The following is a 46,027-nucleotide window of genomic DNA, read 5'->3' on the forward strand; positions in this document are numbered from 1 at the left end:
CCATGATTACGGTATCTACTACCGACGCGGCACAATGGATCGATTCTATTTCTTTACAGATTATGCTGTGTTGGAAAAATTGATAGAGAATAAGTTTTCAGTTATTGATAAGTTCCGCGAGGAGGCTAAAAAGTTAGATTTAGGTTTGACTTTGAGTATGGGATTGGCGTATGGTAATGAAAATCATCACCAAATCGGACAGGTTGCGCTCCAAAATCTCAATATGGCTGAGGTTCGTGGTGGAGACCAGGTTGTGGTCAAGGAAAATGATGAGAGTAAACAGCCACTTTTCTTTGGCGGTGGCTCAGCTTCTTCCGTTAAACGAACACGTACGCGGACTCGTGCTATGATGACTGCTGTATCAGATAAACTCAAATCGGTTGATGCTGTTTTTGTGGTGGGACATCGTAATTTAGATATGGACGCGCTTGGATCCGCGGTCGGTATGCAGTACTTTGCTCAAAATATTATGAACAATGCCTACACGGTGTATAATCCAGATGAAATGGCACCAGATATTGCACGTGCTATCAAGAAGTTGAGTGATGAAAATTGTTCTAATTTGCTAACGGTTGAGGAAGCCATGAAGATGGTCACTTTCCAGTCGTTGTTAATCATGGTAGATCATTCAAAGATTGGCTTGACTTTGGATAAGGATTTCTATGAACAATTTACTCAGGTTGTGGTGGTTGATCATCATCGTCGCGATACAGATTTCCCAAATAACGCAGTTTTGACTTATATAGAGAGTGGTGCTAGTTCTGCGAGTGAGTTAGTAACGGAATTAATTCAGTTCCAGAATGACAAACACCATAAGCTTAATCGCATTCAATCTAGTTTATTGATGGCTGGGATTATGCTTGATACAAAAAATTTCACATCTCGTGTGACCAGTCGTACTTTTGATGTGGCTAGTTACTTGCGGACTCGTGGTAGTGATAGCTTGGAAATTCAGCAGATTGCTGCGACAGATTTTGAGGAATATCGTCAAATCAATGAACTGATTTTAAGTGGGCAGAGAATTGAGTCCAATGTTGTTATTGCGTGTGCAGATGATACTAAAGAATACGATAATATTATTCCGAGCAAGGCTGCCAATACAATATTGGACATGGCAGGAATTGAGGCGGTATTCGTTGTAACAAGGAATACCAAAGGGTATGTATCTATTTCTGCAAGGAGTCATAGTAAGATCAATGTTCAACGCATTATGGAAGAAATGGGTGGAGGTGGCCACTTTAACCTAGCTGCCGCTCAGGTATATGACCAGACAATCGCAGAAGTATGTGAAAAGTTGACGGATAAAATCCGCGAAGAAATAAATGGAAATTAGGAGAACAGATATGAAAGTAATCTTTTTAGCAGATGTTAAAGGTCAAGGTAAAAAGGGTGAGATTAAGGAAGTTCCAACAGGTTATGCCCAAAATTTCTTGATCAAGAAAAATTTGGCTAAGGAAGCAACAAATCAAGCGATCAGCGCCCTTCGTGGTCAGGAAAAATCTAAGGAAAAGGCTCATGCAGAGATGATTGCAGAAGCAGAGGCTATCAAGGCTAAGCTGGCTGAGGAAGCTACTTTAGTGAAATTTGTCGAAAAAGTTGGTCCAGATGGTCGTACCTTTGGTTCTATTACCAGCAAGAAAATTGCTGAAGAATTGGACAAGCAATTTGGCATCAAGATTGATAAACGCCATATTCAGCTGGATCACCCAATTCGTGCGATTGGTCTCATTGATGTGCCAGTTAAAATCTATCAAGATGTAACAGGCATCATTAATTTGAGTATTAAGGAAGCTTAATTATTTATCTAGCCAGTGAGGAGGTGAGATCTTGGCAGAGTTGGATGAATTGCGGGTGCAACCGCAGGATATTCTAGCTGAACAATCGGTATTAGGAGCTATTTTCCTTGATGAAGGCAAGCTGGTCTTCGTTCGTGAATACATCGAAGCTGAAGATTTTTTCAAACATGCTCATAAGCTAATTTTTAAAGCTATGATTGCTCTTTCTGATAGAAATGAGGCAATTGATGCGACTACCATGCGGAACTATCTGGTCAACCATGGTGATTTGGAAAATATTGGTGGCTTAGCCTATCTGGCTGAAATCATTAGTTCCGTGCCGACGGCGGCCAATGCGGAATTCTATGCCAAGATTGTTGCTGAAAAGTCTAATCTCCGTAAACTGATTGCCCGTTTGACGGATGCAGTTAATCAGGCTTATGAGGGTGCGGATGGTTCAGATGACATTATTGCCAATGCTGAAAAAGCTTTGATTGATGTCAGTGAGGGAGCCAGTCGAAGTGGTTTCAAGCGGATTGATGATGTCTTGAATATCAACTTTGACAACCTTGAAACTCGTGCTAAGCAGACGTCGGATATTACAGGGATTGCAACTGGTTATCCTGCTCTTGATGCCATGACAACGGGTCTGCATGAGGAAGAGTTGATTATTCTTGCGGCTCGTCCTGCGGTTGGTAAGACGGCATTTGCTCTCAATATTGCACAAAATATCGGTACAAAACTGGGTTTGACAGTTGCCATCTTTTCTTTGGAGATGGGTGCAGAAAGCTTGGTTGACCGTATGCTCGCTTCTGAGGGAGTTATCAATTCGAGGGCTATTCGTACGGGGCATTTAACGCAGGAAGAATGGAATAAGTACATGGTGGCTCAAGCTAACCTGGCTCGGGCTAGTATCTATATTGATGATACACCAGGTATCAAGATTACAGAGATTCGTTCGCGTTCACGTAAGTTGGCTCAGGAAACGGGCAATCTGGGCTTGATCTTGATTGACTATCTTCAATTGATTACGGGAACAGGTCGTGAAAACCGACAACAAGAGGTTTCTGAGATTTCCCGTCAGTTGAAGATTTTGGCAAAGGAATTGAAAGTACCAGTTATCGCCCTCAGTCAGTTGTCTCGTGGAGTTGAGCAACGTCAGGATAAGAGACCTGTTCTGTCTGATATTCGTGAATCTGGGTCTATCGAGCAAGATGCGGATATTGTTGCCTTCTTGTATCGTGATGATTATTATGAGCGCGGTGAGCAGGAAGACGGTGGTATTCCCAATAATACGGTTGAAGTCATCATCGAGAAAAACCGTTCCGGTGCGCGTGGTACCGTGGAATTGATGTTCCAAAAAGAATACAATAAATTTGCAAGTATTTCCAAGAGAGAGGATGGATAGAGAATGAGTGATGCATTTACAGATGTTGCTAAAATGAAGCAAATCAAACAAGATATTAAAGACCATGAGGGACAAATCGTTGAATTGACTCTTGAAAATGGTCGTAAGCGTGAGAAGAATAAGCAGGGGCGTATTGTGGAGGTTTATCAGTCTCTCTTTATCGTTGAATTTGAAGATCCAAACAATACCTTTGTGGAATCTTATACTTACTCAGACATTTTGACAGAAAAGATTTTGATTCATTATTTGGATAATAAGGATAATCTATGAAAAATATTAAGTGGCATTTGACGTTGCTTGTCAGTTGTTTGATATTGGTAGGTTGTGTTGTAGAGAATAATGCAGAGACTAAATCAGATAAGCCAACGACAGAGTTATATAAATATACTTCTGAAGAGAATGAAAATGCCTCAGCATATTTGAGTATTACACACAGACATGATGTTATTACTAACTTTGAGATATATTACGAGGTAGCAATAACAGATGCTTATCTTAGTGATTTAGGAGTTAAAAGTCAAGAAGAGGCAGGACAGCTACTGGAAAGAATATTTTATGAATATTCTTTACCTGAACTAGTAGAACTTGAAAAATTAGACGGTGTAGAGATGGAAATTTCTTTTCCTCGTGAAAGTGTTTGGCGGCTCTTGATTGGTATTGATCCAGCTATAGCTGACTTTCATGAAGTTTCACGGATTGTGGGAACAGGGGATTTAGAGCTTCTAGAAGATGTTGGAACAACTTCTGCCAGTGAGTACCGTAAGATGTTCCAAATTATCGGATTTGAAAAAGTAAAATAAGTAAAAGGCTTTACAGAGCCTTTTTTTTGTGCTATACTAATCTTTGTGCGAAATAACAGCAGGGCAAAATGAAGCTCGTCAACAGAAGGTCAGCAAGAAGAGTAATCGTTGCTGTTTCGATGAAGGCCTCCTGCACGAATCAGGTTTGCTTAAAACGTTATTTCCTATAAACAAGTCTTTTTGTTTCCTTTTAGTACTAGGCAAGGAGGGGCAGGCTATACTGAGGTATGCCAAGCCGACTTAACGACGTAATAAAAGAGAAACGAAATGACGGAAATTTCTATTTTAGGAGGACATAACATATGTCACGTTATACAGGACCATCTTGGAAACAAGCTCGTCGTCTTGGCTTGTCATTGACAGGTACAGGTAAAGAATTGGCACGTCGTAACTACGTACCAGGTCAACACGGACCAAACAACCGTTCTAAATTGTCAGAATACGGTTTGCAATTGGCTGAGAAACAAAAATTACGTTTCTCTTACGGTTTGGGTGAAAAACAATTCCGTAACTTGTTCGTACAAGCTACTAAAATCAAACAAGGTACTCTTGGTTTCAACTTCATGCTTCTTTTGGAGCGTCGTTTGGACAACGTCGTTTACCGTCTTGGTTTGGCAACTACTCGTCGTCAAGCACGTCAATTCGTAAACCACGGTCATATCCTTGTTGACGGCAAACGCGTTGATATTCCTTCATACCGCGTTGAAGTTGGTCAAGTTATCTCAGTTCGTGAGAAGTCAATCAAAGTTCCAGCTATCCTTGAAGCTGTTGAAGCAACTCTTGGCCGTCCAGCTTTCGTATCATTCGATGCTGAAAAGCTTGAAGGTTCATTGACTCGCTTGCCAGAACGCGACGAAATTAACCCAGAAATCAACGAAGCTCTTGTCGTAGAATTCTACAACAAAATGCTCTAAGATTTGTATCAATATTTTAAAAGCCCTATTACAAGGGCTTTTTGTCTGTATTTGAGGAGGGATTATGTGGCGTAAGTATTCTTTGCTAGTGGTATTGACTATTTTGGTCGTAGGTGGGGCATTCTTTCTATCTCAATCAGCGGCTGCACCAAATGAATCAGACTACGTGAAGGCTGTCAAGAGTTATCAGGCTATTTCGATAGATGAAGTGGAGCAAAAGGTCCAAGACGAGGAAGAATTTATATTATACATAGGTCGTGAGACATGCCCTTATTGTCGTGATTTTGTTCCTAAATTAACAGAGGCAGTAGAGCAATCACATACAACTATCTACTATTTAGATAGCGAGTCGGATCCGACTGGAAAAATTCAACAATTTCGACAGAGTCAAGGTCTTACTACGGTTCCTAGCTTAACCTATTATAAATCGGGTAAATTATCTGGAATACTTCGTAAAGGGAGTCAAGCAATGCTATCCGAAATAGAGAATTTTTTAGCTCTTCAAGGGGAGTAAATAGTTTTAAAAATGTATGAATCGAATATCATACATTTTTTTGTTCATGTTTGTGAAAAATATTTCAAAACAGATTGAAAAACATTTCACAATCTTGTATAATACTAATATCAGATAAAAATTGGAGGTTTATATGAAAAAGAAAGCTTGGTTAGGCTTGTTGATGAGTCTACTTGCTGTTTTGTTTTTAGTGGCGTGTGGAGGTAAGTCTGAAAAGACAGCTACATCTTCATCATCTACGACTTCTTCTTCATCAGAAGAAGCTGTTTCAGGTGCATCTGAGAAAGTTTATACAGATCCATCTGAGTTGAAAGATAGCTATGATGTTATCGTTGTTGGTTCTGGTGGTGCAGGTATGTCGGCAGCTATTTCAGCTAAAGACGCTGGTGCTAGTGTTGCTCTCTTGGAGAAAATGCCTGTTATCGGTGGTAATACGGCTAAATCGTCAGCTGGTATGAATGCTTCACAGACTAAATTCCAAGAAGCGGAAGGGATTGCTGATACAAACGATAAATTCTACGAAGAAACACTTAAAGGTGGTAAGGGAACAAATAATCCTGAACTACTTCGTTATCTTGTAGATCATTCTGCTAGTGCAATTGACTGGTTGGATGGAATGGGGATCACTCTTAGCAATCTAACTACAACTGGTGGTATGAGCGAGAAACGTACCCACCGTCCTGCAGATGGTTCAGCTGTTGGTGGCTACTTAGTAAATGGTCTTTACCACAATCTTGTTGAACGTGAAGTACCAATTTTTGTAAATGCAGATGTTACAAAACTCCAAGACAAGGATGGAGCTGTGACAGGTGTTGAAGTAAAAATTGCTGGTAAAACTAAGAAAGTTTCTGCAAAAGCAGTTGTATTGGCTACAGGTGGTTTCGGTGCGGACTTAGACATGGTTGCTAAATTCAATCCAGCCCTTGAAGGTTATGTCACTACTAACCAAGAAGGTTCAACAGGTGACGGTATTGCGCTTGCTGAATTAGAAGGTGCTGCGACTGTTGATATGGAACAAATCCAAATTCACCCAACTGTTGAGCAAGAAACTTCTTACTTGATTACGGAAGCTGTTCGTGGTGAGGGTGCTATCCTTGTCAATTCAAAAGGTGAGCGTTTTGTTAACGAATTGGAAACTCGTGATAAAGTTTCTGCGGCTATCAATAGCTTAGAGCCAAACTATGCTTATGTTATCTTTGATGATGCCTTGAAAGATCGTGTGAAAGCTATTGCTCAATACGAAGAAAAAGGTCTTGTAAAAACGGGTGCTACACTTGCAGATTTGGCTAAAGAAATTGACCTACCTGCGGATACACTTCAAACAACACTTGATACTTGGAACAAGGCTGTAGCAGATAAGAATGATGCGGTATTTGGTCGTACATCAGGTATGGACCATGCTTTGAATACTGGTTCTTACCATGCCATTAAAGTTGCACCTGGTGTTCACCATACAATGGGTGGTGTGAAAATCAATACCAATACTGAAGTATTGAAAACAGATGGTTCAGCAATTTCTGGTCTTTATGCTGCTGGTGAAGTAACTGGTGGTGTTCATGGTCAAAACCGTATTGGTGGTAATGCTGTAGCAGACATCATCGTATTTGGTCGTCAAGCTGGTGAACAAGCAGCTGGATTTGCTAAGAAATAAATTTTAATATGAGGAGTTGGCTACAGTCTAACTCCTCTTTTTGTATTGTCGTCATTCATCTAAGATGATATACTTTTAAGGTATGAAGAAGAAAATAGTATTATTGTTAGGAGCTATTGCAGCCATTCTTTTGATTTGGTCTGCTATTGCTGGCCAGCGTCAGCAATCCTATGTCGAGGCCGAATTAAGATACCAGGATAAAATTTGGATTATCACAGATTTGCATTATTTATCACAGGATTTATTTGATGATGGAGAGGCATTTTCTTATATCGAAAAGACAGCTGCTGGTAAGGATTTGCGCTATGGTAAAGAGCGGATGGAGGCCTTGGTTGAGCAGGTTGAGCGTGAACATCCTTCCTTGTTACTAGTCAGTGGGGATTTGACTCTCAATGGTGAAAAGCAGAGCATGGTTGAATTGTCACAGTATTTTACCCAGATTGAAGAAAAAGGAACAGAGGTTTTGGTCATTCCTGGTAACCATGATATTGCCAGTGGCTGGGCTAGGGCTTTTAAGGGAGATCAGCAGGTAGTGACAGATCAGGTCACCGCTCAGCAATTTTCAGATATATTTGACGATCATGGCTATCAACAAGCCAGCAGTCGTGATCAAGCCTCATTGAGCTATCTGGCCAAGCCATTTTCCAATGCTTGGTTTCTGATGATAGACAGTAACATCTACTCTGACGGCTACGGTAAAGGAGCTCCTCCAACCAATGGACGTATCAAAAAAGAGACCTTGGATTGGATAGAAGTACAGCTTCAGGCAGCCAAGGAAGCTGGAGTAAACTTGATACCTGTTGTCCATCACAATGTCTTGCAACAGCATGCCATGCTCTCAAAAGGCTATACTTTGGATAATGCTGCCGATTTGAAGGCCTTGTTCAATCAATATGGCATTCAATTTGGTTTTTCAGGCCACACTCATTCTCAGAATATTGTTGAAGAAGACTTGGGGCAAGTCAGCTATTCTGAAGTGGTCAATGGTGCATTTTCTATTTATCCAGCAATTATCGGCCAATTGAGCCTTGGTAATGCAAGCATTCACTATCAAAAAACTCAACTTGATATGGCTTGGTGGACAGAAAAACACCAACCTAGTGATCCAAATTTGCAGGATCACGTAAAGTACTTACAAACCATCTTTGACAATACCAGTGACATCATGGTCCACAATGTGTTGAACGATGAACGTTGGTATGATGGCGAGACGGCAGATGCAATTTCACAATTTATCATGCCAGCCAATCGTGCTTATTTTTCAGGAGAAAAATTGGACCAGACTTGGCTTGAAGAGATGGTATTTCCTAGCCAAGCCTATCAGACCTTGCAAGCAGTGTCACCGAGAAGTTTCTTGGCTGATTATCTTGATGTAATTATAAAACGGAGTCAAGGTCGAGATGTGGAAAAACTAGGGATTAAAACAGAAAAAGATTTTGTCCAATAGTTTTCCACAGATTGTTGAAGAAATCCACAACTTTTCCACAGGTTGTGAATAAGTTATGCATTAGTAACTGTCTGAGTTGGTCGTTTTTACAAATAAAAATGATCAGCAACTTTCCTGAAAATGTGATAAAATAGTAACAAATTGTGTCAAATGGAGAGAAAGATGACCTTACTAAGCATTGCCATTCCGAGTTATAATTCGGAGGCTTACCTTCATTACTGTGTTCATTCCCTTGTAATGGGTGGTGACAAGGTTGAAATTCTGATTATCAACGATGGTTCGACCGATCGGACTCAGGAAATCGCAGAGGGACTAGAGAATCAATTTTCAAACGTACGTGCCATCTATCAGGACAATAAGGGCCATGGCGGAGCTGTTAATACAGGGATACGTGAGGCCAAAGGGAAGTACTTTAAAGTTGTAGATTCAGATGACTGGGTCGATACTAGGGCCTATTTGAAGATCCTGGAGAGTTTGCAGGCTTTGGAATATGAGAATACGCCAGTTGATGCCTTTATCTCCAACTTTGTTTATGAAAAAGAGGGACAATCTCGTAAAAAAACCATGTCTTATCAATCCACTCTACCTGAGAACCGTATCTTCGGTTGGGAGGATGTGGGTGCCTTTTCCAAGGGGCAATACATGATGATGCATTCCTTGATTTACAGGACAGATTTATTGCGTGAGGTTGGTCTCGTTCTACCAGAGCATACTTTCTATGTGGATAATATTTTCGTGTTTACCCCTTTACAGGCTGTGAAAACCATGTTCTATCTTCCAGTAGATTTTTATCGGTACTTTATTGGGCGAAATGACCAGTCTGTCAATGAATCCGTCATGATTAAACGAATTGACCAGCAGTTAAAAGTCAATCGAATCTTGGTAGACAATTTAGACTTGGAGGCGATTGACAATCCTGATTTACGGAGTTATTTGCTCAATCACGTAGAGATTACGACCATTATCTCCTGTGCCCTTCTCAATCGTGCTGGAACAGCTGAACATATGATGAAAAAGCAGGAATTATGGCACTATATTCGGGATAACAATCCAGCTCTCTTTAAAATCGTTCGAAAAGGGTTACTCGGGCAATTAACTAACCTATACGGGTATCCAGGCCGAAAAATTTCCAATGCTGTCTATAAAATCGCGAAAAGAATTTATGGTTTTAACTAAAACTCAGTTTCGGCTGAGTTTTTCTGTTATAATGAATAGAAGAAAAAACGCTTACAAGGAGAAGACACATGCAAGAATTAGGACAGACAGGTTTACAGGTTCCTCGAATTGCTTTAGGCTGTATGCGAATGGCTAGTTTGACAGAGCAGGAAACTGCTAGAGTATTAGATACAGTCGTTGGACAGGGAATCAACTTTTTCGACCATGCAGATATTTACGGCGGAGGTGAGTCAGAAATTCGCTTTGCTCAGGGGGCAAAATTGGCAGGTATCAAGCGTGAGGACCTGCTTCTCCAGTCCAAATGTGGCATTCGCAAGGGTTATTTTGATTTTTCTAAAGATTACATCTTGGAGTCTGTAGATGGGATTTTGAAGCGCTTGGATACAGATTATTTGGATGTTCTCGCCTTACACCGTCCGGATGCTCTAATGGAAGCAGAGGAAGTGGCAGAGGCCTTTTATCTCTTGAAAAAAGCAGGGAAGGTTCATCATTTCGGCGTCAGCAACCAAAACATTTACCAAATGGAGTTACTTCAATCCTATCTCGATCAACCGCTTGCAGTTAATCAATTGCAGCTCTCTCCTGCTCACACGCCTTTGATTGATGCTGGATTACATGTCAATATGAAAGATGATGCTGCGACTATGCGTGATGGTGGGCTGATTGATTATTGCCAGCTTAAAAAAATCACTATCCAAGCCTGGTCTCCTTTCTTGATTGATTTGCAACGAGGTATTTTTGCCAGTCATCCTGACTATGCTCTTTTAAACCAGACCATTGGGGAAATAGCAGAGCGATACAATGTTTCACATGAAACAATTGTCGTAGCTTGGATTTTGCGCCATCCAGCAAAGATTCAAACCATTGTTGGGTCCATGAATCCAGATCGTTTGACCAAGATTGCACAAGCTAGTCAGATTACCTTGACTCGACCAGAATGGTACGAAATATATAAAAGTGCAGGCAACATCTTGCCCTAGGAGGAAGCTATGCAGTGGGAAATAAAAGCATTTGACCAACTAAGTTTACAGGAACTTTACGGTATATTGACACTGAGAGTTGATGTCTTTGTCGTTGAACAGGCCTGTCCCTATCCTGAAGTTGATGGAAAGGATCCAAACTGTCTTCATCTTTTGGGAACTGATGAAGGAGAGTTAGTGGCTTACTTGAGAATCTTGCCAGCTGGTCTAAGTTATGACGAAGTTTCTATCGGCCGTGTGGTTATCAAGCCAAGTCATCGTGGCAAAGGCTTAGGAAGACCAATGATGGAGCAGGCAATTCGCTATATTACACACGAATGGAAAGAAAGTCAGATTAAAATCGGTGCCCAAGCCCATTTAGAAAAGTTCTATAGTTCGCTAGGTTTTGAGGCGGTTTCAGAAGTCTATCTAGAGGACGATATTCCGCATTTAGATATGCTTTATACTAAACCAGTCGTTTAAGGCTGGTTTTTTAAGCCTGTACTCACAAGTCAAGTTCTATAAGAGATAGTTTTTTGAAGGAATATGACCTGTATTTTGAAAATACAAAGGCTGAGTATCTGAATAAAAAGTCTAAGATAGGAATGCTGGCCGGTGAATACAGTTTCTTAGATTTTTCTCGGCAATTTCCCCCAAAAATCAGCCATTTTATGGTAGAATGAATAGGTATAAAATCAGTAAAAGAGGAAGAAAATGAAACGTTCTATGTACGCTGGACGTGTTCGTAAAGAACATGTCGGACAGGAAATTACTTTGAAAGGTTGGGTTGGCCGTCGTCGTGACTTGGGTGGTCTGATTTTCATTGATTTGCGTGACCGTGAAGGCATTATGCAATTGGTGATTAACCCTGAGTCAGTTGAAGCTGAAGTGATGGCAAAAGCGGAGAGTCTTCGTTCCGAGTTTGTTATCGAAGTAACGGGAACGGTTGTGGAGCGTGAACAAGCCAACGACAACATCCCAACAGGAGCTGTTGAACTGCAAGTAACCAGCTTAACAGTGTTGAACACGGCTAAGACAACTCCGTTTGAAATCAAAGATGGCATTGAAGCCAGCGATGATACCCGTCTTCGTTACCGTTATTTGGATCTTCGCCGTCCAGAAATGCTCAACAACTTCAAATTGCGTGCAGCTGTAACCCACAGCATTCGCAATTATCTGGATGACTTGGAATTTATTGATGTGGAGACGCCAATGTTGACTAAGTCAACACCAGAAGGTGCACGCGACTACTTGGTACCATCTCGTGTGTCAAAAGGTCATTTCTATGCCCTGCCACAAAGTCCACAGATTACTAAGCAGCTTTTGATGAATGCTGGTTTTGACCGTTACTACCAAATCGTTAAGTGTTTCCGTGATGAGGACTTGCGTGGGGACCGTCAACCTGAGTTTACACAGGTGGACTTAGAAACCTCATTCTTGAATGAAGTTGAAATCCAAGACATCGTAGAAGGCTTGATTGCTAAGGTTTTGAAAGATACCAAAGGAATCGATGTGACCTTGCCATTCCCTCGTATGGCCTATGACCATGCTATGAACTTCTATGGTTCAGATAAACCAGATACTCGTTTTGAGATGCTTTTGCAAGACTTGACAGAACTTGTCAAGGAAGTTGATTTCAAAGTCTTCTCAGAAGCACCAGTTGTCAAAGCCATTGTGGTCAAGGGTGCGGCGGATAGCTACTCACGTAAAGACATTGATAAATTAACAGAATACGCCAAACAATTTGGTGCCAAGGGACTTGCTTGGGTTAAAGTAGACAAGGGAGAATTAGCGGGTCCAGTTGCTAAGTTCTTGACAGGTATTACAGATAAGTTGACAGAAAGTTTACAACTTGAGAACAAGGACCTGGTTCTCTTTGTGGCGGATGAATTGGAAGTAGCCAATAATACCTTGGGAGCTTTGCGTAACCGCTTGGCAAAAGAGCAAGGTTTGATTGACGAAAGCAAATTCAACTTCCTCTGGATTGTAGACTGGCCAATGTTTGAGTGGTCGGAAGAGGAAGGTCGCTATATGAGTGCCCACCACCCATTCACTTTGCCGACGGAAGAAACAGCTCATCATTTGGATGGTGATTTGGCGCAAGTGCGTGCAGTTGCCTACGATATTGTTTTGAATGGTTATGAATTGGGTGGCGGTAGCCTTCGTATCAACCAAAAAGACATGCAAGAACGGATGTTCAAGGCTCTTGGTTTCTCACCTGAAGATGCGCATGAGCAGTTTGGTTTCTTGCTTGAAGCTATGGACTACGGCTTCCCACCACACGGTGGATTGGCTATCGGTTTGGACCGCTTTGTCATGTTATTGGCTGGTGAGGATAATATTCGTGAAGTTATCGCCTTTCCGAAGAATAACAAGGCATCTGATCCGATGACACAGGCACCAAGTACGGTTGCATCAGCTCAATTAGAGGAATTGGCTTTAGACATTACACTTGAAAATGAATAAATTTTTCAGAAAACAGCGTGTACGCTTTTTAAGAAAGGCCAGAAAGAATAAGTTTTGGTCGGTCATTTTGGGAATTTCTCGGGAAAAATATGCTGAACGGATATCGGGGTCCATTATTTATGGACTCCTATCTAGTATTGCAGTCAATTTTTTCTTTAGACCAGGGAATGTCTATTCGTCTGGAGTTACTGGTCTTGCACAAATTGTTTCTGCTCTGGCAGCTTCTTACGCTGGTTGGAATGTACCGATTGCGGTGGTCTACTACGGTCTGAACATCCCCTTGCTTATCTTAGCTTGGTATAAAATTGGTTATAAATTTACTATCTTTACCTTTATTACGGTATCCTTCAGTTCTTTCTTTATCCAATTTATGCCGCCAGTTACCCTGACGACGGATCCGTTAGTCAATGCTATTTTCGGTGGTCTCATGCTGGGAACTGGGATTGGCTTTGCGCTTAGGAACAATGTATCCAGTGGTGGTACCGATATTGTCTCTATTATTATTCGCAAGAAGACGGGACGTCAAGTTGGCTCCATTTCCTTGATTGTCAACATTATGATTATGTTGATTGCAGGGATGACCTTTGGCTGGCAATATGCCCTGTATTCAATGGTTGCGCTGTTTATCTCCAGTCGCATGACAGATGCGATTTTCGTGAAACAAAAACGGATGCAGGCCATGATTATTACTAATCATCCTGAACGAGTCATTAAGAAAATCCATAAGAAGCTCAATCGCGGTGTGACCATTATCAACGGTGCTGAGGGTGCTTATAACCATGAGCAAAAGACGATTCTCATTACCATCATCACTCGTGCAGAGTTCAATGATTTCAAGCATATTATGAAAAAGGCAGACCCCGAAGCCTTTGTATCGGTAGCTGACAACGTCAATATTATTGGTCGGTTTGTGGAAAGTGACTGATTGACAAACACTACATGTAGGAGTAAAATAGTATTTACAGTCTACATGTAGTGTTTTTATTATAAAGAGGAAATGTATGAAGAAGAAAATATATTTGGTTTACATTAGTTTGAGTGGCAATACAGAAAGTTTTGTGAAACGCCTAAAGTCCTTTTTCCAATTTCAAACTGACTGGGAGGTTGAACTGGTTCATGTCAAAGATTTGGTCAAGCAGGATATTCCTTTCTATCAGCTAGATGCACCCTTTGTCGCCTTTTTACCAACCTACTTAGAAGGTGGAAATGGAGTGGACAACGGAGATGTGGAAATTCTGACCAATCCTCTCGGAGATTTTATCGCTTTGGGGACCAATGCAGAGCTCTGTCTGGGTGTCGTTGGCTCAGGCAATCGGAATTTCAACAACCAATATTGTCTGACTGCTAAGCAATATGCTGAGCGATTTTATTTTCCTGTTATAGACACCTTTGAACTCAGAGGGATGCAGAATGACATTGAACGCATTGGTCGGAAGATAATGGAATTGATGTAAAGAGCCTCAACTCAGCTTTATGCTGGGTTGTTTTTTTGTCACACAAAAAAACTCACCAGTGTGACCAGTGAGTTTTAAGGAGATTATGAAAAATATTTAGGATTGACTATAGTATACCTCAGACTATATCGTGTTTCATCGGTCTAAAGTCCTATTTGTCTTCTAAAATGCAAATACTCTGTCCTGCAATTGTGATTTCTTGCTGATCACACTCTTCGACTGGAGGATAGTTGTAGAGAACTGTCTTATTTTTTTCACGTTCATAGGTAAAGTCGCTATCCGCAAAGTTGATGATAAATTGAATGGTCTTTTCTTCACTTGTCACTTGATAGCGAAGAACATATTCAGTTAACCAGTAGAAATCACAAGTTTCTTGGATACTTTCGTAGTTATCCTGGCTGAGTATTGGATTATTTTTGCGGAAGGTAATTAATTCCTGAATGAATTCGATATGTTCCTTATAGCGAATAGCTCGTGTCCAGTCCAGACGGTTGATACGGTCAGGGACATTGTAAGTATTATCTATTTCATCTTTTGTACGGAAAAATTCCTGTCCGCTGTGAATGAAGGCCATACCCTGAGAGATTAAGATGAGCTGGAGCCCAAAACTTGCAGCACGTTTTTGCTGTTGAGGTGTCCAGTTTGGATTCTCAATATGGAAATAGTCAAATGCTGTAGCATTATCATGGCATTCGATGTAGTTAAGGGACTGTTGAGGCGTTAAGAAATGGCTTAATCGGCTACCAGTCAGGAGATGTTGTACCTTTTCGTGCAATTGCTTATCTACTAGACGGTTTGGATTGAGCAAGAGTTTCTTAAAGGTATCACGGTAATCGTCGTTGAAGAAGCTGATTTCAGGTAACTGCTCTGCATTGTACTGATGAGCCAGCTTTTCAAATTCGAGGCCTGTTGCCATTTTCCATCCTTCACCATAGAGGTAGACATTTGGGTAAATGGCAGATAATTCAGTTTGAATCTGGTTGATTGTTTCGCTATCTAAAATACCCATAAGGTCGAAACGGAAGCCATCAAAACCATAGAGTTCTAGCCATTGGCGAAGGGATTGTTTGATGTAGTTGCGGACCATACTGCGCTCGCTGGCAACGTCGTTACCGCAGAATGTCCCGTCTGTTCGCATGCCGTGGTCATCATAGCGATAGAAGTAGCCTGGAACGATGAGCTCAAATGCGTACTTTTCAGCATGATAGACGTGGTTGTAAACAACGTCCATAATAACGGAAATATCTGCATCATGGTAGGCCTGAATAGCTTCTTGTAGCTCTAGAATACGTGCGTAAGGATCATTTGGTTGGCTAGAATAGGAACCTTCTGGCAGATTGTATTGCATAGGGTCGTAGCCCCAGTTGTAAACAGCTTGGGGTTTATTTTCATCCACACTGCCAAAATCATAAACAGGCAATAATTGAATATGGGTAACGCCTAGTTCTCTGATGTAATCCATTCCTAGCTTCATGCCATCCATGGTAGGAGACTCTGTCAATCCGAGAAATTGACTGCGATGCTTGAAACCAGCTTCTTTTTGCCATGAGAAATCACGGACGCTCATTTCATAGATAATGGACTGAGAGATAGGTCGTTGGGTCTTAGCACGACGGATTTTATGAAGTTTATCTGGATTGATAACGTAGCTGTCACCTGAGTTGGCTGTGGAAGACAGGGCGTAGGGATCGTGAACGGAAATCCATTCACCGTTTACTTTGTGGAGATAGTGATAGCTGTGCGCTTCGAGGTCTCCTTCAACAGTAATTTCCCAAACTCCTTTTGCTCCCTTAGTCATTGCATATGGGTTTCCTTCTAGAACAAGAAAAACTTGCTTAGAAATAGGTGCCCATAACTTAAAGGTTGTTGCCTCTGGTCGATAGGTTGCTCCTAAGTCTTGCCCATTGTATGTATAACTTTGTTCAAAAAGTGTAGAGCGAACAATATGACCATAGCCGAGTTCAGCTTTATTACGGTCCTGGTCGTAGATGGTATAGTCCTTGTCCAATGTCAATGCATGGAGGCTGGTTAGATAATAGATAACGAGATTGTCTACTTCTAGACAGGAATGGATAAAAAGTTGAGACGTAGCATCATTTGATTCGAGTGAGAAGCTCATATGTTCGGAGTCGAATCGTTTTTCCATGACCAAGCGAATAGTTGCTACATCATCAAGGAATGCTTGGAATTGTCGTAATGCCATGAGCCAAAAGGCTCCTTTCTAAGTTAGAGTTCGGTAATGGTATGTGGAATGACACGTCGGTAGCAGACTTGCTTGTCTTCCTTGTTGTCATTGATGATTTGGTGTAGAGTGTTGAATGCGACACGTCCTAGTTTAATAGCGTGGACGTCAACGTAGGCTTCAATATCTAGTTTTGGCTTGACGGAGTCGAAAGAAATGATAGGAAGTTTGACTCCGACTTCGTTGAGATATTTGACAACACCTTCGGCAACGGAAGTGTCGGTTGTGACGATTGCATCCAGGTCTTGTTTGAGTAATTTCTTAGAAATTTTATAGGCACTGTCTTCGAGAAGGAAGCCAGACACAAACTTGACCTTGTTTTCATCCAGGGGAATATTGTGCGATTTAAGGGCGTTCTTGTAACCTGTATAACGGTCTTGAGATACGACCAACTCTTTGTTACCAGCGACGAAGGCAATGTTTTTGTAACCTTTATTGATGAAGTAGTTGGTAGCTTCAAAGCCGGCCTGGATATTATCATTATCAACTAGTGATATGAATGGAGAATCCGCCTTACCAAGAATGAGGAAGGGGAATTTGTGTTGGATAGCCAATTGTACCAATGGATCGTCGGGCTTGGAATAGAGGAAGATGAGTCCGTCCACTCGTTTGCCGTAGACCATCTGAGAAATCGCTTCTAGACGTTGTTCTTCATTCTTTCCTGTGGAGATTTGGATGGCATAATTATGATCTGCTGCAACTTGAGAAATTCCTCGTAAGGCAGTAGGGAAGAAGGGGTTTTGATAGAAAACATCCGAGTCATCTGGCAAAACCAGTCCGATAACCTGTGTATAGCTAGAAACTAGGCTTCGAGCGTTGAGGTTTGGATGGTAGTTGAGATCCGCCATGGCTTTCCGCACCAAGTCTTTCGTTTTTTGGCTAATGGCAGAGCTATTTTGAATGACACGAGTAACTGTAGATGGCGAGACACCAGCTAATTTAGCCACATCTTTGATGGTTGCACGCATATAGACCTCCTAAATTTCATCTCTGAATTTTGTTTTGAAAAATACCCATAACAAGCATAGCACAAATAGGATATTTTGTATGGTTAGAAGGGTAGTCACAGGTTGACCAAATAGTCCAATTAGACAGGCTATAAGAGTAGGCAGGCCCAGACAGTTGAGAGCAAAATTATAGCACTCTGCAAATGTTTCAAAATGGAAGAAACGAGACTTTTTAGTCAAAAAGAGGAAGAAGCTGGCTCCTAGTAGGATGAAGAGTAGGTTTGTTGTTAAAATAAAGGTCGAAATAAGAGTGATGGACAGTCCGACAGCTGCTCGGTTGGCTTGATACCATTTTTTAGAGATGGCTGCAGTTAATGTCTCCTTACTAGCAAAATCGTCGGTATTCAAACCTTCATAAGTCAATTCGCTTAGAATATCACTTCCTTTACGAATAGTCAGAGACTGATTGGCGAATTGATAAGTAAAGTCAGAACTAGAGCTAACGGTATCACCAAATGTCACTTGCTCCCAGTTAGTATTTCCAGTATAGGTTAGGTGGTTGTTTTTGATGACTGCATGTTGACGGAGGTCATCTACGACCTGATCTGTCAGAGGTGAATAGATACCTTCTACGAAATTTTCTAAAGGATAGGTTTCGAGATTGACAGTCTGTAGGGAGCTCGGAATGAGCAAGAGCGCCACTAAAAAAAGCGTTGTAAACAACCGTTGCCAAAGGTTCATTAGTCTACGATTGGCAAACATATTTCTTGGAGAGAAGATACTAGAAAAATAGGAAAAAGGATATGGGAGCATTCGTTGGACCTTTCATAAATATCAATGTTTCCCCTGAAAAGGGAAAAGGTGGGACAGGGTTATCCCTTGTCGCCACCGCTTGTTAAACCAGATACAAAGTTCTTTTGTAGGAAGAAGAATAGGATACTGATAGGGAGGGCAATAAGAATAGCACCTGCCGCAAAGTAGGCAATCTTCATATTTTTCACATCACTGATGAAGGTTTGAAGGCCGACAGCTACAGTATAGAATTCTTTTTCACGAAGCAAGAATTTGGATAGGATGTAATCCCCAAAAGGTCCCATGAAGGCCCAGAGCGCTTGTACAGCAATCATTGGACGAACGAGTGGGAGGACGATTTGCCAGAAACGTCTGAAGTGACCAGCGCCGTCTAGTTTTGCAGATTCATCAAGTGAGATTGGCACCGTATCGAAGTAGCCTTTCATGAGCCAAGCGTTCATTGGGATACCACCACCGACATAAAGGAAGATGAGGAACCAGCTTTGGTTGAGCGCATTGAGCATGAGGGCCATAACGAAGAAGGCGGTAAGAGCAGCCATGGTTGGTACCATTTGGATAATCAAGAAGAAAACCAAACTCTGCTTACGAGCGATGAAGTTATAGCGACTATAAGCGTAACCCGCTAGTACCACTATACTTGTTTGAATAACCATTGTCAAGAGAGCAATGATAAGCGTATTGAGGTACCAGGTTCCGTATAGAGTCTCGCTAAAGAGCTTGCTGAAATTGTCTAGTGTAAAGTTGATATTGCTATCCAATTTGAAGGCAACCACGTTACCAGACTTGAAGGCGGACATGATTGTAATCAAGAGAGGATAGATGATGATAACAGACAGAACAATCAGATAGAGATAGGTTAAGGTCTGATTGATTCTACGTCTAAATTTTACAGATACTTTCATCTTATACATCCTCCATTTCAAAAGCATTTAGTTTTTTGAAGGCAATCATGGAAATACTGATGACAATCATTGAGATAATCAATGTAACTGCTGCCGCCATTGAGTATTGAGGTGATGTACCTGTGGTTAATTTATAAATCCATGAAATCAAGATGTCAGTTGAACCTGCTCCACCACCGACGCTACCAGGACCACCATTGTTGAAGAGGTAGATGATAGAGAAGTTGTTGAAGTTGAAGGTGTATTGACTGATTAGTGTTGGAGCTGCTACTGCTAAAATCATCGGAAGGGTTATGTTACGGAATTTTTGAATGGCACTTGCACCATCAATGTAAGCAGCTTCGTACAAGTCGTTTGGAATGGATTGTAAAATACCCAAGGTCAAAACATAGATATAAGGGAAACCAAGCCAAGCCTGCATCATAATGAGAGCAACTTTAGTCCAGAATGGGTCGGTCTTCCAAGGGATAAGGAAATTATCGATGAATGGTAGGAATTTGCTCAAGAATGGCAATACCTGTGTGTTAATAGCACCGACACTATCGTTGAACATGTTACTAAAAGTCAAGATAGTTACGAAGGCAGGAACAGCCCATGGGAGCAAGAAGATAACACCGAAGATACGTTTTCCTTTGATGAATGGTTGATTTGCGATGATGGCTGTCAAGATACCGATAACAATTTGAGCTGTTGAAGCGCAGAGTGCCCAGATAATTGTCCAGCCAAGTACAGAACCAAATGCGGTACGGAATGTGCTTAGTTTCCAGATGTTTGTAAAGTTGGTAATACCAATCCAATCCAATAATGCGCTTGGTGGCAGGTGTTTGAAGTCGTAGTTTGTAAAGGCGATAAACAATGTAACGACAACTGGGAAGATGATAGCAAAGGTCATCGCAATATATGATGGGATAATCAAGAGATATGGGAAACCATTCTCATAGATACCTTTTACCATTTCTTTTAATGTGGTAGCCACTGGCATCCCTGAATTCCATCGTTTCGCGGTATCACGTGCATCTTTTAGGTTGAGTGCATAGAAAGCGAGATAGACAACCGTGATAATCAAATGGAAAGAACCGCGAATCAGCATGAATAGTGAATTATCTTGTCCACGAACACTACCGAGGGTAATCAAGTTGCCTAATTCACCAGCTGCAATAGCAATAAAATAAACAAGGAAGGCAAGGGTAACACCCAAAAAGATGTATCCTTTGGCTTTTTGTTTATTGTAGATTTGTCCGAGACCAGGGATCAGGGACAAAAGGAGTGCCTTACCTGGATTTTGTTTCATAGTCATAGTCTCCTTATATAGCTTCTGAATAGATGGTAGATTTTATCTATTCAGTTTATCGTTAAGTAATAAAGTAGACTGGGAGGAACTCCCAGTCCAACTTTAAACTTGACTAGTTGCTGTGTTTTTGAGCAATTTCGTCTGCAATAGCTTTCACAGCGTCTGTTGCAGCAGTTTTAGCGTCTTTTGCACCACTTGCAGCTTCGAAGAGCATGTTGCCAGCTGGTGTCCAAACTGAACCCATTTCTGAGATGTTTGGCATTGGTTGAGCTGAAGCGAACTGGTTGATAACTGCAGTTGTCAATTCGTCGTTTTTGCTTACAGCATATTCACGAGCTTCAGTGTTAGCTGGAACTTCGTTTGTAGCGTCGTAAAGTGCTTTTTGTTGGTCTGTAGCAGTCAAGAAGTCAACAAATTTTTGAGCCATTTCTTGGTTTTTAGCGCCTGTAGGAACAATCCACGCTTTACCACCACCGAATGCTGAGTAGTTTTTACCGTTTACAAGAGTTGGGATTGTTGCTACACCATAGTTTACACCAGCTTCTTTATATGAAGCTGCTTTCCAAGGTCCTTCGATGATAGCAGCTGCTTTACCGTCTGTAAATTGAGTGTTAATCAAGTTGTTTGCAGCAGTACCGTCTTGAAGACCTTGAGGCCATTTTTCATACCAAGTTTTAGCGTATTCAATCGCTTGGATTGCGCCTTCGTTAGCAAGACCGATGTCTTTTGGATCAGTACCGTTTTCACCAAATACGTAGCCACCGTAACCAGCTAGAAGTCCGTAAGTGTAGTAGAAGTTTGTCCAGTCAGCAAGGAAGGCAGTTGTTTTACCAGCTTCTCCTTCAAAGGCATATTTGCTATCTTTAGCAAGTGTTTCAAGTTCTGCAAATGTCTTAGGAGCTTCAGTCAACAAGTCTTTGTTGTAGTAAAGAACAAGTGTCTCGATAACTGCTGGTGAACCGTAAACTTTACCACCGTTTGTTACAAGAGCTGTTGTTGTCTCATCTGCTTTGCTATCATCTGCAAGTGTCAATTCAGATAATTGACCTTCAGAACCAAGGCTACCTACACGGTCGTATGGTGCCATCATAACGTCTGGAGCTGAACCAGATTGGTTATCCAATGACAAGTTATCCAAACCAGTCAAAGCATCACCAGTTTTAACTGTAACAGTCACACCATTTTCTTTTTCGAAGTCAGCTTTGACGTCGTTGATATAAGATTCATAACCTTGGTCAACGTAGACAGTCAATTCTTTGCTACCTTCAGCAGACTTAGATGCCTCTGTTGATGAACCTGAGTTTGAGCAAGCAGCTAAAACAGCAGTTGATGCAGCAAGAAGAGCAACGCTCTTAAGGAGATTGTGTTTCATTTTCTTCCCTCCGAAGATAAATAGTTTTGTGTGACGTCTGCTTTGCGCAAACGTTTTCCTAAGTTGACTACATTATACACCAGATTGAATCCGTTTGCAAGCGTTTTTATAAAAAAAATTAAAAATTTTTTTGAGTTTTAAAAAACGTAAGAATTTTTTTGTATATATAATGAAAAGAAATATGGAATGGTATAGGAACGAACAGAATTAAAGGAAAATCCCTTGATTTGTTACCGTTTTCAGTATATAATGAAAAAGAGAAAACGTTTGCGTCATGTAAGCGGATTAGATAGGAGAGCTTATGAAAGTAAGACAGAGTGGTGTGCTGATGCACATTTCATCATTACCAGGAAAATATGGAATTGGTTCCATGGGACAATCGGCCTATGAATTTGTTGATTTTTTGGTAAGAACTAAGCAACGCTATTGGCAAATCTTACCTTTGGGAACAACCAGTTATGGAGATTCTCCTTACCAGTCATTTTCAGCTTTTGCAGGGAATACTCATTTTATTGATTTCGATATATTGATTGAGAAAGGCTGGCTGGCAGCAGAGGATTTACAAGGTGTTGATTTTGGGCAGAATCCTACAGAGGTAGATTACGCAGCCATTTTTTATGCTCGCCGTCCATTACTGGAGAAGGCAGTTGCCAACATGAAGGCACAAGGCCTGCCAGAAGATTATTGGATGTTCTTAGGGGAGAATGACTTTTGGATTCATACCTTTGCGGAGTATATGGCTATAAAAGAGCATTTTGATCTCAAACCTTGGACAGAATGGGAAGATCAAGGGGCGCGCTTACGTTACCACGATACCTTGGAATATTATCGTCACTTGTTGGCAGATCGAATCGATTATCACCGTATTACACAATATTTATTCTTTTCACAATGGAAGGCTTTAAAGGCTTACGCCAATGCCAAAGGTGTTGAGTTTGTTGGGGATATGCCGATTTATATCGCGGCTGATTCTGCCGATATGTGGGCTAATCCACATTTCTTTAAAACGGATGAAGAAGGTAAGCCGAGTGTGGTTGCAGGATGCCCACCAGATGCCTTTTCAGAAATTGGTCAGCTTTGGGGCAATCCGATTTATGATTGGGAAGCGATGAAGCATGACGGATTTACTTGGTGGGTTGCTCGTTTACGTGAATCCTTTAAGATATACGATATGGTACGTATCGACCACTTTATCGGCTTTGCCTCCTTCTGGGAAATTCCAGCGGGTGAAGAAACAGCTGTAAATGGCTATCGTGTTGAAGCACCAGGTTTTGAATTATTTGATACAATCAAGCGTGAACTTGGTGATTTAAATATCATAGCTGAGGATTTGGGCTCTGTGACAGATAAGGTCATCCAATTACGTGATACGACAGGTTTTCCTGGTATGAAAGTCCTGCAATTTGCCTTTGACCCTGAGGGCGACAGCATTGAAATGCCACATAACCATCCTAATAATGTGGTGGCATATGCGGGAACCCATGATAATGATACGATTCTTGGCTGGTACGAAAATGAAACAACGAAAGAATCGCGTGCATTCTTAGATAAGTACAGCAATCGTCGTGAGGGCGAAACGGTCAGTCATGCTCTTTTCCGCCTGCTCTTTGGTTCGCCTGCCTTTATGGCGGTGGCTACTATGCAGGACCTACTTGGTTTGGATGGTTCAGCTCGCATGAACTTGCCAAATACACTTGGTGGTAACTGGACTTGGAGAATGACGGCAGATCAATTGACACCAGAGGTTGAAGCGGAATTGCTAGACCTTACAGAAACCTATCGTCGGGTTAATGTGCATTTGGTTGATGAAAAGTCAGAATAAAATGAACTCCTCTAAGCAGCTAACTTAGAGGAGTCTTTGTTATCTCTGTTTACGGACATAGAGCCAGTAGCAAATCCAGTAGTAGATGGTGTAGAGTAGGCAGGCTACGATAGTCCAAATGAAAAATGTATTCAGCACTTTAGCAAGACTTGGCAATAACCAGTTAATCAGTAGAGTAACTACAAAAATAATCACTCCGATATAGGTGGGTAATTTCTTCATGAGTTTTCCTCCTTTGAACTTAGTATAACAAAATTATATTTGTAGTCAAATGAAATATATGATTGACAATACAAAAATATGAGTATAAAATATAGAAAAAAGGAGGCTATTATGAAAAGACCAATTCATTTGTATATTTTTGTTGTGCTGTCATCTATTGCGAGCGTATTGCGTGGCTTTAATATATTTTTTGCGAAGTACGATGAGGCGGTTGTGCGTCAATTGTTGCAGAATTTTAATGTTGAGGGGATTGATGAGGCATATTTTACCTACATGAGAGAATCTATCAATTTCCAGACGAATCTTGTCAATAAGGTATTTGCAGTTGTGCTATTACTTGCTGTGATTGCGACGATTGTACTGCTTTTCCTCAAGAAAAATGAGCAGGCTTCTTATACCTACCTGGGTTATCTTTTTGTAACTCTCCTATTTTCGACCTATGCTTTTATTGGTGAGAAAGGGTTGGGTCAAATTTATACGGATTCAGTTATGCGTCAGTCAGTAGAGGCGCAGGCAATGATGAATTATATTATTCGAGTTGTCCTATTTGCCATCTATTTTGGGGTAACTATTTTCTTCCATCTGCGTAAACCGAAAGAAAAACCGAGCACAGCTATTAATTCGACAGATATTTAATGAAAAAGCACAGTCTAAAAAGATTGTGCTTTTAAATTTTGCCTTTTTTATGATTAGGAGATGGCGATGTAGCGTCGAGCACCTGAGTAACTGATATAGCTAATCCATGTGCGACCTTCGGCAGTAATAACTTTATCATAGCGAACGACTGAGCCGGCTCCGTAGAAGGTGATTTCAGGACTGGACAGACTTGGATTGTTGCGGACACTAGAGTAGGACTGGATGGTGTAGCTACCTGACGCTGGTAGGCTGTTGTTTGTAGATGGAGTAATGGTAGGCTGGATGGCGATATAGCGCCGAGCTCCAGAATAGCTGATATAGCTAATCCATCGTTGTCCGTCGGCTTCAAGAACCTTGTCGTAGCGGACGCTTTCGCCAGCATAATAGTAATCGAGGGTAGGGCTAGATAGACTAGCTTGAGATTTGATGGCCAGTTGGCTGGTAAAAGTATAGGTGCCGCTTGGGGCTAAGGCGGGTTGAGAGTTGGTTGTTCCCGCTCCGAGGTCTTTAAAATGAATGTAGCCGCTAACGGCATTTTTGGGGATAACTCGCCTTCCGTAGGTATAGCGAACACCGTAGTTGTATTCCTCGATCTCTACGGTATCTCCATTTACTGCAGAAACCCATGCGACATGCATGGGAGTTTCCCACCAGGCAACGGCGCCGACAGCAGGTGTCATGTTAACTTGATAACCTTCTTGTTTGGCACGATGGCCCCAAACATTGGCATCACCATAGGCAGGTGGCAATGTAAAACCGTTAACAGTGCTAAGTCGAAAGGCTACAAAGGAGGTGCACTGGCGTGTGTAGAGTCTCCATGGATCGACTGCATCAACTGCTGTGTAGGGATAGTCATCTCCTCGTGCATTGGCTGAGGCTGAAGGTGGGGATTGTAAATTGATACCGACAATGAAAATGGCGGCTAGAAGCTGACAGGCGATTCCTTTTCTTTTCAAGAATGTTTTCATTATTTCTCCTTGTGTAGTAGATGTAGAGGCATCACGTGTACCTCCCATCTATATATTCGTAATTGAAATGAATCTTTTTGATTTTCATTTGGCATAAGGAGTTGTTGTGATAAGGAATCGGAAACGATAGTAGGCAATGTGGTAGAAAAAAGCCTCGGCTGATGGCCGAAGGCTTTGATTACATTTTTTCAGGTGCTTTTACGCCGAGAAGACGTAGAGCTTCTTTGAGGACAAGTCCTGTCGCGTAGGCAAGTGCTAGACGGCTGTCACGCTCTGGGCTTTCATCCAAGATACGAGTGTGTGCGTAGTACTTGTTGAAGGCTTGCGCCAGGTTGATAGCATATTTAGCGATGAGAGATGGGTCAAATTTGTCACCGGCACGTTCTACAACGTTTGAGAAGTTTTGGATGTGCTTGATGATTTCCCAGCTTTCTGCGTCAGCTAGTTTGTAGTCATTTTCTGCGCTTGGTACAAAGTTGGCTTTGCGCAGGATAGACTGGATGCGGGCGTATGCGTATTGTACGTAAGGACCTGTTTCGCCCTCGAAGGAAACCATAGCTTCTAGGTCGAAGTCGTAGCCGTTGTCACGGTCGGTTTTGAGGTCGTAGAACTTAACAGCGCCTACACCAACTGCGTGTGCCACTTCTTCCTTGTTTTCAAGGTCAGGGTTTTTAGCTTCGATTTGAGTAAGGGCGCGTGAAATAGCTTCATCTAGAGTTGGCTCGAGTAGGATAATATTTCCTTTACGAGTAGAGAGTTTTTTCTTATCCTTGGTAACCAGACCGAAGGTGATATGGGTCATATCGTCGCTCCAGTCGAAATCCATTTCTTTCAAGACAGCCTTGAGCTGTTTGAAGTGGTTGATTTGCTCCTGACCAACGACATAGATGCTTTTCACAAAGTCGTAAGTGCGTTTGCGGTACATAGCTGTTGCCATGTCACGTGTGATGTAAAGTGTTGCACCGTCTGTTTTCATGATGAGGGCTGGTGGAAGATTGTAGCTTTCGAGGTCAACGATTCTCGCACCTTTAGATTCTTGAAGAAGTCCTTTTTCTTCTAAGATTTGGATGCCTTCGTCCATCTTATCGTTGTAGAAAGCTTCGCCATTATAGCTGTCGAACGTTACATCGAGTTTGTCGTAAATGCGGTTGAATTCGACCAAGCTTTCATCACGGAACCATTGCCATAGCTCGTGAGCTTCTGGATCGCCATCTTCCAATTTTTTGAACCATTGACGAGCTTCTTCGTCCAACTCAGGCTTTTCTTCCGCTTCAGCGTTGATACGCACATAGAGTTTGAGGAGTTCTGAAATTGGGTCTGCTTCGACCGCAGCCTTGTCCCCCCAAAGTTTGTAGGCAACAATCAACATACCGAACTGTTTACCCCAGTCACCCAAGTGGTTGATGCGGATTGGGTTGTAGCCAAGCTTTTCGTGGATATTGGCAAGGGCATCGCCGATAACGGTTGAACGCAAATGTCCAACTGAGAAAGGTTTAGCAATGTTGGGACTAGACATGTCGATGGTAACATTGCGTCCCTGACCGATGTTGAGTTGACCGTATTGGTCTTTCTGCGTAATGACATCTGTCAAGACTTGGTGGGAGATAGCAGCCTTGTCCAAGAAGAAGTTGACGTAAGGACCAGTTGCAACAACGTTCTCAAAGCCAGTTGTATCGAGTTTTTCAACGATGTCCGCTGCGATAGCCTGTGGAGCCTTGCGTTCCACTTTAGCAAGTGAGAAGGCTGGGAAGGCAATATCGCCCATTTCTGATGATTTTGGTTTTTCTAGCAGATTGTAGATAGCTTCCACTTCCAAACTCGGAAGGATGGCAGCCAATCTTTCTGCAATCACTTGTTTTTGATTCATATAGGATTTCCTCCAAAGTTATTGATTCTATTTTAACACATTTCTAGGCTAATAGCGGGGAAAAGTGTTATAATATTTCTATAAATATACATTTTGAGGTAAAATGATGAATAAAGCAGGACGACATGATTTAATAAAGGCCATGATTCGTCAAGAAAAAATAGGGCGACAAACGGATATTCAGCAAGGTTTAGAGGCTCGAGGGGTAGTGGTAACCCAGACAACCTTGTCTCGTGATTTACGTGAGTTGGGAGTGATAAAAATTCATGAAAATGGGCGTTCATTTTATTCCTTAGCTATCGAAGAAGAGCGCGTGAATTTTATCCAATTATTGGCACAATATGCGTATAAAGTAGATAGGGCTAGTTTTATTCTGGTCCTTCATTCAGAGCTGGGAGAAGCGGCCTTGATGGCCAATATCATTGATGCAGAAAAGCCAGAGACTATTTTGGGAACGCTGGCGGGAGCTAATACACTTTTAGTTATTTGTCGAGATGATGTAGCGGCTCAGCAAGTTGAAGCGGAGATTAACTACTATTTGAATTAGAACAGGGAGAGATGATGGCAACAGAAAAAATTTCTCCGGGAATGCAGCAGTATCTGGATATAAAAGCACAGTATCCAGATGCTTTTTTGCTTTTCCGTATGGGAGACTTTTATGAGTTATTTTATGAAGATGCGGTGGAAGCGGCACAGATTTTGGAATTGTCCTTGACCAGTCGGAATAAGAATGCGGAGAATCCGATTCCTATGGCGGGGGTACCGTATCATGCGGCACAACAGTATATCGACACACTTGTTGAATTAGGGCATAAGGTCGCTATTGCTGAGCAGATGGAAGATCCTAAGCAGGCAGTCGGCGTGGTCAAGCGGGAAGTAGTGCAGGTCATTACTCCTGGTACGGTAACAGACTCGTCCAAAATGGGAGCAGATAGTAACTATTTGGTTGCGATTGACCGTCAGGGAGTGCAGTTCGCACTTTCTTATATGGATGTGTCAACAGGTCAGTTTTTTGTGACTAGTTTGGATGATTTTACCAGTCTTTGCGGTGAAATCCGCAATTTACGGGCACGTGAATTGGTCATCGGCTATGCTCTGTCGGAGGAAGAGGAGCAGGTTTTCTCGAATCAGATGAACTTGTTGCTCTCTTTTGAAGATGAGGTGACGGAGGATGTTCAGCTGATTGACAACTCGCTGACGGACTTGGAAAAGGCTGCGGCGGGTAAACTCCTCAGCTACCTTCATCGGACTCAGATGCGAGATCTGAGCCACTTGCAGAAGGTGGTCCATTATGAAATCAAGGACTATCTGCAAATGGACTATGCAACCAAGTCTAGTCTGGACCTGCTTGAAAACGGTCGGACAGGCAAGAAGCATGGTAGTTTGTACTGGTTGCTAGACGAAACCAAGACAGCCATGGGTATGCGACTATTGCGGACATGGATTGATCGTCCCTTGATTGACCTTAAGCGGATTGAGAATCGTCAGGCTGTCGTTCAGGTTTTTCTGGATTACTTCTTTGAACGGAGTGACTTGGTCGAGGCTTTAAAAGGTGTCTATGACATCGAACGTTTGGCCAGTCGGGTGTCTTTTGGAAAAACCATGCCCAAGGATCTCTTGCAGCTCTCCCAGACTTTGGGAAATATCCCAGCAATCAAGAATATCTTGCAACAAATCAATGAGCCTGCTCTAGGCAATCTGGTAGCTGGATTGGACCCAATTCCAGAACTGCATGCTCTCATCAGCTCTGCTATTGACCCAGAAGCCCAAGGGACCATCACAGATGGAAACATCATCCGTACGGGCTTTGACGAAACGCTGGATCAGTATCGTCTGGTCATGCGTGAGGGAGCGGGTTGGATTGCGGAGATTGAGTCCAAGGAGCGTGAAGCATCTGGTATCAATAATCTCAAGATTGATTACAACAAAAAAGACGGCTACTATTTCCATGTGACCAATTCCAATCTGGGCAATGTGCCGGACCATTTTTTCCGTAAGGCGACCTTGAAAAACTCGGAGCGCTATGGAACGGAAGAGTTGGCTAAGATCGAAGGGCAGATGTTGGAGGCGCGTGATAAGTCTGCTAATTTGGAATACGAGATTTTCATGCGGATTCGCCAAGAGGTTGAGAAGTATATCGGTCGCTTGCAGAAGTTAGCTCGGACCATTGCAACCATCGATGTTTTGCAGGCCTTTGCAGTTGTGGCGGAGCAGCAACATTTGGTTTGTCCACGCTTTACAGATCAAAGAGAAGTGACCATTGACCGTGGTCGTCATGCGGTGGTGGAGAAAGTCATGGGCAAGCAGACCTACATTCCCAACTCTATTCACCTGAATACCGATACGCATATGCAACTGATTACAGGTCCAAACATGAGTGGTAAGTCTACCTATATGCGGCAGTTGGCGGTTATCGTCATCATGGCGCAGATGGGTTCTTATGTGCCTGCTGATCAGGCTGCATTGCCGATTTTCGATGCTATTTTTACCCGTATTGGGGCGGCAGACGACTTGGTTAGCGGTCAATCGACCTTCATGGTCGAAATGATGGAGGCCAATAAGGCGGTCCGTCTGGCGACAGATCGTTCGCTCATCCTCTTCGATGAACTTGGACGGGGAACGGCTACCTATGACGGTATGGCCCTGGCCCAGTCTATCATCGAGTACATCCACGACAAGATTGGTGCCAAGACTCTCTTTGCCACCCACTACCATGAGTTGACAGACCTTAGCCAGACCTTGGAACACTTAGAGAATGTCCATGTATCGACCTTGGAGAAGGACGGACAAGTCACCTTCCTCCACAAGATTGCCCAAGGTCCAGCTGACAAGTCCTACGGGATTCATGTGGCTAAGATTGCGGGAATGCCAGAGGAGCTATTGGAGCGGGCGGATAGGATTTTACAGACACTTGAAAACCAAGCACCTACTGCACCAACTCACCCAGCTCCGTCAGTTGTGGAAGAGCCGTCTGGTCAAATCGACCTCTTCGCAGACACGCCTTCTCACCCAGTCCTCGATGAACTGGCAAAACTGGACATCTACAATATGACCCCAATGGAAGTCATGATGAGGGTGGCAGAATTGAAGAAGAAACTATAAGACAATGAAAGTCAGGACAGCTGTTCTGGCTTTTTTGCCGTTTGGTCTCTCGGAACCATTATTTCTCTCATAACCTCTGCTATTGTCGGTCAAGGAACTTATCTACCTCTTCTGGCTGATCTTTGTCTTGGTCTACGCTTCTCTCTTTTTCCTAAACTATCGGAAAATGGAGCGGCAGATTCAGGACATCAACGGTCGTTTGTAGTATAATAGCACTATCATTTAATTGGAGTGTCTTATGAAAATTATTTTGACGATTGTCTATAGTTTGGGGGTAGTGTGGAATACTCTCTATATTGCCTACAATGTCGGTAAACTTCCTTTGTTAAATTTGCTTTGGCCTGCTGTGATTTTAGTGGCCTGTGCTATTAACCTGTACTTTTTATGGACTAGAAAACAAGAGTCAGAATAGGCTCTTTTTTTGATCCATAAATATTTTTTATGGCTGGCTATAAATAATTTAAAATATACAAAAAAGAGAGGGCATGATAAGATAGTGTCTATACATTACGAAAGGAGGGCAGGATGGGGAAACCGATTATTGGCATCACCAGTAATGAAAAGCCTGTCGCAGAGGGGATTCCGATTATGAAGTTATCGGTGTCTCGTAACTTTGCAGATGGAATCAAGCGAGCGGGGGGCCTTCCTTTTTATATCCCCTTGTCTGGTGAAACGGATGTTGTTGACTATGTGTCGGCGATTGATAAGTTATTACTGACGGGTGGTCAACATGTATTACCTCAGTTTTACGGTCAAGAAAAACTCATCGAAAGCGATGACTATTTCAAGGAACGTGACGAATTTGAACTGAAATTGGTCCACGAAGCCTTGAGACAGGAAAAACCGATTTTGGGGATTTGCAGGGGGATGCAGCTTTTCAATGTTGCACGTGGAGGAACTCTCAAACAAGCGGTAGAGGGGCATCGGTCCATGCCTTTTGATCTGATTCACCAGGTGGAATGTAAAGAGGCAACGCCTCTGGCTAGTATTTTTGGTCAGAGAGTAGCTGTTAATTCGATTCACAGCCAGGCGATAGAGAATCTGGGTCAGGGGCTAGAAGCGATTGCGCATTCTGTGGATGATGGTATTATTGAGGCTGTCCGATCAATGGATGAGACACGTTTTCTGGGTGTCCAGTGGCATCCGGAACTTCTGATTGATCAAAGTGGCGGTAATCAGAAGCTATTTGATTATTTTGTGCAGACCTTGTAGGTCTGACTTGCTTATACAAAAGGAGAATTACTATGAAATTAAGAACGATTCTATCACTGGCTGGTATCACAGCTCTTGCGACAGTTGCTTTGGCAGCTTGCTCGTCTACCTCAAACTCATCAAACACTAGCTCTTCAGAAGCGGATAAAAAAGAAATCATCGTAATGGGAACTGTTGGGACTACCAAACCTTTTTCTTATCGAGATGAGAATGGAGAGTTGACAGGGTTTGATATTGAATTGGCTCGAGCTATCTTTGATGGTTCTGACCAGTATGAATTGACCTTTGAAACAACAGATGGTAGCGGTCAATTCCCTGGCTTGGATTCAGGACGCTTTGATTTGTTAGGGAATAATACTTCCTATACAAAAGAGCGTGGTGAAAAATACCTCTATTCTTATCCAACGGCCTCTACACCGTCCGTTTTAGCTGTGCCAAAAGATACGGATATTCAGTCTTATAATGATATTGGTGGTCATTCTACACAGGTAGTTACAGGGACAACAACAGCTGCTCAGCTAGAGGAATACAATACTCAGCATACGGATAAACCAGTCGACATCAACTATACTGGCGAAAATATCACACAGATTTTGACCAATATAAATGATGGCAAGTATGATTTTAAAATTTTTGATGCCCCTACGGTTAATGCTATTATTGCAGATCAAAATTTGACAAATCTTAAAACAATCGAGCTTGAAGCAGCAGAAAAACCGTTTATTTACTATGTATTTTCTTCGGACAATACGGCTCTACAAAGCTTTGTCAACGACCGTATCAAGGCTTTGAACGAAGATGGGACTATTGCAAAATTGACAGAGCAATTCTTCGGAAAAGACTATGCTCCAACGGCGGAGGAACTAGCTGTTCCTAATGAATAGGAGTCGATAGTATTGTGACAGGAGGGAGCAGTCCAAGTGGGCTGTTTCTTTTTCATTGTCTTTTTATAATCATTAAGATTACTTATCACAGCCATAAAATATATATAAGGTTGATGTGGGTGGTTACATGATAAAATAGAGTATACGGCAGAAAATCTGTCATTTTTAAATGTTTGGAGAAGAGTATGATTGGTGTATTAGGAATAACAGGACCGGCATGGTATCAAGGTTTTTTAGAGTGGTTACCGGATGGTAAGCTATTTAGTATTAGGGCTGTTTTTGATGCCCTACCATCCATTATTGAACGTTTACCGATTACGATTGGCTTGACGCTCGCTGGTGCTTTTTTTGGTTTGATATTGGGCTTGGTTTTTGCTATTGTAAAGATTAATCGTGTGCGATTCTTATATCCCGTTCAGGCAGTTTTTGTTAGTTTTTTGCGAGGCACTCCTATCTTGGTGCAGCTGATGTTGACCTACTATGGAATTCCATTGGTTCTCAGAGGTCTCAATCAGGAATATGGTCTTGATTGGAATATCAATGCTATTCCTGCAGCTGTCTTTGCGATTACAGCCTTTGCATTTAATGAGGCAGCCTATATGAGTGAGTCTATTCGTGCTGCGATTCAGGCTGTTAGTCCAGGGGAGATTGAGGCAGCTCGTTCCTTAGGTATGACTTCTGGCCAGGTTTATCGTCGGATCATCATTCCTAATGCGGCTGTGATTGCAACTCCGTCGTTGATTAACACCTTGATTGGTCTGACTAAAGGAACTTCCCTAGCCTTTAGTGCGGGTATCGTTGAGGTCTATGCACAGGCACAGATTCAAGGTGGGGCAGACTATCGCTACTTTGAGCGGTACATTTCTGTCTCTTTGGTCTACTGGGCGCTCTCTGTTCTGATTGAGTCTTTCGGCCGTTTCCTTGAAAATAAAATGGCTATTCAGGCCCCTGAATCAGTAGATATTTCTGGAGTTGGAGGTGATCGCTAATGATTAAAATTCGCAATTTAGTCAAGGAATTTTCAGGACAAAAAGTACTAGATGGAATCGATATGGACATTGAAAAAGGGCAGGTTATTGCCCTTGTTGGACCATCTGGAGCAGGAAAATCAACAATTTTGCGTAGTCTGAACTATCTGGAGCAGGCAGATGCGGGGAGTATCGAAATTGATGGTTTTACAGTTGATTTTACCAATATTTCAAAAGAGGAGATATTGACCTTACGCCGCAAACTGGCTATGGTCTTTCAGCAGTTTAATCTGTTTGAACGAAAGACAGCTCTTGATAACGTCAAGGAAGGGCTTAAAATTGTCAAGCGGATGGATGATGCCTCTGCAACCGCCCTTGCCAAAGAAGAATTGAGAAAGGTCGGTCTGTCAGAACGTGAGAACCATTATCCAAGACATCTGTCAGGTGGTCAAAAGCAACGTGTGGCTCTTGCACGTGCTCTTGCCATGCAACCAGACATTTTGCTACTAGATGAGCCGACTTCGGCGCTTGATCCAGAGTTGGTTGGAGAAGTAGAACGTTCCATTGCCGATGCAGCTAAGACAGGACAAACGATGATTTTAGTTAGTCATGACATGAATTTCATTTACCAAGTGGCGGATAAGGTATTATTTCTAGAAAACGGTCGTATCCTGGAGCAGGGGACACCTGAGGAGCTTTTCCATCATCCTAAAGAAGAACGGACTAGAGAATTTTTCGCCTCTTATTCAAATCCTCAATTTTAAGGAGGTATGTGGTGACCAGCCCTAGCCTATTTTCAATACATAGAGCCAGCCCTGTTAGAGGGCTGTTTTTAGGTTTTCTGATAGAGAAGTTATATCTTTACCCCAATCTATTTTCATATTTCAATCTAATAATTCATCCTTGTCAAGTGGTGAAATTGAGCACAGTTGTTTTCCAATTGATAGAATTTTTGAGACCTATATATAGTGCATATATAGGTTGTTTAATATTTTTTTACACAAGATATTGATTTTTATTTTGTGAAGTGCTACACTAATAGAAGTGAAGAATTTTGGAGGTTTGTCAGATGAATGTGCAAGAAAATGTCTTACCGAGTATAGAATTATTGGTTTTGAAACGTGATGGACGGACAGTATCCTTTGATCAGGATAAGATTTTTTCTGCTCTTCGGCGGGCGAACCAAGAATTAGAACATCCTGTTTCAGAGGCAGGGTTAAAAATTGTATTAGAAGCTGTTTTGGCTGAAATTGGTCGCCGATTTGAGAAAGATGTTCAAATTTACGAAATTCAAACGGTCGTTGAACAGGAATTGCTAAAGGCTCATTTATATGATTTGGCGGAGCTTTATATTCAATACCGAACACGCCGTGATTTTCGCCGTCATCAGGCTACCGATATTAATTTTGAGATTCATAAGTTGTTGAGCAAGGACCAGTCTGTGGTCAATGAAAATGCCAATAAGGATGCGGATGTGTTCAATACCCAACGGGACCTGACAGCAGGTATTGTCGGCAAGTCTATCGGTCTCAAATTATTGCCAGCTCATGTGGCTAATGCCCATCAAAAAGGCGACATCCACTACCACGATTTGGATTACAGCCCTTATACACCAATGACCAACTGTTGTTTGATTGATTTCAAAGGAATGTTGGCACAGGGCTTCAAGATAGGAAATGCGGATGTAGAAAGTCCGAAGTCTATCCAAACAGCTACGGCTCAGATTTCACAAATCATTGCTAATGTGGCTTCTAGTCAATATGGTGGTTGCTCAGCTGACCGTATCGATGAAGTTTTGGCGCCCTATGCGGAACTCAATTACCAAAAGCATTTGAAAGACGCCAAGGATTGGGTGTTAGCAGACAAGCAAGAAGAATATGCGCGTGCTAAAACGCAAAAAGACATCTATGACGCTATGCAGTCTTTGGAGTATGAAATCAATACCCTTTTTACTTCCAATGGACAAACACCCTTTACCTCACTCGGTTTCGGGCTAGGGACATCGTGGTTTGAGAGAGAAATTCAAAAAGCGATTTTGAACATTCGTATCAAAGGTCTGGGGCGCGAAGGTCGGACAGCTATCTTTCCTAAGTTGATTTTCACAGTTAAGCGTGGCTTGAACTTGGAGCCAGATTCTCCAAACTATGACATCAAGCAATTGGCGATTGAATGTGCGACCAAGCGTATGTATCCAGATATGCTTTCTTATGACAAGATTGTTGAGTTGACAGGTTCCTTCAAGGTGCCAATGGGCTGCCGTTCTTTCCTTCAAGGTTGGAAGGATGAAAATGGCCAGGATGTGACATCTGGTCGTATGAACCTAGGTGTCGTAACCGTCAATTTGCCACGGATTGCCATGGAGTCTGCTGGAGACATGGATAAGTTCTGGGAAATTTTTGCAGAACGCATGGCCATTGCCAAGGATGCTCTGGTCTATCGTGTGGAACGAGTGAAGGAGGCAACCCCGGCCAATGCTCCAATTCTCTATCAATATGGGGCATTCGGCAAACGCTTGGCTAAGACAGACGCAGTAGATGAAGTCTTTAAAAATCGTCGAGCAACCGTATCTTTGGGCTACATTGGTTTGTATGAAGTCGCAACAGTATTCTATGGTGGCGAATGGGAGACCAACCCAGAGGCAAAAGATTTCACGGTGGATATTATCAAGAAAATGAAAAACTTGGTTGAAGATTGGTCGGATGAATATGGTTATCATTTCTCAGTATATTCGACACCATCTGAAAGCCTGACAGACCGTTTCTGCCGTATGGATACAGAGAAATTTGGCATTGTTAAGGACATTACGGATAAAGAATATTACACTAACAGTTTCCATTATGATGTACGCAAAAATCCAACACCATTTGAAAAACTGGACTTTGAGAAAATTTATCCTGCTGTAGGTGCCAGCGGTGGCTTTATCCATTACTGTGAATACCCTGTGCTGCAACAAAATCCAAAGGCCTTGGAAGCTGTTTGGGACTATGCCTATGACCGTGTAGGTTACTTGGGGACCAATACTCCGATTGACCATTGTTACGCTTGCGATTTTGAGGGCGATTTTGAGCCTACGGAGCGTGGCTTCAAGTGTCCAAGTTGCGGAAATAGTGATCCTAAATTGGTAGATGTTGTTAAACGAACTTGTGGTTATCTAGGCAATCCACAAGCCCGTCCGATGGTAAAAGGTCGTCACAAGGAAATTTCGGCGCGTGTGAAACACATGAATGGGTCGAGCTTATAAGTAATAAACAGACTATGTAGAGCTTCCACAGTTCCAGTTAGCTGTGGAAGTTTATTATAAACGAACAAGAGATAAAAAAAGAGGAGAAAACAATGGGAAAATATCAATTAGACGATAAGGGGAAGGCCCTGGTGGCACGTTATCATGAGAAGAATTCCAATGTGAAGCAGGATAAAAAAGCGCGTGTGCAGGAATTGCTCAAACAAGCAAAAAACAAGAAAAAATAGCATGGACTATACAGATATTAGTATTCTCCATACCAATGATATGCATTCCTACATGGAGAATTTTCCCAAGAAGGCACAGCTGATTGCGAACATTCGGGATGGTAATGAGAAAAAGGGGATTCTGACCTACAGACAGGTCTCCACCCTCAGATGTGGGGCATTGTCCTAGGCGGTGAGGGTTTTCTGGTCAATGGCAGAGCAGTCGAGCTAGACAAGGTTTATCAGATTGTGACCAACTCTTTTGTCTGGAGCGGCAAGGACAACTATGATGATTTCCACAAGGCAGAAATTGTGCAGGACTTGGGACTGGATATTGACATCATCAGCGAATTTTTCAAGAGACAATACGGAGGCTAGAATGGAACTAAGAAGACCAACTGTGGCGGATAAGGAAACGATTTTGGATATGTTGGCCGAGTTTGAAGCAGCAGGCTCTGCTATGGACGGGGGCTTTATTTCCAAAGATGTGGACTTTGAAGACTGGATTTTGAGAAACCAAGATTATGAGGCAGGTCTCAATCTACCAGACGGTTTTGTTCCTTCCATTCAATATGTATCATTTGACCAAACAGGTCGAGCCCTTGGTTTTCTCAGTCTACGCCTACGGCTCAACGATTTCCTGCTCAATAAAGGCGGTCACATCGGATATTCAATTCGCCCGACCGAGCGTGGGAAGGGTTACGCCAAGGAGCAACTGCGACTTGGTTTGCAGGAAGCCGCAACCAAAAATATTTCCAAGGTCCTTGTGACCTGCTCGGCAGACAATCAAGCCAGTCGCCGCACGATTGTGGCTTGTGGTGGCGTTTTGGAAGATGTTCGAGACGGGGTAGAAAGATACTGGATTGAGGATTAATGGGAGTGACAAACTACTGAATCAAAACAGGAAAGGAATTGAGATTGGTTCTGCACTAGGCTTGCTGGGATCAATCCGAGCTAAAGCATTGGAAGTACCATTTATGGATAAAAACAGTCTGTGTACTGGTAAAACGGAATTCATCCAAACGATCAGATTTCATTTGCTTATGCTCAGGTATTTGAAATGAATAATCCTAAACCACAAGAATGGAAGAGCGAGGAACTTAGTCAAGGGCGAATAATGGACTACAAAGCCTTTAACTTTGTGGATGGAGAAGGAGTCCGTTGCTCTCTATATGTTAGTGGCTGTCTGTTTCACTGCGAGGGCTGCTACAATGTTGCAACCTGGTCTTTTAAAGCTGGGATTCCCTATACCAAGGAGCTTGAAGACCGCATTTTAGCAGACTTGGCCCAGCCCTATGTGCAGGGCCTAACCCTCTTGGGTGGCGAGCCTTTTCTGAACACGGGCACGGTCCTCCCACTCGTAAAGCGAATTCGTAAAGAACTGCCAGAAAAGGATATTTGGTCTTGGACAGGCTACACATGGGAAGAAATGATGTTAGAAACTCCGGATAAGTTAGAGTTACTATCCTATTTAGATATTCTAGTTGACGGCCGTTATGACAAAAACAAACGCAACCTCATGTTGCAATTTAGAGGGTCGTCCAACCAACGCATCATTGATGTACAGAAATCATTGCAGGAAAAACGAGTTGTCCTGTGGGATAAGTTAAAAAAATAGCCCTTCACAATGTGAAAGGGTTCTTTTTGACCAAATTTTGACCAAATTCTCTCTAAAAACGAGAAAAAGCCTTGATAAAACAAGACTTTCCTCATATCAACCAATCCTCCCTGTAGGGATCGAACCTACGACCCACGGATTAAGAGTCCGCTGCTCTGCCAGCTGAGCTAAGGAAGGTAAAAAATAAAAATGCTGTATTGGTACCGGTTATCCATGGATTGTATTGATCCCGCACGCTAAAAGCAGGTGGGTGACGCGTTTCTAACTTAGTTGCTTCTGGGTGTGCCAGCTTGCATACTGTCAGAGGATCTTTGTCTCCCTAGTAATACAAAAATAGTCGGTCAACACATAGGTATGAATTCGTATACCACAGCAGTTCTTATTTATGATTTAATAATACCACTTTTTTTTGAAAAATCAAGAGAAAAATGGCAAAAATGTAAGCGGTGTCAAAGGGTGTGTGCCAAAAAACCAGTTCTATCAAGGATTTTGGCGTCTATTTTTTTTCAAATTTTTTATCTTTTCTTGGGTCATACCTAAGGCACGCTCGTATTTACCGGTGTCGTTGGCGGTGAAGTAGTCCGCATTCAGTAACTTATCGGGCAGGTATTGCTGGTCCACCCATTTTTCAGGATAGGCATGCGGATACTGGTAGCCAATGGCATTTCCCAGCTCCTTGCTGCCAGCATAGTGGCCATCCCGCAGGTGATTTGGGATAGGTAGATGACCGTTTTTCCGCAAATCAGCCAGAGCTGCATCCATGGCCTGATAGGCAGAATTGGACTTGGGAGAAAGAGCCAAATCGACTACCACATTGGCAATCAAAATCCGTGCTTCTGGAAAGCCGATTTTCTGGGCAGCTTCAAGGGCTGTCACCGTATGAATCTGAGCCTCTGGATTGGCCAAGCCGATGTCTTCGTAGGCAATGACCGTCAAGCGACGAGCCAGACTAGGCAGGTCTTCGGCCTCAATCAAACGGGCGGCGTAGTGGAGGCTGGCATTGACATCGCTGCCCCGAATGGATTTTTGTAGGGCTGAGAGGATGTCGTAGTGGGCATCGCCGTTCTTGTCCATGCTGATGTAGGACTTTTGCAGGCTATTTTCCACGGCGTCCAGATCGATGTGGCGACTACCGTCATCGCTTTCCTTGGTCGAAAGCACAGCCAGTTCTAGCGAATTGTAAGCAGCACGAAGGTCACCGTTGGTAGCATTAGCTAGGAAGTCCAGAGCCTCAGGCTCAATGGTGACAGGGAAATCAAAACCACGCTTGCTGTCTGTCAGAGCCAGTTCCAAGGCTTGTTGGATGTGGCTGGTTTGCAAAGGCTGCAATTCAAAAATCTGCACCCGACTGCGAATGGCAGGTAAAATTGAGAAGAAGGGATTTTCAGTCGTTGCCCCAATCATGATGATATTACCATTTTCCAAAAGAGGAAGTAGAAAGTCTTGCTTGGTCTTGTTGAGACGGTGGATTTCATCGAGCATGAGGACCAGGCCACCAGAAAACTTGGCCTCTTCAGCGATTTCCTGCAGGCGTTTTTGGTTGTCCGTCGTGGCATTAAAGGTCCGAAAGGCATACTTGGTCGTGCCAGCAATGGCAGACGCAATCGAGGTCTTGCCAATCCCCGGCGGACCGTAGAGAATCATGGACGACAGCATATTGGCATCAATCATGCGACGGATAATCTTTCCAGGACCGACCAGGTGTTCCTGACCGATGACGTCATCAATGGATTTTGGCCGCATACGAAGGGCGAGATTGGCTGGCATAGGCTTCCTTTCGTTTCTTTTGTTAGCTGAATATGGTACACTTATTATAACACAAAATCGAAAGAGGACTGACATGGCAAAACATGGCTTTTTAGATGTGCTGGAAGCGGCACTGGACAAACATTTTACCTACGATTACGAGCTCAACTGGGACAAGAAAAACCACGCAGTTGAGCTGGCTTTTATCTTGGAAGCACAAAATGCGGCTGGGGTTGAAACGGTGGATGACGAAGGCAATGCCTCTGCGGAGGATATTTTCCTAGAGGAGTATGTCCTTTTCTACAACCAGGACAAGTCCCGCTTTGACGAGGAAGACTACCTGGTCGCTCTGCCATTTGACGCCAAGAAGGGCTTTTCAGCAGAGTTTCTGACCTACTTCGCAGGTTTTCTCAAGGACACAGCCGACCAAGGTTTAGATGACCTCATGGACTTTTTGGCGGACCCAGAAGCCCAAGAATTTGCCATTTCTTGGGACGGTGAAGCCTTTGAAAAAGGCAGAGCAGACTTGGTGGAAGGGGAGTTCTACCCATATCCGAGGTATTAGGGAGCGAGATACCTGTAAGCTTGGTTCTGACTTGACTACGGGTGAAACTTTTGCTATTATAAAAATAGAAAAGGCGTTGAGTTCTAGCTCAACGCCCAGCAGGACCGCTAAACGGTGGTTCAGTTCGTTAGATTAAATAACCGTCAGAACTGTGTCAAAGTTTGCTGACGGTTATTTTTTATCTCGAATAGCTAAAATGATGACGATTATCAAGCTCAGTATTTCAACAAGTAAACTTGATAAATATAAATCCAGAGATCTCCGACGTGAGAGTTTTGAAACGATATTTTTCAAAACTCGAGCTAGTGCGTGCCCTAGACAAATCTTATAGGATTTGTCGTTGCCAGATGAGTAAGTTAACTTACCATCTGGCATGGGCTAGCCTTTCTAGCAGATTTGCTGTCCACTTCCATGGGCATCACCTCCGTTCAGAAACTTGGAACCACCGTCTCAAACTTTCCTACACATGTTTATTCGCAGTGCGATTAGAAAATTTTCGAAAAAGTATTATTAGGGCTCCATTGCGTAACATTAACTTGTAAAAAAGGCTAGAAATCGGTACAATAATACAGTGATTGACGCATAGAAAAGAAAAGGAAAACAAACATGAACTCATGGCAAGAATTAACGATTCACGTGCATCGTGATGCAGAGGAAGCAGTTTCAAATCTGATGATTGAAACGGGCAGTCAGGGGGTGGCCATTAGCGACTCGGCTGACTATGTGGGACAGGAGGACCGTTTCGGTGAACTCTATCCCGAGGTGGAGCAGTCGGATATGATTGCGATTACGGCCTATTATCCTGATACCTTGGATATTGAAGAAATCAAGGCAGATTTGGCAACTCGCCTGGCGGATTTGACGGGCTTTGGCTTGAAAACGGGTCAGGTCAGCCTAGAAAGTCAGGAACTGGCAGAGGAAGACTGGGCGGACAACTGGAAGAAATACTATGAGCCAGCCCGCATTACCCACGATTTGACCATTGTACCGTCTTGGACCGACTATGAGGCGACTGCTGGTGAGAAGATTATCCGCCTGGATCCAGGCATGGCTTTCGGTACGGGAACTCACCCGACGACCAAGATGAGCCTCTTTGCCTTGGAGCAGGTCCTGCGTGGTGGCGAAACGGTTATCGATGTCGGCACAGGTTCAGGCGTCCTCTCCATTGCAAGTTCTCTCTTGGGGGCCAAGGAGATTTACGCCTATGACTTGGATGAAGTGGCGGTGCGTGTGGCCCAGGAAAACATTGACCTCAACGCCCATACTAGCAATATTCATGTTGCGGCAGGCGACCTGCTTCGTGGCGTTGACATTGAAGCGGAAGTCATCGTTGCCAACATCTTGGCGGACATTCTCGTTCATTTGACGGACGATGCCTACCGTCTGGTCAAGGACGAGGGCTACTTGATTATGAGTGGCATCATCGCGGACAAGTGGGACATGGTGCGAGCATCTGCGGAGGTGGCTGGCTTCTTCCTCGAAACCCACATGATTCAGGGCGAGTGGAATTGCTGCGTCTTTAAGAAGACGACTGACCGCTCAGGTGTGATTGGAGGCTAGGATGCAGCAGTATTTTGTCAATGGCAGAGCACCGCAGGGCGTTTTCCAGATTAGCGATAAGGACACTGCCAAGCATATGTTTTCTGTCATGCGATTGCAGGCAGATGATCAGATTGTCCTGGTCTTTGATGACGGTATCAAACGCTTGGCACGGGTAGTGGACAGCAAGAGCCAATCTGTTGAAATCATCGAAGAACTAGCAGACAATGTTGAATTACCCGTTTCCGTCACCATTGCCATGGGCTTTCCCAAGGGAGATAAGCTCGAATTTGTCGCCCAAAAGGCAACGGAATTGGGCATGGCAGCCCTCTGGGCCTTCCCAGCGGATTGGTCTGTGGTCAAATGGGACGGTAAAAAACTGGCAAAAAAAGCAGAAAAGTTAGAAAAAATCGCCCAAGGCGCAGCCGAACAAAGCAAACGCAATCGCATTCCGGCTGTTCGATTATTTGAGAAAAAAGCGGATTTCCTAGCCCAACTAGCAGACTTTGACCAGATTATTTTAGCCTATGAAGAGGCCGCTAAAGAGGGCGAACAAGCCAATCTAGTGAAAATCTTGTCTGGCTTAGAAGCTGGCCAATCAGTCCTTGTCATCGTCGGTCCAGAAGGTGGCGTGTCGCCTGAGGAAGTCGCTGCATTTGAAGGAGCAGGAGCGGTCAAGACAGGTCTTGGTCCACGTATCTTACGAGCGGAAACGGCTCCCCTTTACGCTCTTTCTGCCATTAGCTACGCGACGGAATTGTTGAGGTAGTATATGTTTGCCTTAGGAACGATTATCAATACCATCGCCATTGCCCTAGCAGGTTTGCTAGGGTCTTGGTTTGGACATTTACTGAAAGAACGGCATCAGTCTGGGTTGACGATGGCGAGTGGTGTTGCTGTTCTTTTTCTGGGGATTTCTGGTAGTTTAGAGGGGTTACTGACAGTTATAGATGGTCAGATCACAAGTCAGAATAGTATGCTTCTGGTCATCAGTCTGGCTTTCGGTACTTTCTTAGGAGAAGTGCTTCATATCGAAGGTTGGTTTGAGCGCTTGGGGATCTGGCTCCGAGAAAAGTCAGGAAACGGTCAAGATTCACAGTTTTTAGATGCTTTTCTAACAGCATCCCTTACTGTTTGTATCGGTGCCATGGCCATTATCGGCTCTATCCAAGACGGCTTAACGGGAGATTATACCCTCCTCGCCATTAAGAGTATTCTGGATTTTATCATCATCTTTATCATGACGGCCAGCTTGGGCAAGGGGGCAGGATTTTCGGCAGTACCGGTTTTGATTTTTCAAGGATTAGTCACTCTTTTGGCGCGCCTGATTGAGCCTCTAATGACGGATCAGGCCCTTGCCAATCTCTCCTTTATCGGCTCCGCCCTCATCTTCTGTGTCGGTGTCAATATCATTTGGGATAGGAAAATCCGAGTGGCCAATATGCTGCCAGCCATCGTGATTGCAGTTATTTGGTCATATTTTACATGATTTGGTTTACATTTACATACTTGATTAGTTGTTTTTTAAAGAACATGTTGATATACTATAAATTGTGATAAAGATGAATGATCTGTCGTTTTAAGGAAGAAGTTTGTCCCGAAAACACGTTAGCAAATAGTGAATGTATAGCTCCGAACGATTCGAACAAACAGGATCATGATGGATTCGTTCATAGCTCAATGGTCGTTGCAATTAGCGAAGATTGAGGAGATATGTGATGGAGATTGCCCATGAAAAGATTGAGTACCCCTATTTTTGCTGCTCTTGGATTTTTCTTGATAGTCTTTGTTGCTCTTAATCAATTCGGTAGAGTTCCAGGGACTAGCTATCAGATTATCTCGGAATTGGTTTTGTATAATCAAGCAACAGAGCAGACCTATGAGTTTGAAAATCATGAAGTGAGAAAGGCTTTTATTCGTCAATTATCGAGTACGTCTAGTCGAGGTTTTCAAGCGTCTGATAGTCGTACTTCTCTCGAAGCAACCTATCATGAAACCATTATGAGTGAAAATCTGATTTCTTCGATTTACGGTGGAGAAGAAGGCAGAATTATGGAGTTTAGTCGTCCTAGAAAAACGGCTTTGGGGAATCTCATTTTTGCTTCAGAAAGCGTTTCTTGCCCTGTTTTTGCAAGGAAGTATGGAAACATTCGCTTGGAAACAACGATACTTTGTCAGGAGTTTAGAGTAGAACAGCGGTTAGCGAATCAATCAAACTGGGTAGATTTGGGAATCTATACAGTAAAAAGTCCCAAAGAAACCCGCTATGTACCGATTTATTGGGAGTAGCGATATAAATATAAAAACGGCTCGAGTACGTCTTCGAGCTATTTTTATATGCTTTGATTAATTCATCTAGAGAGTATATGAGGGTAAAAAAGAGCTTGAAAAAACAAGCTCTTGATTATTGCCCTGTTTTTTTTACTGTCTTCGTTCAAACCTTAAAAGGTTAACTTGTCCCAATCCCTTCCAGTCTTCCTCAACTCGCCCGATTTGTTGGAAGCTATTCTTTATCAGTACCTTTTGTGAGGCTTGGTTTTCGGGTAGGACGAGGGCGACGATTTCTTTTATTTGGCATTCTTCTGTCAAGTAATGGCAGAGCAGGCTAACTGCTTGGCTAGCTAGACCTTGATTCCAGAAGGCATGGTGAATCCGATAACCAATGGTCACCGACGCAGACCGTTTCTTGTGGTTAAAAACTTCCAAAATGCCAATCAATTTCCTCCCGCATTCTACTCCTAGAAACAGGCGTTTTTTCTTGTCAAAATCTCTTTGGAAATGACCGATGCGCTTGCGGAGAGTTTCTTTATTTTGTGTGGAGGTGTTGGGTGTCATCTGAAAGTGAATGGGGTTGGAATAGATTTCCCAGAGGTCTTCCAAATCGTTTTCTCGGATGAGGCGTAGGCATAAGGTTGCGCTAGTAAGGCGTGGAATGTTTTGGAACATAATTTCTCCTTTATAAAACAGAAGAGTTTGGGCTCCCAAACTCTTGCTGATTATGTGACTTTTAGTCCGTCACGCTCCGTAAGGTGCGTGACAAATAAACCACCCGCTATGCGGGTGTGCGACGAAGGTTATACCAAAAAAACTCCAAACGCGATACAATAAAGGTGTTCAAGCCTATTGTAAAGCGAGAGGAGAAAAGTATGGCACAAAAGGCACATAGTTTATCACATACAAATTGGCTGTGTAAATACCACATTGTCTTCACCCCTAAGTATAGACGAAAAATCATCTATAATCAATATCGAAGTAGTTTGGGAGAAATATTCCGACGTTTGTGTAGTTATAAAGGCGTAG

48 protein-coding genes, 1 tRNA gene and 1 other RNA gene (1 of these 50 running past the window's edge) are annotated in these 46,027 nt (G+C 42.8%); 37 read left to right on the top strand and 13 right to left on the bottom strand.

The features are described from left to right. The 15 genes from K5Q22_RS06345 to nrdI form a co-directional block, all read left to right on the top strand. Nucleotides 1–1,333: the 3' portion of a DHH family phosphoesterase gene (locus K5Q22_RS06345; protein ID WP_044758771.1), read on the top strand. 629 nt of this gene lie to the left of the window's left edge; only the last 1,333 of its 1,962 coding nucleotides appear in the window; the start codon falls outside the window, past its left edge; it ends in the stop codon at nt 1,331–1,333. A 10-nt stretch (nt 1,334–1,343) separates the two neighbouring features. Continuing rightward, complete coding sequence (gene rplI, locus K5Q22_RS06350) at nt 1,344–1,796, top strand: 50S ribosomal protein L9 (protein WP_012775408.1); 453 nt, start codon at nt 1,344–1,346, stop codon at nt 1,794–1,796. Between the two features lie 31 nt (nt 1,797–1,827). Then, entirely contained in the window at nt 1,828–3,183 is a 1,356-nt protein-coding gene (gene dnaB / locus K5Q22_RS06355; protein WP_002938217.1) for a replicative DNA helicase, read from the top strand. Between the two features lie 3 nt (nt 3,184–3,186). After that, on the top strand, nt 3,187–3,453 hold the full coding sequence (locus K5Q22_RS06360; protein WP_024410776.1) for a Veg family protein: 267 nt from the start codon (nt 3,187–3,189) through the stop codon (nt 3,451–3,453). Then, the gene (locus K5Q22_RS06365; RefSeq protein WP_205014006.1) at nt 3,450–3,983 is read left to right on the top strand and encodes a hypothetical protein; all 534 of its coding nucleotides are present in this window, start codon (nt 3,450–3,452) and stop codon (nt 3,981–3,983) included. Before K5Q22_RS06360 ends, K5Q22_RS06365 begins: the two co-directional genes overlap by 4 nt. 302 nt (nt 3,984–4,285) lie before the next feature. Beyond that, nucleotides 4,286–4,897: a 30S ribosomal protein S4 gene (rpsD, locus tag K5Q22_RS06370; RefSeq protein ID WP_002938227.1), complete on the top strand. Its 612-nt coding sequence runs from the start codon at nt 4,286–4,288 to the stop codon at nt 4,895–4,897. Between the two features lie 64 nt (nt 4,898–4,961). Continuing rightward, the gene (locus K5Q22_RS06375; RefSeq protein ID WP_205014008.1) at nt 4,962–5,411 is read left to right on the top strand and encodes a thioredoxin; all 450 of its coding nucleotides are present in this window, start codon (nt 4,962–4,964) and stop codon (nt 5,409–5,411) included. Nucleotides 5,412–5,544: 133 nt separating this feature from the next. After that, nucleotides 5,545–7,062: a flavocytochrome c gene (locus K5Q22_RS06380; protein WP_205014009.1), complete on the top strand. Its 1,518-nt coding sequence runs from the start codon at nt 5,545–5,547 to the stop codon at nt 7,060–7,062. Nucleotides 7,063–7,144: 82 nt separating this feature from the next. Beyond that, nucleotides 7,145–8,509 (top strand): metallophosphoesterase, encoded by a 1,365-nt coding sequence (locus K5Q22_RS06385; RefSeq protein WP_205014010.1) that lies wholly within the window; start codon nt 7,145–7,147, stop codon nt 8,507–8,509. 162 nt (nt 8,510–8,671) lie between these two features. Further along, complete coding sequence (locus tag K5Q22_RS06390; protein ID WP_205014011.1) at nt 8,672–9,685, top strand: glycosyltransferase family 2 protein; 1,014 nt, start codon at nt 8,672–8,674, stop codon at nt 9,683–9,685. A 68-nt stretch (nt 9,686–9,753) separates the two neighbouring features. Then, entirely contained in the window at nt 9,754–10,665 is a 912-nt protein-coding gene (locus K5Q22_RS06395; protein ID WP_205014012.1) for an aldo/keto reductase family oxidoreductase, read from the top strand. Nucleotides 10,666–10,674: 9 nt separating this feature from the next. Then, nucleotides 10,675–11,127 carry a GNAT family N-acetyltransferase gene (locus tag K5Q22_RS06400; protein ID WP_205014015.1) on the top strand — a complete coding sequence of 151 codons (453 nt, stop codon included), beginning with the start codon at nt 10,675–10,677 and terminating at the stop codon, nt 11,125–11,127. Nucleotides 11,128–11,358: 231 nt separating this feature from the next. Beyond that, complete coding sequence (gene aspS, locus K5Q22_RS06405; RefSeq protein ID WP_205014018.1) at nt 11,359–13,110, top strand: aspartate--tRNA ligase; 1,752 nt, start codon at nt 11,359–11,361, stop codon at nt 13,108–13,110. After that, the gene (locus tag K5Q22_RS06410; protein WP_398578138.1) at nt 13,097–14,035 is read left to right on the top strand and encodes a YitT family protein; all 939 of its coding nucleotides are present in this window, start codon (nt 13,097–13,099) and stop codon (nt 14,033–14,035) included. The genes aspS and K5Q22_RS06410 overlap by 14 nt, the downstream gene beginning before the upstream one ends. Nucleotides 14,036–14,111: 76 nt before the next feature. Next, nucleotides 14,112–14,564, top strand: coding sequence for a class Ib ribonucleoside-diphosphate reductase assembly flavoprotein NrdI (nrdI, locus tag K5Q22_RS06415; protein WP_205014022.1), 453 nt, complete (start codon nt 14,112–14,114; stop codon nt 14,562–14,564). A gap of 151 nt (nt 14,565–14,715) precedes the next feature. Here the strand turns inward: nrdI and pulA are convergent, their stop codons facing one another. The 6 genes from pulA to K5Q22_RS06445 form a co-directional block, all read right to left on the bottom strand. Next, the gene (pulA, locus tag K5Q22_RS06420) at nt 14,716–16,767 is read right to left on the bottom strand and encodes a type I pullulanase (protein ID WP_205014023.1); all 2,052 of its coding nucleotides are present in this window, start codon (nt 16,765–16,767) and stop codon (nt 14,716–14,718) included. Nucleotides 16,768–16,790: 23 nt separating this feature from the next. After that, nucleotides 16,791–17,774: a LacI family DNA-binding transcriptional regulator gene (locus tag K5Q22_RS06425; RefSeq protein ID WP_002936122.1), complete on the bottom strand. Its 984-nt coding sequence runs from the start codon at nt 17,772–17,774 to the stop codon at nt 16,791–16,793. Nucleotides 17,775–17,783: 9 nt separating this feature from the next. Continuing rightward, the gene (locus K5Q22_RS06430; RefSeq protein WP_239514856.1) at nt 17,784–18,494 is read right to left on the bottom strand and encodes a hypothetical protein; all 711 of its coding nucleotides are present in this window, start codon (nt 18,492–18,494) and stop codon (nt 17,784–17,786) included. Between the two features lie 131 nt (nt 18,495–18,625). Continuing rightward, nucleotides 18,626–19,468, bottom strand: a complete 843-nt coding sequence (locus tag K5Q22_RS06435; protein WP_024384271.1) for a sugar ABC transporter permease — start codon at nt 19,466–19,468, stop codon at nt 18,626–18,628. Nucleotide 19,469: 1 nt separating this feature from the next. Next, nucleotides 19,470–20,765, bottom strand: a complete 1,296-nt coding sequence (locus tag K5Q22_RS06440) for a sugar ABC transporter permease (protein ID WP_009911009.1) — start codon at nt 20,763–20,765, stop codon at nt 19,470–19,472. Between the two features lie 106 nt (nt 20,766–20,871). After that, nucleotides 20,872–22,131, bottom strand: coding sequence for an extracellular solute-binding protein (locus tag K5Q22_RS06445; protein ID WP_024401029.1), 1,260 nt, complete (start codon nt 22,129–22,131; stop codon nt 20,872–20,874). 301 nt (nt 22,132–22,432) lie between these two features. Here K5Q22_RS06445 and malQ point away from each other — a divergent pair, with 301 nt between their 5' ends. Then, nucleotides 22,433–23,953 (top strand): 4-alpha-glucanotransferase, encoded by a 1,521-nt coding sequence (gene malQ / locus K5Q22_RS06450; protein WP_205014026.1) that lies wholly within the window; start codon nt 22,433–22,435, stop codon nt 23,951–23,953. 39 nt (nt 23,954–23,992) lie between these two features. On the opposite strand, the gene K5Q22_RS06455 is transcribed toward malQ, so the two are convergent. Then, nucleotides 23,993–24,175 carry a hypothetical protein gene (locus K5Q22_RS06455; protein ID WP_205014029.1) on the bottom strand — a complete coding sequence of 61 codons (183 nt, stop codon included), beginning with the start codon at nt 24,173–24,175 and terminating at the stop codon, nt 23,993–23,995. A gap of 111 nt (nt 24,176–24,286) precedes the next feature. Between K5Q22_RS06455 and K5Q22_RS06460 the strand changes: the two genes are divergently transcribed. After that, nucleotides 24,287–24,811 carry a hypothetical protein gene (locus K5Q22_RS06460; RefSeq protein ID WP_205014031.1) on the top strand — a complete coding sequence of 175 codons (525 nt, stop codon included), beginning with the start codon at nt 24,287–24,289 and terminating at the stop codon, nt 24,809–24,811. A gap of 53 nt (nt 24,812–24,864) precedes the next feature. Here the strand turns inward: K5Q22_RS06460 and K5Q22_RS06465 are convergent, their stop codons facing one another. Together K5Q22_RS06465 and argS are read right to left on the bottom strand one after the other, a co-directional pair. Then, nucleotides 24,865–25,779: an SH3 domain-containing protein gene (locus tag K5Q22_RS06465; protein WP_205014033.1), complete on the bottom strand. Its 915-nt coding sequence runs from the start codon at nt 25,777–25,779 to the stop codon at nt 24,865–24,867. 178 nt (nt 25,780–25,957) lie between these two features. Further along, the gene (gene argS / locus K5Q22_RS06470; RefSeq protein WP_205014034.1) at nt 25,958–27,646 is read right to left on the bottom strand and encodes an arginine--tRNA ligase; all 1,689 of its coding nucleotides are present in this window, start codon (nt 27,644–27,646) and stop codon (nt 25,958–25,960) included. A 106-nt stretch (nt 27,647–27,752) separates the two neighbouring features. Here argS and argR point away from each other — a divergent pair, with 106 nt between their 5' ends. The 14 genes from argR to nrdG all read left to right on the top strand — a co-directional run bounded on the left by argR (nt 27,753) and on the right by nrdG (nt 38,877). Further along, complete coding sequence (argR, locus tag K5Q22_RS06475; RefSeq protein WP_002937036.1) at nt 27,753–28,193, top strand: arginine repressor; 441 nt, start codon at nt 27,753–27,755, stop codon at nt 28,191–28,193. Between the two features lie 14 nt (nt 28,194–28,207). Next, a complete protein-coding gene (mutS, locus tag K5Q22_RS06480; RefSeq protein ID WP_205014035.1) occupies nt 28,208–30,748 on the top strand; it encodes a DNA mismatch repair protein MutS in 2,541 nt (846 codons plus the stop codon). A gap of 82 nt (nt 30,749–30,830) precedes the next feature. Next, nucleotides 30,831–30,953 (top strand): DUF3021 family protein, encoded by a 123-nt coding sequence (locus tag K5Q22_RS06485; protein WP_170239890.1) that lies wholly within the window; start codon nt 30,831–30,833, stop codon nt 30,951–30,953. Nucleotides 30,954–30,986: 33 nt separating this feature from the next. After that, on the top strand, nt 30,987–31,160 hold the full coding sequence (locus K5Q22_RS06490; protein ID WP_002941962.1) for a hypothetical protein: 174 nt from the start codon (nt 30,987–30,989) through the stop codon (nt 31,158–31,160). A gap of 113 nt (nt 31,161–31,273) precedes the next feature. Continuing rightward, the gene (locus K5Q22_RS06495; RefSeq protein ID WP_029171291.1) at nt 31,274–31,960 is read left to right on the top strand and encodes a gamma-glutamyl-gamma-aminobutyrate hydrolase family protein; all 687 of its coding nucleotides are present in this window, start codon (nt 31,274–31,276) and stop codon (nt 31,958–31,960) included. 32 nt (nt 31,961–31,992) lie between these two features. Continuing rightward, the gene (locus K5Q22_RS06500) at nt 31,993–32,844 is read left to right on the top strand and encodes an amino acid ABC transporter substrate-binding protein (protein ID WP_105211594.1); all 852 of its coding nucleotides are present in this window, start codon (nt 31,993–31,995) and stop codon (nt 32,842–32,844) included. A 185-nt stretch (nt 32,845–33,029) separates the two neighbouring features. Beyond that, nucleotides 33,030–33,833, top strand: a complete 804-nt coding sequence (locus K5Q22_RS06505; protein WP_014637221.1) for an amino acid ABC transporter permease — start codon at nt 33,030–33,032, stop codon at nt 33,831–33,833. Then, nucleotides 33,833–34,576 (top strand): amino acid ABC transporter ATP-binding protein, encoded by a 744-nt coding sequence (locus K5Q22_RS06510; RefSeq protein ID WP_013730659.1) that lies wholly within the window; start codon nt 33,833–33,835, stop codon nt 34,574–34,576. The genes K5Q22_RS06505 and K5Q22_RS06510 overlap by 1 nt, the downstream gene beginning before the upstream one ends. 305 nt (nt 34,577–34,881) lie before the next feature. Further along, nucleotides 34,882–37,053, top strand: a complete 2,172-nt coding sequence (gene nrdD, locus K5Q22_RS06515) for an anaerobic ribonucleoside-triphosphate reductase (RefSeq protein WP_029179622.1) — start codon at nt 34,882–34,884, stop codon at nt 37,051–37,053. A 92-nt stretch (nt 37,054–37,145) separates the two neighbouring features. Next, nucleotides 37,146–37,280: a hypothetical protein gene (locus K5Q22_RS09780; protein WP_014638808.1), complete on the top strand. Its 135-nt coding sequence runs from the start codon at nt 37,146–37,148 to the stop codon at nt 37,278–37,280. 1 nt (nt 37,281) lies between these two features. Continuing rightward, nucleotides 37,282–37,449 carry a hypothetical protein gene (locus K5Q22_RS06520; protein ID WP_153596802.1) on the top strand — a complete coding sequence of 56 codons (168 nt, stop codon included), beginning with the start codon at nt 37,282–37,284 and terminating at the stop codon, nt 37,447–37,449. Next, nucleotides 37,431–37,637: a hypothetical protein gene (locus tag K5Q22_RS06525; protein ID WP_044674650.1), complete on the top strand. Its 207-nt coding sequence runs from the start codon at nt 37,431–37,433 to the stop codon at nt 37,635–37,637. The genes K5Q22_RS06520 and K5Q22_RS06525 overlap by 19 nt, the downstream gene beginning before the upstream one ends. 1 nt (nt 37,638) lies before the next feature. Further along, complete coding sequence (locus K5Q22_RS06530) at nt 37,639–38,133, top strand: GNAT family N-acetyltransferase (protein WP_029171295.1); 495 nt, start codon at nt 37,639–37,641, stop codon at nt 38,131–38,133. Nucleotides 38,134–38,319: 186 nt separating this feature from the next. Then, on the top strand, nt 38,320–38,877 hold the full coding sequence (gene nrdG / locus K5Q22_RS06535; RefSeq protein WP_205014037.1) for an anaerobic ribonucleoside-triphosphate reductase activating protein: 558 nt from the start codon (nt 38,320–38,322) through the stop codon (nt 38,875–38,877). A 104-nt stretch (nt 38,878–38,981) separates the two neighbouring features. Here the strand turns inward: nrdG and K5Q22_RS06540 are convergent. From K5Q22_RS06540 to K5Q22_RS06550, 3 genes are all read right to left on the bottom strand, one after another. Further along, a tRNA-Lys gene (locus K5Q22_RS06540) sits at nt 38,982–39,054 on the bottom strand. 8 nt (nt 39,055–39,062) lie between these two features. Then, nucleotides 39,063–39,256: non-coding RNA, 6S RNA (gene ssrS, locus K5Q22_RS06545), on the bottom strand. A 101-nt stretch (nt 39,257–39,357) separates the two neighbouring features. Continuing rightward, a complete protein-coding gene (locus K5Q22_RS06550) occupies nt 39,358–40,644 on the bottom strand; it encodes a replication-associated recombination protein A (RefSeq protein ID WP_205014040.1) in 1,287 nt (428 codons plus the stop codon). A 73-nt stretch (nt 40,645–40,717) separates the two neighbouring features. On the opposite strand from K5Q22_RS06550, the gene K5Q22_RS06555 reads away from it, so the two are divergent. The 5 genes from K5Q22_RS06555 (at nt 40,718) to K5Q22_RS06575 (ending at nt 45,016) form a co-directional block, all read left to right on the top strand. Beyond that, nucleotides 40,718–41,188 (top strand): DUF3013 family protein, encoded by a 471-nt coding sequence (locus tag K5Q22_RS06555; RefSeq protein ID WP_205014042.1) that lies wholly within the window; start codon nt 40,718–40,720, stop codon nt 41,186–41,188. Between the two features lie 606 nt (nt 41,189–41,794). Further along, on the top strand, nt 41,795–42,748 hold the full coding sequence (prmA, locus tag K5Q22_RS06560) for a 50S ribosomal protein L11 methyltransferase (protein ID WP_205014044.1): 954 nt from the start codon (nt 41,795–41,797) through the stop codon (nt 42,746–42,748). A 1-nt stretch (nt 42,749) separates the two neighbouring features. Then, nucleotides 42,750–43,496: a 16S rRNA (uracil(1498)-N(3))-methyltransferase gene (locus K5Q22_RS06565; RefSeq protein WP_205014046.1), complete on the top strand. Its 747-nt coding sequence runs from the start codon at nt 42,750–42,752 to the stop codon at nt 43,494–43,496. Between the two features lie 3 nt (nt 43,497–43,499). Further along, nucleotides 43,500–44,216: a DUF554 domain-containing protein gene (locus tag K5Q22_RS06570; RefSeq protein WP_205014048.1), complete on the top strand. Its 717-nt coding sequence runs from the start codon at nt 43,500–43,502 to the stop codon at nt 44,214–44,216. A gap of 242 nt (nt 44,217–44,458) precedes the next feature. Beyond that, nucleotides 44,459–45,016 (top strand): hypothetical protein, encoded by a 558-nt coding sequence (locus K5Q22_RS06575; protein ID WP_205014050.1) that lies wholly within the window; start codon nt 44,459–44,461, stop codon nt 45,014–45,016. A gap of 132 nt (nt 45,017–45,148) precedes the next feature. Here the strand turns inward: K5Q22_RS06575 and K5Q22_RS06580 are convergent, their stop codons facing one another. Further along, nucleotides 45,149–45,673, bottom strand: coding sequence for a GNAT family N-acetyltransferase (locus tag K5Q22_RS06580; protein WP_105211639.1), 525 nt, complete (start codon nt 45,671–45,673; stop codon nt 45,149–45,151). 200 nt (nt 45,674–45,873) lie between these two features. Here K5Q22_RS06580 and K5Q22_RS06585 point away from each other — a divergent pair. Beyond that, on the top strand, nt 45,874–46,027 hold a 154-nt coding region (locus K5Q22_RS06585; RefSeq protein WP_221868602.1), incomplete at its 3' end, for a transposase.

The organism is Streptococcus sp. 2018162, from assembly GCF_019754175.1.
Taxonomy (GTDB): Bacteria; Bacillota; Bacilli; order Lactobacillales; family Streptococcaceae; genus Streptococcus; species Streptococcus hashimotonensis.

Excerpts from the sequence above, each read along its gene's own strand:
- K5Q22_RS06580 (WP_105211639.1), bottom strand. The coding sequence starts at position 45,673 with ATGTTCCAAAACATTCCACGCCTTACTAGCGCAACCTTATGCCTACGC.
- K5Q22_RS06500 (WP_105211594.1), top strand. The coding sequence starts at position 31,993 with ATGAAATTAAGAACGATTCTATCACTGGCTGGTATCACAGCTCTTGCG.
- K5Q22_RS06425 (WP_002936122.1), bottom strand. The coding sequence starts at position 17,774 with ATGCGTGCAACCATCAAAGATGTGGCTAAATTAGCTGGTGTCTCGCCA.
- K5Q22_RS06510 (WP_013730659.1), top strand. The coding sequence starts at position 33,833 with ATGATTAAAATTCGCAATTTAGTCAAGGAATTTTCAGGACAAAAAGTA.
- K5Q22_RS06455 (WP_205014029.1), bottom strand. The coding sequence starts at position 24,175 with ATGAAGAAATTACCCACCTATATCGGAGTGATTATTTTTGTAGTTACT.
- K5Q22_RS06365 (WP_205014006.1), top strand. The coding sequence starts at position 3,450 with ATGAAAAATATTAAGTGGCATTTGACGTTGCTTGTCAGTTGTTTGATA.
- K5Q22_RS06395 (WP_205014012.1), top strand. The coding sequence starts at position 9,754 with ATGCAAGAATTAGGACAGACAGGTTTACAGGTTCCTCGAATTGCTTTA.
- K5Q22_RS06375 (WP_205014008.1), top strand. The coding sequence starts at position 4,962 with ATGTGGCGTAAGTATTCTTTGCTAGTGGTATTGACTATTTTGGTCGTA.
- K5Q22_RS06495 (WP_029171291.1), top strand. The coding sequence starts at position 31,274 with ATGGGGAAACCGATTATTGGCATCACCAGTAATGAAAAGCCTGTCGCA.
- K5Q22_RS06360 (WP_024410776.1), top strand. The coding sequence starts at position 3,187 with ATGAGTGATGCATTTACAGATGTTGCTAAAATGAAGCAAATCAAACAA.
- K5Q22_RS06460 (WP_205014031.1), top strand. The coding sequence starts at position 24,287 with ATGAAAAGACCAATTCATTTGTATATTTTTGTTGTGCTGTCATCTATT.
- K5Q22_RS06400 (WP_205014015.1), top strand. The coding sequence starts at position 10,675 with ATGCAGTGGGAAATAAAAGCATTTGACCAACTAAGTTTACAGGAACTT.
- K5Q22_RS06575 (WP_205014050.1), top strand. The coding sequence starts at position 44,459 with ATGAAAAGATTGAGTACCCCTATTTTTGCTGCTCTTGGATTTTTCTTG.
- K5Q22_RS06445 (WP_024401029.1), bottom strand. The coding sequence starts at position 22,131 with ATGAAACACAATCTCCTTAAGAGCGTTGCTCTTCTTGCTGCATCAACT.
- nrdI (WP_205014022.1), top strand. The coding sequence starts at position 14,112 with ATGAAGAAGAAAATATATTTGGTTTACATTAGTTTGAGTGGCAATACA.
- K5Q22_RS09780 (WP_014638808.1), top strand. The coding sequence starts at position 37,146 with ATGGGAAAATATCAATTAGACGATAAGGGGAAGGCCCTGGTGGCACGT.
- malQ (WP_205014026.1), top strand. The coding sequence starts at position 22,433 with ATGAAAGTAAGACAGAGTGGTGTGCTGATGCACATTTCATCATTACCA.
- K5Q22_RS06520 (WP_153596802.1), top strand. The coding sequence starts at position 37,282 with ATGGACTATACAGATATTAGTATTCTCCATACCAATGATATGCATTCC.
- argR (WP_002937036.1), top strand. The coding sequence starts at position 27,753 with ATGAATAAAGCAGGACGACATGATTTAATAAAGGCCATGATTCGTCAA.
- prmA (WP_205014044.1), top strand. The coding sequence starts at position 41,795 with ATGAACTCATGGCAAGAATTAACGATTCACGTGCATCGTGATGCAGAG.
- K5Q22_RS06465 (WP_205014033.1), bottom strand. The coding sequence starts at position 25,779 with ATGAAAACATTCTTGAAAAGAAAAGGAATCGCCTGTCAGCTTCTAGCC.
- K5Q22_RS06385 (WP_205014010.1), top strand. The coding sequence starts at position 7,145 with ATGAAGAAGAAAATAGTATTATTGTTAGGAGCTATTGCAGCCATTCTT.
- aspS (WP_205014018.1), top strand. The coding sequence starts at position 11,359 with ATGAAACGTTCTATGTACGCTGGACGTGTTCGTAAAGAACATGTCGGA.
- K5Q22_RS06530 (WP_029171295.1), top strand. The coding sequence starts at position 37,639 with ATGGAACTAAGAAGACCAACTGTGGCGGATAAGGAAACGATTTTGGAT.
- K5Q22_RS06525 (WP_044674650.1), top strand. The coding sequence starts at position 37,431 with ATGTGGGGCATTGTCCTAGGCGGTGAGGGTTTTCTGGTCAATGGCAGA.
- K5Q22_RS06390 (WP_205014011.1), top strand. The coding sequence starts at position 8,672 with ATGACCTTACTAAGCATTGCCATTCCGAGTTATAATTCGGAGGCTTAC.
- K5Q22_RS06570 (WP_205014048.1), top strand. The coding sequence starts at position 43,500 with ATGTTTGCCTTAGGAACGATTATCAATACCATCGCCATTGCCCTAGCA.
- K5Q22_RS06430 (WP_239514856.1), bottom strand. The coding sequence starts at position 18,494 with ATGAACCTTTGGCAACGGTTGTTTACAACGCTTTTTTTAGTGGCGCTC.
- K5Q22_RS06505 (WP_014637221.1), top strand. The coding sequence starts at position 33,030 with ATGATTGGTGTATTAGGAATAACAGGACCGGCATGGTATCAAGGTTTT.
- K5Q22_RS06380 (WP_205014009.1), top strand. The coding sequence starts at position 5,545 with ATGAAAAAGAAAGCTTGGTTAGGCTTGTTGATGAGTCTACTTGCTGTT.
- K5Q22_RS06435 (WP_024384271.1), bottom strand. The coding sequence starts at position 19,468 with ATGAAAGTATCTGTAAAATTTAGACGTAGAATCAATCAGACCTTAACC.
- K5Q22_RS06550 (WP_205014040.1), bottom strand. The coding sequence starts at position 40,644 with ATGCCAGCCAATCTCGCCCTTCGTATGCGGCCAAAATCCATTGATGAC.
- rpsD (WP_002938227.1), top strand. The coding sequence starts at position 4,286 with ATGTCACGTTATACAGGACCATCTTGGAAACAAGCTCGTCGTCTTGGC.
- pulA (WP_205014023.1), bottom strand. The coding sequence starts at position 16,767 with ATGGCATTACGACAATTCCAAGCATTCCTTGATGATGTAGCAACTATT.
- K5Q22_RS06440 (WP_009911009.1), bottom strand. The coding sequence starts at position 20,765 with ATGACTATGAAACAAAATCCAGGTAAGGCACTCCTTTTGTCCCTGATC.
- nrdD (WP_029179622.1), top strand. The coding sequence starts at position 34,882 with ATGAATGTGCAAGAAAATGTCTTACCGAGTATAGAATTATTGGTTTTG.
- K5Q22_RS06565 (WP_205014046.1), top strand. The coding sequence starts at position 42,750 with ATGCAGCAGTATTTTGTCAATGGCAGAGCACCGCAGGGCGTTTTCCAG.
- rplI (WP_012775408.1), top strand. The coding sequence starts at position 1,344 with ATGAAAGTAATCTTTTTAGCAGATGTTAAAGGTCAAGGTAAAAAGGGT.
- K5Q22_RS06490 (WP_002941962.1), top strand. The coding sequence starts at position 30,987 with ATGAAAATTATTTTGACGATTGTCTATAGTTTGGGGGTAGTGTGGAAT.
- argS (WP_205014034.1), bottom strand. The coding sequence starts at position 27,646 with ATGAATCAAAAACAAGTGATTGCAGAAAGATTGGCTGCCATCCTTCCG.
- K5Q22_RS06555 (WP_205014042.1), top strand. The coding sequence starts at position 40,718 with ATGGCAAAACATGGCTTTTTAGATGTGCTGGAAGCGGCACTGGACAAA.
- mutS (WP_205014035.1), top strand. The coding sequence starts at position 28,208 with ATGGCAACAGAAAAAATTTCTCCGGGAATGCAGCAGTATCTGGATATA.
- nrdG (WP_205014037.1), top strand. The coding sequence starts at position 38,320 with ATGAATAATCCTAAACCACAAGAATGGAAGAGCGAGGAACTTAGTCAA.